50 protein-coding genes (1 of these 50 only partly in view) are annotated in these 55,849 nt (G+C 67.4%); 23 read left to right on the forward strand and 27 right to left on the reverse strand.

The window, feature by feature from the left end; translation table 11 throughout:
* Window positions 1–27: 27 nt before the first annotated feature.
* The 4 genes from AB5T46_RS13205 to AB5T46_RS13220 form a co-directional block, all read right to left on the reverse strand.
* Window positions 28–1,014 carry an aldo/keto reductase gene (locus AB5T46_RS13205; RefSeq protein ID WP_370564452.1) on the reverse strand — a complete coding sequence of 329 codons (987 nt, stop codon included), beginning with the start codon at window positions 1,012–1,014 and terminating at the stop codon, window positions 28–30.
* Window positions 1,015–1,077: 63 nt separating this feature from the next.
* A complete protein-coding gene (locus AB5T46_RS13210; RefSeq protein ID WP_370564453.1) occupies window positions 1,078–2,430 on the reverse strand; it encodes an aminotransferase class V-fold PLP-dependent enzyme in 1,353 nt (450 codons plus the stop codon).
* Window positions 2,430–4,814 (reverse strand): TonB-dependent receptor plug domain-containing protein, encoded by a 2,385-nt coding sequence (locus tag AB5T46_RS13215; protein WP_370564454.1) that lies wholly within the window; start codon window positions 4,812–4,814, stop codon window positions 2,430–2,432. Before AB5T46_RS13215 ends, AB5T46_RS13210 begins: the two co-directional genes overlap by 1 nt.
* Window positions 4,815–5,107: 293 nt before the next feature.
* Window positions 5,108–7,249 (reverse strand): alkaline phosphatase D family protein, encoded by a 2,142-nt coding sequence (locus tag AB5T46_RS13220; protein WP_370564455.1) that lies wholly within the window; start codon window positions 7,247–7,249, stop codon window positions 5,108–5,110.
* 193 nt (window positions 7,250–7,442) lie between these two features.
* On the opposite strand from AB5T46_RS13220, the gene AB5T46_RS13225 reads away from it, so the two are divergent.
* Window positions 7,443–9,770 (forward strand): TonB-dependent receptor, encoded by a 2,328-nt coding sequence (locus AB5T46_RS13225; RefSeq protein WP_370564456.1) that lies wholly within the window; start codon window positions 7,443–7,445, stop codon window positions 9,768–9,770.
* A 143-nt stretch (window positions 9,771–9,913) separates the two neighbouring features.
* Complete coding sequence (locus AB5T46_RS13230) at window positions 9,914–10,162, forward strand: hypothetical protein (RefSeq protein WP_370564457.1); 249 nt, start codon at window positions 9,914–9,916, stop codon at window positions 10,160–10,162.
* A gap of 53 nt (window positions 10,163–10,215) precedes the next feature.
* Here the strand turns inward: AB5T46_RS13230 and AB5T46_RS13235 are convergent, their stop codons facing one another.
* Complete coding sequence (locus AB5T46_RS13235) at window positions 10,216–10,752, reverse strand: hypothetical protein (protein ID WP_370564537.1); 537 nt, start codon at window positions 10,750–10,752, stop codon at window positions 10,216–10,218.
* On the opposite strand from AB5T46_RS13235, the gene AB5T46_RS13240 reads away from it, so the two are divergent.
* The 4 genes from AB5T46_RS13240 (at window position 10,691) to AB5T46_RS13255 (ending at window position 17,672) form a co-directional block, all read left to right on the forward strand.
* Window positions 10,691–13,345 (forward strand): M1 family metallopeptidase, encoded by a 2,655-nt coding sequence (locus AB5T46_RS13240; protein ID WP_370564458.1) that lies wholly within the window; start codon window positions 10,691–10,693, stop codon window positions 13,343–13,345. The two genes, AB5T46_RS13235 and AB5T46_RS13240, sit on opposite strands and share 62 nt — an antisense overlap.
* Window positions 13,346–13,715: 370 nt before the next feature.
* On the forward strand, window positions 13,716–14,444 hold the full coding sequence (locus AB5T46_RS13245; protein ID WP_370564459.1) for an MSCRAMM family protein: 729 nt from the start codon (window positions 13,716–13,718) through the stop codon (window positions 14,442–14,444).
* A 16-nt stretch (window positions 14,445–14,460) separates the two neighbouring features.
* Complete coding sequence (locus AB5T46_RS13250) at window positions 14,461–16,041, forward strand: OmpA family protein (RefSeq protein ID WP_370564460.1); 1,581 nt, start codon at window positions 14,461–14,463, stop codon at window positions 16,039–16,041.
* Window positions 16,041–17,672 (forward strand): peptidoglycan recognition protein family protein, encoded by a 1,632-nt coding sequence (locus AB5T46_RS13255; RefSeq protein ID WP_370564462.1) that lies wholly within the window; start codon window positions 16,041–16,043, stop codon window positions 17,670–17,672. Before AB5T46_RS13250 ends, AB5T46_RS13255 begins: the two co-directional genes overlap by 1 nt.
* Before the next feature lie 104 nt (window positions 17,673–17,776).
* On the opposite strand, the gene AB5T46_RS13260 is transcribed toward AB5T46_RS13255, so the two are convergent.
* From AB5T46_RS13260 to AB5T46_RS13285, 5 genes are all read right to left on the reverse strand, one after another.
* Complete coding sequence (locus tag AB5T46_RS13260) at window positions 17,777–18,325, reverse strand: gluconokinase (RefSeq protein WP_370564463.1); 549 nt, start codon at window positions 18,323–18,325, stop codon at window positions 17,777–17,779.
* Entirely contained in the window at window positions 18,322–20,688 is a 2,367-nt protein-coding gene (locus tag AB5T46_RS13265) for a GH36-type glycosyl hydrolase domain-containing protein (RefSeq protein WP_370564464.1), read from the reverse strand. Before AB5T46_RS13265 ends, AB5T46_RS13260 begins: the two co-directional genes overlap by 4 nt.
* A 144-nt stretch (window positions 20,689–20,832) precedes the next feature.
* A complete protein-coding gene (locus AB5T46_RS20470) occupies window positions 20,833–22,485 on the reverse strand; it encodes an MFS transporter (protein WP_370566038.1) in 1,653 nt (550 codons plus the stop codon).
* Between the two features lie 250 nt (window positions 22,486–22,735).
* The gene (locus AB5T46_RS13280) at window positions 22,736–23,656 is read right to left on the reverse strand and encodes a beta-xylosidase family glycoside hydrolase (RefSeq protein ID WP_370564465.1); all 921 of its coding nucleotides are present in this window, start codon (window positions 23,654–23,656) and stop codon (window positions 22,736–22,738) included.
* Window positions 23,599–24,213 carry a family 43 glycosylhydrolase gene (locus AB5T46_RS13285; protein ID WP_370564466.1) on the reverse strand — a complete coding sequence of 205 codons (615 nt, stop codon included), beginning with the start codon at window positions 24,211–24,213 and terminating at the stop codon, window positions 23,599–23,601. Before AB5T46_RS13285 ends, AB5T46_RS13280 begins: the two co-directional genes overlap by 58 nt.
* A gap of 279 nt (window positions 24,214–24,492) precedes the next feature.
* On the opposite strand from AB5T46_RS13285, the gene AB5T46_RS13290 reads away from it, so the two are divergent.
* The 4 genes from AB5T46_RS13290 to AB5T46_RS13305 all read left to right on the forward strand — a co-directional run bounded on the left by AB5T46_RS13290 (window position 24,493) and on the right by AB5T46_RS13305 (window position 27,118).
* Entirely contained in the window at window positions 24,493–25,230 is a 738-nt protein-coding gene (locus AB5T46_RS13290; RefSeq protein WP_370564467.1) for a DUF899 family protein, read from the forward strand.
* 277 nt (window positions 25,231–25,507) lie between these two features.
* Entirely contained in the window at window positions 25,508–25,972 is a 465-nt protein-coding gene (locus tag AB5T46_RS13295) for a helix-turn-helix transcriptional regulator (RefSeq protein ID WP_370564468.1), read from the forward strand.
* Window positions 25,973–26,001: 29 nt separating this feature from the next.
* Window positions 26,002–26,412, forward strand: coding sequence for a VOC family protein (locus AB5T46_RS13300; protein ID WP_370564469.1), 411 nt, complete (start codon window positions 26,002–26,004; stop codon window positions 26,410–26,412).
* Window positions 26,413–26,542: 130 nt separating this feature from the next.
* Window positions 26,543–27,118 carry a DUF1801 domain-containing protein gene (locus AB5T46_RS13305; protein ID WP_370564470.1) on the forward strand — a complete coding sequence of 192 codons (576 nt, stop codon included), beginning with the start codon at window positions 26,543–26,545 and terminating at the stop codon, window positions 27,116–27,118.
* A gap of 309 nt (window positions 27,119–27,427) precedes the next feature.
* Here the strand turns inward: AB5T46_RS13305 and AB5T46_RS13310 are convergent, their stop codons facing one another.
* Window positions 27,428–28,321, reverse strand: a complete 894-nt coding sequence (locus tag AB5T46_RS13310) for an alpha/beta fold hydrolase (RefSeq protein WP_370564471.1) — start codon at window positions 28,319–28,321, stop codon at window positions 27,428–27,430.
* A gap of 445 nt (window positions 28,322–28,766) precedes the next feature.
* Here AB5T46_RS13310 and AB5T46_RS13315 point away from each other — a divergent pair, with 445 nt between their 5' ends.
* Both AB5T46_RS13315 and AB5T46_RS13320 read left to right on the forward strand, forming a co-directional pair.
* Window positions 28,767–29,819, forward strand: coding sequence for a serine hydrolase domain-containing protein (locus AB5T46_RS13315; protein ID WP_370564472.1), 1,053 nt, complete (start codon window positions 28,767–28,769; stop codon window positions 29,817–29,819).
* 134 nt (window positions 29,820–29,953) lie between these two features.
* Window positions 29,954–30,625, forward strand: coding sequence for a YceH family protein (locus AB5T46_RS13320; protein WP_370564473.1), 672 nt, complete (start codon window positions 29,954–29,956; stop codon window positions 30,623–30,625).
* Window positions 30,626–30,735: 110 nt separating this feature from the next.
* On the opposite strand, the gene AB5T46_RS13325 is transcribed toward AB5T46_RS13320, so the two are convergent.
* From AB5T46_RS13325 to AB5T46_RS13340, 4 genes are all read right to left on the reverse strand, one after another.
* Window positions 30,736–31,461 (reverse strand): hypothetical protein, encoded by a 726-nt coding sequence (locus AB5T46_RS13325; RefSeq protein WP_370564474.1) that lies wholly within the window; start codon window positions 31,459–31,461, stop codon window positions 30,736–30,738.
* Window positions 31,462–31,597: 136 nt separating this feature from the next.
* Window positions 31,598–32,698, reverse strand: coding sequence for an NAD(P)/FAD-dependent oxidoreductase (locus AB5T46_RS13330; RefSeq protein WP_370564475.1), 1,101 nt, complete (start codon window positions 32,696–32,698; stop codon window positions 31,598–31,600).
* A 245-nt stretch (window positions 32,699–32,943) separates the two neighbouring features.
* On the reverse strand, window positions 32,944–34,020 hold the full coding sequence (locus AB5T46_RS13335) for an alpha/beta hydrolase (RefSeq protein ID WP_370564476.1): 1,077 nt from the start codon (window positions 34,018–34,020) through the stop codon (window positions 32,944–32,946).
* A gap of 200 nt (window positions 34,021–34,220) precedes the next feature.
* Window positions 34,221–35,114 carry a DUF2268 domain-containing putative Zn-dependent protease gene (locus AB5T46_RS13340; protein WP_370564477.1) on the reverse strand — a complete coding sequence of 298 codons (894 nt, stop codon included), beginning with the start codon at window positions 35,112–35,114 and terminating at the stop codon, window positions 34,221–34,223.
* A 372-nt stretch (window positions 35,115–35,486) separates the two neighbouring features.
* On the opposite strand from AB5T46_RS13340, the gene AB5T46_RS13345 reads away from it, so the two are divergent.
* On the forward strand, window positions 35,487–36,542 hold the full coding sequence (locus AB5T46_RS13345; protein ID WP_370564479.1) for a DUF5694 domain-containing protein: 1,056 nt from the start codon (window positions 35,487–35,489) through the stop codon (window positions 36,540–36,542).
* Window positions 36,543–36,624: 82 nt separating this feature from the next.
* Here the strand turns inward: AB5T46_RS13345 and rlmF are convergent, their stop codons facing one another.
* Window positions 36,625–37,743 (reverse strand): 23S rRNA (adenine(1618)-N(6))-methyltransferase RlmF, encoded by a 1,119-nt coding sequence (gene rlmF, locus AB5T46_RS13350; RefSeq protein WP_370564480.1) that lies wholly within the window; start codon window positions 37,741–37,743, stop codon window positions 36,625–36,627.
* A 158-nt stretch (window positions 37,744–37,901) separates the two neighbouring features.
* Between rlmF and AB5T46_RS13355 the strand changes: the two genes are divergently transcribed.
* Both AB5T46_RS13355 and AB5T46_RS13360 read left to right on the forward strand, forming a co-directional pair.
* Window positions 37,902–39,002 carry a Gfo/Idh/MocA family protein gene (locus tag AB5T46_RS13355; RefSeq protein WP_370564481.1) on the forward strand — a complete coding sequence of 367 codons (1,101 nt, stop codon included), beginning with the start codon at window positions 37,902–37,904 and terminating at the stop codon, window positions 39,000–39,002.
* 126 nt (window positions 39,003–39,128) lie between these two features.
* Window positions 39,129–39,608, forward strand: coding sequence for a YciI family protein (locus tag AB5T46_RS13360; RefSeq protein ID WP_370564482.1), 480 nt, complete (start codon window positions 39,129–39,131; stop codon window positions 39,606–39,608).
* Between the two features lie 33 nt (window positions 39,609–39,641).
* On the opposite strand, the gene AB5T46_RS13365 is transcribed toward AB5T46_RS13360, so the two are convergent.
* Window positions 39,642–39,875 (reverse strand): hypothetical protein, encoded by a 234-nt coding sequence (locus AB5T46_RS13365; protein WP_370564483.1) that lies wholly within the window; start codon window positions 39,873–39,875, stop codon window positions 39,642–39,644.
* Window positions 39,876–40,222: 347 nt separating this feature from the next.
* Between AB5T46_RS13365 and AB5T46_RS13370 the strand changes: the two genes are divergently transcribed.
* Window positions 40,223–42,256 carry an NAD(P)-dependent alcohol dehydrogenase gene (locus tag AB5T46_RS13370; protein ID WP_370564484.1) on the forward strand — a complete coding sequence of 678 codons (2,034 nt, stop codon included), beginning with the start codon at window positions 40,223–40,225 and terminating at the stop codon, window positions 42,254–42,256.
* A gap of 18 nt (window positions 42,257–42,274) precedes the next feature.
* Here the strand turns inward: AB5T46_RS13370 and AB5T46_RS13375 are convergent, their stop codons facing one another.
* On the reverse strand, window positions 42,275–43,282 hold the full coding sequence (locus AB5T46_RS13375; RefSeq protein ID WP_370564485.1) for a CHAD domain-containing protein: 1,008 nt from the start codon (window positions 43,280–43,282) through the stop codon (window positions 42,275–42,277).
* A 7-nt stretch (window positions 43,283–43,289) separates the two neighbouring features.
* Complete coding sequence (locus AB5T46_RS13380; RefSeq protein ID WP_370564486.1) at window positions 43,290–43,580, reverse strand: hypothetical protein; 291 nt, start codon at window positions 43,578–43,580, stop codon at window positions 43,290–43,292.
* Window positions 43,581–43,732: 152 nt separating this feature from the next.
* Between AB5T46_RS13380 and AB5T46_RS13385 the strand changes: the two genes are divergently transcribed.
* Complete coding sequence (locus AB5T46_RS13385) at window positions 43,733–43,897, forward strand: hypothetical protein (RefSeq protein ID WP_370564487.1); 165 nt, start codon at window positions 43,733–43,735, stop codon at window positions 43,895–43,897.
* Between the two features lie 503 nt (window positions 43,898–44,400).
* Here the strand turns inward: AB5T46_RS13385 and AB5T46_RS13390 are convergent.
* From AB5T46_RS13390 to AB5T46_RS13400, 3 genes are all read right to left on the reverse strand, one after another.
* Window positions 44,401–44,925 carry a hypothetical protein gene (locus tag AB5T46_RS13390; RefSeq protein ID WP_370564488.1) on the reverse strand — a complete coding sequence of 175 codons (525 nt, stop codon included), beginning with the start codon at window positions 44,923–44,925 and terminating at the stop codon, window positions 44,401–44,403.
* 158 nt (window positions 44,926–45,083) lie between these two features.
* Window positions 45,084–45,671, reverse strand: a complete 588-nt coding sequence (locus AB5T46_RS13395) for a hypothetical protein (protein ID WP_370564489.1) — start codon at window positions 45,669–45,671, stop codon at window positions 45,084–45,086.
* Window positions 45,664–46,050 carry a BlaI/MecI/CopY family transcriptional regulator gene (locus tag AB5T46_RS13400; RefSeq protein WP_370564490.1) on the reverse strand — a complete coding sequence of 129 codons (387 nt, stop codon included), beginning with the start codon at window positions 46,048–46,050 and terminating at the stop codon, window positions 45,664–45,666. Before AB5T46_RS13400 ends, AB5T46_RS13395 begins: the two co-directional genes overlap by 8 nt.
* Before the next feature lie 229 nt (window positions 46,051–46,279).
* On the opposite strand from AB5T46_RS13400, the gene AB5T46_RS13405 reads away from it, so the two are divergent.
* Both AB5T46_RS13405 and AB5T46_RS13410 read left to right on the forward strand, forming a co-directional pair.
* Entirely contained in the window at window positions 46,280–47,020 is a 741-nt protein-coding gene (locus tag AB5T46_RS13405) for a carbonic anhydrase (RefSeq protein ID WP_370564491.1), read from the forward strand.
* Window positions 47,021–47,147: 127 nt separating this feature from the next.
* Window positions 47,148–48,335, forward strand: coding sequence for a glycoside hydrolase family 18 protein (locus tag AB5T46_RS13410; RefSeq protein ID WP_370564493.1), 1,188 nt, complete (start codon window positions 47,148–47,150; stop codon window positions 48,333–48,335).
* Here AB5T46_RS13410 and AB5T46_RS13415 read toward each other — a convergent pair.
* Window positions 48,332–49,096: a GAP family protein gene (locus AB5T46_RS13415; RefSeq protein ID WP_370564494.1), complete on the reverse strand. Its 765-nt coding sequence runs from the start codon at window positions 49,094–49,096 to the stop codon at window positions 48,332–48,334. The genes AB5T46_RS13410 and AB5T46_RS13415 overlap by 4 nt on opposite strands.
* A 321-nt stretch (window positions 49,097–49,417) precedes the next feature.
* Here AB5T46_RS13415 and AB5T46_RS13420 point away from each other — a divergent pair, with 321 nt between their 5' ends.
* The 3 genes from AB5T46_RS13420 to AB5T46_RS13430 all read left to right on the forward strand — a co-directional run bounded on the left by AB5T46_RS13420 (window position 49,418) and on the right by AB5T46_RS13430 (window position 51,834).
* A complete protein-coding gene (locus tag AB5T46_RS13420; RefSeq protein ID WP_370564495.1) occupies window positions 49,418–49,756 on the forward strand; it encodes a VOC family protein in 339 nt (112 codons plus the stop codon).
* A 201-nt stretch (window positions 49,757–49,957) separates the two neighbouring features.
* Entirely contained in the window at window positions 49,958–50,194 is a 237-nt protein-coding gene (locus AB5T46_RS13425) for a DUF6289 family protein (RefSeq protein WP_370564496.1), read from the forward strand.
* Between the two features lie 476 nt (window positions 50,195–50,670).
* Window positions 50,671–51,834, forward strand: a complete 1,164-nt coding sequence (locus tag AB5T46_RS13430; protein WP_370564497.1) for a N(5)-(carboxyethyl)ornithine synthase — start codon at window positions 50,671–50,673, stop codon at window positions 51,832–51,834.
* 25 nt (window positions 51,835–51,859) lie between these two features.
* Here the strand turns inward: AB5T46_RS13430 and AB5T46_RS13435 are convergent, their stop codons facing one another.
* From AB5T46_RS13435 to AB5T46_RS13450, 4 genes are all read right to left on the reverse strand, one after another.
* Complete coding sequence (locus AB5T46_RS13435) at window positions 51,860–52,834, reverse strand: PstS family phosphate ABC transporter substrate-binding protein (RefSeq protein WP_370564498.1); 975 nt, start codon at window positions 52,832–52,834, stop codon at window positions 51,860–51,862.
* Window positions 52,831–53,049 (reverse strand): hypothetical protein, encoded by a 219-nt coding sequence (locus AB5T46_RS13440; RefSeq protein ID WP_370564500.1) that lies wholly within the window; start codon window positions 53,047–53,049, stop codon window positions 52,831–52,833. The genes AB5T46_RS13435 and AB5T46_RS13440 overlap by 4 nt, the downstream gene beginning before the upstream one ends.
* A gap of 17 nt (window positions 53,050–53,066) precedes the next feature.
* A complete protein-coding gene (locus tag AB5T46_RS13445) occupies window positions 53,067–54,224 on the reverse strand; it encodes a Na/Pi symporter (RefSeq protein ID WP_370564501.1) in 1,158 nt (385 codons plus the stop codon).
* 225 nt (window positions 54,225–54,449) lie between these two features.
* The gene (locus AB5T46_RS13450; protein WP_370564502.1) at window positions 54,450–54,893 is read right to left on the reverse strand and encodes an SRPBCC family protein; all 444 of its coding nucleotides are present in this window, start codon (window positions 54,891–54,893) and stop codon (window positions 54,450–54,452) included.
* Window positions 54,894–55,319: 426 nt separating this feature from the next.
* Between AB5T46_RS13450 and AB5T46_RS13455 the strand changes: the two genes are divergently transcribed.
* Window positions 55,320–55,849 carry the 5' portion of a SecDF P1 head subdomain-containing protein gene (locus AB5T46_RS13455; RefSeq protein ID WP_370564503.1) on the forward strand. Its footprint extends 100 nt past the window's final position, so 530 of the gene's 630 nt are visible here — the first part of the coding sequence; it begins with the start codon at window positions 55,320–55,322; the stop codon falls past the right edge of the window.

The raw sequence follows: 55,849 nt of genomic DNA on the forward strand, positions 1-55,849 counted from the left end.
AGCGCCTGCGGGTGTGGTCGACCATGCTCACCAGTTCTGGTGCACGTACGGCTTGATGTCCTCGGCGTAGATCCGCGCGACGGCATCCATGGTGTCGGCGGGCAGCGGCGGTAGCGCGGCTGCGGCGATGTTGGCCAGGGCCTGCTGCGAACTGCGCGCGCCGGGGATCACCACGGTCACGGCTTCCGACATCAGAATCCAGCGCAGGGCGAGCTGCGCCATGGTCGCGCCGTCGGGCACCAGGAGGCGGAGCTTCTCCACCGCAGCCAGGCCGATTTCATAGGGCACGCCGGAAAAGGTCTCGCCGACGTCGAAGGCCTCGCCATGGCGATTGAACTGGCGGTGGTCGCTGCTTTCGAATTTCGTGTCGGGGCCGAACTTGCCGCTGAGCAGGCCGCTGGCCAGCGGTACCCGGGCGACGATCGCAACGTTCCTCGCCCGTGTTTGCCGGAAGAACAGTTCGGCCGGGCGCTGGCGGAACATGTTGTAGATCATCTGCACGCTGGCCACGCCCGGGTATTCGATCGCCTTGAGCGCTTCCTCGACGCGTTCGACGCTGACCCCGTAATGGCGGACCTTGCCTTGCTCCACCAGCCGCTCCATCCGCTCGAAGGCTTCCGGGCGGTAGTACAGATCGGTCGGCGGGCAATGCAGCTGCACCAGGTCGAGCGTGTCGACTTCGAGGTTGCGCAGGCTGCGGTCGATGAAGGCGGCCAGGTTCTCCGCGCTGTAACCCTCGACGGTCTGCTGCGGCAGGCGACGGCCGGCCTTGGTCGCCACGAACGGACGTTCGCCACCGCGTTCCTTCAGCACCCGCGCGATCAACTGCTCGGAATGGCCGTCGCCATAGACGTCGGCGGTGTCGATGAAATCCAGGCCGGCATCGAGCGCTGCGTGCAACGCGGCGATGGATGCGTCGTCGTCGACCTTGCCCCAGGCATCGCCGATGGCCCAGGCACCGAAGCCGATCTCGCCGACGGCGCGGCCGGTGCGGCCGAATGGTCTGGAGCGCATGCGTATGTCCTGTTCCCGGGAGTTGTCGAGAGCACGCCTCGCCAAGTACTTTCGATGCCGAGTCTATTGCGACCGCGCGCCAGGCGCAATTGACCGGAATGGGCTTTTTGTCACTGTCGCAGCCACCACCGCCCGCAACGCCTTCGCCAGCCGATCCACCTCGTCGACCAGGGTGAAGACCGCCGGCGTCGCACGCACGCAGGCGCCGCTGGCCAGCCCGGTGCGGTGCACGGTGAAGACACCGAACTCGTCCTGCAGCCGACGGGCGAGTGCCTGGTTGGCATCCACGCTCGTCTGGCCCTGCAGCCGGAACGAGGTGATCGCGCCATGCAGCGCCGGGTCTTCGGGCGTCAGGATTTCCAGTCCGGGAAGGTCGCGGGCTTGGTCCACCCAGCGGTCGCGCAGGTAGCGCACGCGCGCTTCCTTGTGGGCGGGCCCGATGCGCTGGTGCAGGTCCAGCGCCGTCGGCAGGGCCATGTAGGCGGCGAAGTTGGCGGTGCCGGTATGGACGCGCGCGTGGACGGAACCGTGAGGATCCGGCTCGCCCATGTAGGGGTCGATGTCCTCGATGCGCGGCTTGCGGATGTACAGGGCGCCGGTGCCGACCGGCGCGCCGATCCACTTGTGCAGGTTGATGCCCGCGAAGTCGGCGCCGAGCTCGGGCAGCTTGAAATCCAGCTGGCCCCACGAGTGCGCGGCATCGACGATGACGTCGACGTCGCTGGCACGCGCCATCTCGGTCAGCTCGCGCACCGGGAGTACGAGTCCGTTGCGATGGCTGACGTGGGTGAGCAGCATCATGCGCACGCGCGGATGGTCGCGCAGCGCCTTGGCGTAGGTGTCGAGGATCTGCTGGCGTCCCGGTCGTAAAGGCAGGTCGATCGAAACGACGTCGACGCCGCGCCGCCGGTGCAGCCAGCGCATCGCCGTGATCATGCTGTCGTAGTCGCTGTCGGCGTGCAGCACCGCGTCGCCCGGGCGCAGGCGGTTGTAGCCGCCGATGAGGGCCTGCAGCGCCTCCGTGGCGCCTCGGGTCAGGACGATTTCGTCGGCGCCGACGCCGAGCGCGGCCGCCAACGTCCCGGCGAGCTTGCGGTGGACCGCCGGATAGTCCTGCCGTGCGAAGTACGCATTGCCGTGGTTCACCTGCTGCAGCGCGTCCTGGTAGCGCGCCATGGTCGCGCGCGCCATCGACCCGAAGAAACCGTTGTCGAGCTGGGCGACATCGCGGGTGACGTCGTAAAGCCGCGCGACGCGACCCCAGTGGGCTTCGTCACGCGCCAGCCGCTCCGCCGGTCCCGCGGGCGTTGGAACTGCCAGGTCGTCGCCTGCGCGACCGGCCAGGGCAGCCGGCAGCGCCGCCGCCAGGGGCGCCAGTCCGGTGGCACGCAACAGCCGGCGCCGCGACGCCTGCATCAGAACGCCACCCGCAGCTGCGCGTAGACGTTGCGGCCGTCGGTGTCGTACGGCGCGTTGCGCGAGTAGATCAGGCCGCGGCTGGCCTGGAACGTCGCTTCGTCCGGATAGTCGTCGAGCACGTTGTCGGCACCCGCGCGCAGCGTCAGCGTGTCGTTGGCCCGCCAGCTCACGGCGAGGTCGAGGAAGGTCTCGGCACCGAAGCGCTGGAAGATGTCGCCCTCGGCATTGCCCGACGAATCCGTCCACGATCCGTAGTGGCGGACGCTGCCCAGCAGGCTCCAGTCGCCGTGCTCCCAGGTGTTGGTCCAGGTCGCCTTCCGGCGCGGGATGCGCCCCTCGAAGATCACCCGCTGGGTCTCGTTGCTCGCCACGCCGCTGTCGCCGCCGTCCACTTCGGTCTTGTTGTAGTTCCAGGCCAGGGTCGTGCCGAGGCGTCCGGCGCCGAGATCGCCCCGCCAGCTCGCGACGACGTCGATGCCCCGGGTGGTGGTGTCGAAGTCGTTGGTGAAGAAGCTGACCGATGTGTACTGGTTGGGGTTGGGGATGCCTTCGGGGATCTGGAAACTCTGCGAGGTCGAGAAGCGGTCGGTGACCTCGATGTCGTAGAGGTCGACCGAGCCCGAGAACCCGTTGCCGGATTGCCAGGCCAGGCCGGCCGTGACCGACCGCGATTCCTCCGGCGTCAACGGCTCGGCGCCGAGCATCTGCGCGATCGGGTCGCTGGGCGACAGCCGGCCGGAAGTGAAGACCTGCAGGGTGTTGGTATCCAGGCCCTGGGTGGTGCTGGTGGCGTACAGCTGGCCGGGGGTCGGGGCGCGGAAGCCGGTGGAGACCGAACCGCGAAGCGCAAGGTGGTCGTTGAACTCGAAACGGCTCGACAACTTGCCGTCGAGGGAATCGCCGAACTCGGAAAAATCTTCGTAGCGCGCGGCGGCGCCGACGTTCCAACGCTCGGTCAACGGCACTTCCACGTCGAGGTAGGCGGCGCTGGAGGTCTGGTCCCATTCGCCCGCCTGCTGCGCGCTGAAGCCGGGCGCACCGTTGGAATTGGGCGCCAGTCCCGCCACGGCGCCGGGGCCGACGGCGTAGGACTCCGGGTCTCCCGAAGTGATGCCGTAGGTCTCGGTGCGGTGTTCGGCGCCGAATGCGATGTTGACCGGCAGCGGCAGCGGATCGACCGACCACGCATAGACGAAGTCTGCGTTGAAGTTGAGCTCGTCCTGCGACAGTCGCCCCAGCCAGAATCCGGTCGGGCTTTCCGGGCCGAGCGATGCGTTGATCGAATTGTCGAGGAAGAAGTCGATGTCGTTGCTGCCGTAGGATGCGCTGACATCCCAGGTGAAGTCCGGATTGAACTCGCCGCTCAGGCCGACGACGGTCTGCAGGTCCTCCTGTTCCATGCCGTAGCGCGGCGAGAATCCGACCGGATAGATCTCGGAGGCGTTCCAGCCCGGGAATACGTCGGTATCGCCGTAGACCGAGGCGGTGCCATCGGGATTGCGCCAGTTGAAATCGCTGACGCCCTCGCTCGTGCCGAGCAGGGCGTAGCCGTACAGGGCGATGGTCTGCGTCAGCGGGATACTGGCATCGAAGCCGCCGCGAACGCTCTCCAGGTCCGGCTGGCCCCAGCGCTGCACCGGATCGGGCACGTCCAGTTCCGGATGCGCCTGCTGGAAGGCGATCGCGTCCGGGCGTTGGCGCGTGCGCGAGGTGGCGTCGGATCTCGCCATCTCGGCGAACATCGACAGGTGGCCGTAGTCGCCCAGCGCAAAGCCGTGGCGGGCGCCGTACTGTTGCGCGAAACCGTCGCCTTCGGAGTACTCGGACAGCTGGGCGGTCAGCTCGGTGCCGATATCGTCGCTGAGGATGATGTTGATCACGCCGGCAATGGCGTCCGACCCGTACTGCGCGGATGCGCCGTCGCGCAGGACCTCGATGCGCTCGATCGCCGCGGTCGGGATCTGCGACAGGTCAGGCGCCTGCGCGCCGCGCGAGCCGAGCAGGGCGGTGCGATGGAAACGGCGGCCGTTGACCAGCACCAACGCGTGGTCCGGCGACAGCCCGCGCAACGAAGCCGGGCGTACGAACACCAGTCCATCGGCCATCGGCAAGCGCTGCACGACGAACGACGGCACCAGCTGCGCGAGCACGTCGTTGAGGTCCGCGCTTTCGACCGCCTGGATCTCTTCGGCACTGAACACGTCCACCGGCACCAGGGTGTCGAACTGCGTGCGGCTGGATCCCCGGGATCCGGTGACGACCATCGCGTCGAGCGAGGTCACGTCGTCGGCCGCCGCGGGCACGGTCTGGGCACGGACGGAATTCGGGGCGAACGGAAACAGGGCCAGCAGCATCGCTGCGGCCAGTGCGTTGTGCTTCATCGAGACTCCGGAGGTGGACTGCGCAAAAAAAAAGGACGCACGAGCCCGAGGAGAGCCTGTGCGTCCGTGCGCGGTCATGATCCGGTCCGGACATGTCAGCGATAAGACGACGGGGCAACCAGAGCCAGAGCAATTTCGTGTCGAGCGTTTACACATGTCGCAGGAATACCTCCCTCACCCCGTAAGCGGGAGAACGGATCCGTTAACACTTGCACCAAAGCTGCTCTAGCACCGCGGCCGTACGGCGGTGGCGCCGCGTGTGCGGTCGATCGGGCGCGCGGCATGCGCGCCGACTATCCGACTGGCCGCAACTGCATGTCGGCGCGGTCGAGGGTGAAGCGCTGCGTGCGCGCCCGCGTCCGCAGCGCTTCCGGCGTGTCGTAAAGGCGGGTGCGGCAGACGTCGTCGGGCAGTTCGTGGAAGGTCGCTTCCACCTGGGCGCCGTCGATCGACAGCACGCCGACGCCGTGACGTTCGGTCTGTACGTAGCGCAACGGGGCGAAGCCGTCGGCGAACAGCTGCTCCAGCATCGCGACCATGCGCCTTCCGGCCTCGGCCTGTTCGCCGTCGCCTTCGCTGCTGCGCGCGAGGATGCCCTTGAGTGTCTCCGAGGACACCGCCGGTGCGGTGAACTCGACCGTGCCCGCGCTGTGCTGGGTGGCGAAGCCGGCATGGATGTCGCCCGAAAGTAGGATCACCCCGCCGGTCGGGTCGAACAGCTCCGCCATCAGTCGCTCGCGTTCGACCGGGAAGCCATCCCAGTGGTCGACATTGAGATAGAAGCGGCGCCGCATCGGTTCGGGCGCGGCGATCTCCGGCCGCGCCAGGTCCAGCACCAGCGAGGTGAAGGACACCGAGCTGGCCACGACCTTGAAGCGCGCGTCGCTGCCGCGCAGGCGTTCGCCCAGCCAGGCGCGCTGCGTCGCGCCGTAGGCGCTGGGCGTGTCGTCGAGCGCGCGCAGTGCGGCGAACAGATCGTAGCTGTCCTTCACCACCAGGTAGCGCGCGCCGAGCGAACTGAACAACTGCGTCTTGCCCAGCGCCAGCCAGGGCAGGCCGCGGTCCAGGTCCCCGGCCGGCGGCGGCGCGACCTGCGCCTCCGCCGGTGCGCCGGCGTTGTAGGCGGTCAGGAACTGCGCCAGTACCGGCAGAGCGATCAGGCCTGCGGTCGCGGCCGCTGTGCGCTGCTCGGCCGCGGCCGGCGCCTGTCCGGCGTCGCGGTAGGCCTGGGCGACGGCGAGGCGCGCGGCTTCCCGCAGTTTGTGATGTTCCGGCGCGGCCAGATCGACATAGGGCAGCAGCGACGGCGCCAGCGTAGCGTAGTCCATGCCGAGCTTCGGCAGGCGCGCCTCCAGCGCAGCGCGGTCGTAGACCACGGCGCCCGGGAAGGCATCCTCGGGGATGGGGTGGTCCGGACGCGCGCTGCGGTAGTCGGTCAGCACCAGGTCCAGCGCGCGGCCGAAGCGCAGGCCGCGCCACAGCTGCACGTTGGGGAACAGCCGCCCGCGCTCGACCGGCAGCGGCGCTTCGCCGAAGTCCAGGTCGACCGGCATGTATTCGAAGTACGCCTGCTCGGCGTTGCGGCGGCGCTCGCGGTCGCGCTCGTCCGCATTGCCGTCGCGGTAGGTGCCCACGTCCTGCCAGCAGTCGTCGGAGAACTCGTGGTCGTCCCAGATCGCGACCAGCGGCGCGCGTTCGAGCAGCGCCTGCAGCGCCTCGTCGCCGCGGAAGGTGCGATGCAGCTGGCGGTAGTTGGACAGGCTGCGCGCGGCCTGGAAGCCCGCCTTGGCGTCGCCCAGCTCGATGGCGCCGGTACGGTCCTCGAACGCGATGCCGCGCTCGCCGCCGCGGCTTTGGAATTGCGGATCGCCCACGGTCTCGTAGATGAAGTCGCCCAGGTGCAGGACGAAGTCAAGCTCCTGATCCAGCAGCGGCAGCAGGCTGTTGTACCAGCGCCCGCCGTAGTCCTGGCAGCTGAGAAACGCGAACCGCAGCGGCACGTCCGCATCCGCGGCCGGTGCGGTGCGGGTACGCCCATGCGGCGATGACACGAAGCCGGACTCGTCGTCGGCGATGAGGAAGCGATAGTGATAGGCGCGCGCCGCTTCCAGCCCTTCGACGCGCAGCTTGATGCAGCCGTCGCTATCGTCCGGAACCACGATCTCGCGGTCGAGCCTGAGTGCGGTGAACGCCGGATCGTCGGCCACCTGTACGCGCAACGCACGCGGCAGGCGTTCGGCCGCCACACGTGTCCACAGCAGCACGCGGTCCGGGCGCGGATCGCCGGAGGCGACCGATTGCGGAAAATGCACACGCGAGATGCGCACCGCGTCGGCGGCCATCGCCGCGAGCACGCGCCCGGCGGGCGCGACGGCGGCCGCAGCGGCGGTCACCGCGACGACCTTGAGGAAGCGGCGGCGATTCAAGTTGTGCACGGGGAGTTTCACGTTGCCGGAAAGCGCGCATTTGTACGACGTGCAGATGACCGCGCGTTGACACGCTCGACGCCGGGCCACCGAGTCACTGCGACGACGCGCCCATGTCATGCCGCTGCAATGAGCGCTGCCGACGCTACCGGGCTTTGGTTCGTCCTCGCCCGTCCGGGCATCACGTCAGGGGAAAATACGCATGCCGCACCGCCGTCATCCGCTCGCGCTCGCTTTGCATCTCGGCCTGTCGGCCGCGGTGCTGCCGTGCGCCGTCGCCGCGCAGACCGCAACGGGCGCCGACGCGTCGGGAGAGATCGCCTACCTGGACACGATGGTGGTCACCGCGCAGAAGCGCGAACAGCAGGTGAGCGAGGTGCCGATCGCGATCAGCGCGTATTCCGGCCAGTTCCTGCAGGACTACAACGTCCGGGAGTTCTCCGACATCGGCCACCTGGTGCCGGGGCTGGTGGTGCAGGAGCAGAGCCCGAACAATCCCGGCTTCGTGATCCGCGGCATCACCTCCGACAGCGGCGAGGCGAACGTGGAGCCGCGCGTGTCGGTGTTCCAGGACGGCGTGTCGATCTCCAAGTCGCGCGGCTCGATCGTGCAGCCGTTCGACCTGGAGCGGGTGGAGGTGCTGCGCGGCCCGCAGGGCACGCTGTTCGGCCGCGGCGCGCAGATCGGCGCGGTGCACCTGATCCAGAACAAGGCGTTCAACGGCACCGAGGCCGGTTTCACCGTCGGCGCCGGCAACGAATCCTCCACCCTGCTCACCGGCTACGCGAATACGCCGCTGGTGGAAGACAAGCTGTACGGCCGCGTCGCCGTGTATCACGAAAAACGCGACGGCTTCGTCGACAACCTGTCGGGCGGCGATCTCAACGGCAAGGACACCCAGGCCATTCGCGCCAGCTTTCGCCTCGACCTGCGCGAGACCGACACCCTGGACCTGATCCTCAACTGGCAGAAGGACACGCCGCCCGGCACCGCCTTCCGCAGCGGTTCGATCCCGACCCGCACCGGCAGCCTGGACGTGCTCGACCGCACCGCCGACCTCAATCGCGGCGAAGCGCTCGGCCTGGACCGCACAGTGCGCGGCGCGACCCTGCTCGGCAATTTCATGTTGAGCTCGGCGTGGTCACTGGCCACCATCACCGGCTGGCGCGACTTCGACTCCGCCGAGGAATTCGACGCCGACGGCGCCCAGATCTACGCGCTGGAGTTCGCCGAGATCGCCAGGGGCCGCCAGCTCAGCCAGGAATTACGCTTCAACTACGACGGGGGCGGCCGCTTCACCGGCTTCGCCGGCGCGTCCTGGTTCCACGAGAACGGCAGCCAGCGCGTGCCGTTCCGCACCGACGAACGCAGCTTCATCACCCTGCCGGCGGTCGGCCTGGGGATCCCGCCGCTGTTGCCCGACGGCACCCCGAACACCATGGTCGACATGCTGCCGATCGCGCCCGGCGTGGTGGTGCCGCTCAAGCCGTTCCACGAGGAGCAGTACGCGAACTTCGGCGAGACCGACGCCTGGGAGATCTTCGCCGACGGCACCTTCGCCGCCACCGATCGCCTGAACCTGACCCTGGGCCTGCGCGGCACCTACGAGGACGTGACCGCGGGCTACCGGGCCGACTACTTCGGCGTGCCGAGCTTCCTCGGCCTGGCCGGCCTGGGCGGCAGCCCCGATCCGACCAGCCCCACCAACATCCTGTTCGCGCCGACCGACGGCCGCCTGTCGCGCAGCGAATCGTTCACCAGCCTGGTCGGGCGCGCCGTGGCCGACTATCGCTTCGACGACGACCACAACGGCTACGTCTCGGTCTCGCGCGGACGCCGGCCCAACGTGATCAACGTGGACGCGTTCTCGTCGGAAGTGATCGACGACGAGGTCGTGTGGAGCTACGAGCTCGGCCTGAAAGGCGCTTTCGCGGGCGCGCACCTGCTCTACGACCTGGCCGTGTTCCATTACGACTACTCGAACTTCCAGACCGCGGTGCAGGACGACGACACCTTGCTCTTCGTGCCCGCCAACGGCGGCAACGCCACCGCCAACGGCGCCGAACTGTCGCTGCTCTGGCGCGCCGACCGCAACCTGTCTGCGTTCTTCAACTACGGCTACGTCGACGCGACCTTCGACGACACCGACGACGACGGCAATCCGCAGGAACTGGCCGGCAACCGCTTCCGGCTCACCTCCGAGCACAGCGCCTCGGCCGGGCTGGATGCCGGCTTCGAACTCGACAACGGCGCGCGGCTCTACCTGCGCCCGAGCTGGAACTGGCGTTCGCAGGCGTATTTCGAGGACGACAACACCCCGGGCATCGAGCAGGCCGGCTATGCGCTGTACAACCTGCGTGCCGGCGTACAGTTCGGCGACGGCCGCTGGGATCTGAGCGTGTACGGCAGCAACCTCGCCGACAAGGACTACCTGATCGACGCCGGCAACACCGGCCGCCTGTTCGGCACGCCCACCTTCATCCAAGGCACGCCGCGCACGTACGGCGTGACCCTGAGCGGACGCTTCTGATTCCTTCGGGACAAGTCCTGAGCGAGTTCAGTTTGCGTCCGGAAAGGCCAGCTTTTTTACAGTCCGCTTACCCGGTTTTCACAGCCGCCTTCGTGCTTCCCGACTCGAATGCATCCGTTCGGATCAACATCGGGAGAGGGACAATGAAAAAGTATTCCATCGCCGTTGCCTTGGCGCTTCTGTTGCCCGTCGGCTCGGCCATGGCCGCCGTGGTGCATGTCAGCGGTCACGGCCAGAGCCATGACTCCGGCATAGCACTGAAGGATGCCCGTGCCGATGCTATCGCCCAATGCACGGCGCAAGGAGGGACGCCTCTGGAAGAGGTGTACAACCACCTGACCAGAGCCAACCTCTGGCTTGCATCCTCGATCTGGGAATGCGAAGTGCCCTAGAGGGCTAAATTCGGCCTTCTTAGTCAGATCAGTAGCGCGCTCGCCGCGCGCCCTCAGCTCGTCGATGATCGGCTGGTTGCTATCGTGGTGCGCCCATTCGAGCGGGGTCTCGCGACCGCGCTAGGTAGCGTTGGTCGCGGGACCATGGTCGAGAACGCGACCCGCAGCAGCCAGAAAACGAGCAGGCCGACCACCAGGATTTCCGGCACCTGCAGCAGGAACGAGCCCTGCAGGGCCTCGGGAAGGTGCTGAAGGATCCGGGATCGGTCTTTCAGGCCGCCGCGCGCGAGCGCCCAGGCGTCGCTCGCGGCGCCGAAGGCGGCGATGCCGGAGAAGATGAAGTAGATTGCCGCCGGAACGGATCCGCGGACCCGGGGCGCAATTCGTGCATTCGCACTGAATCCGACCGGGACGTGACTTCCGGGGTTGTCGCGACCCGTTCCGGGCCGGCACCATCGGATCCGGTTTCTTTCGCCGACGGCTTCCGCATGTCGGCTGTTGCCCCCGTTCCGCCTTCGAGGACACGTCATGCGCCGAATGCTCGCCGCCGCCATCGCCCTGGCTCTTGCCGGCACTTCCACGATTTCCATGGCGCAGAGCCCCGTGGATGCTCCCGTGGCCGAAGTCACCACGCAGCTGCCGCGCAATGTGCGCCCGACGCACTACGAAGTGGCCGTGATTCCGGATGCGGAGTCGCTGCGCTTCGACGGCAAGGTGGCGATCGCCCTGGAGGTGCTCGAACCGACGCCGAGCATCACGCTCAACGCGGTCGACATGACGTTCGCGAACGTGCAGCTCGCGCCGGCGGCGGGCAAGGGCGGATTCGACGCGCCGCAGGTCGCGGTGGATGCCGAGGCGCAGACCGCGACGTTCACCTTCGCGCAGCCGCTGCCGGTGGGTGCGTACACGCTGTCGATGGACTACACCGGCAGGATCGGCACGCAGGCCAACGGCCTGTTCGCGATCGACTACGACACCGCGGCGGGCCAGCGGCGCGCGCTGTACACGCAGTTCGAGAATTCCGATGCGCGCAAGTTCGTGCCGTCGTGGGACGAGCCCAACCACAAGGCGACCTTCACCCTGACCGCGACGGTGCCCGCGACGCAGATGGCGGTGAGCAACATGCCGGTCGCCGAGACCACCGACCTGGGCGACGGCAGCAAGCGGGTGCGCTTCGCGCCATCGCCGAAGATGTCGACCTACCTGCTGTTCTTCGCGCTGGGCGACTTCGAGCGCGCGACGACGCAGGTGGGTGGCACCGAGGTGGGCGTCATCACCCAGAAGGGCAAGCTGTCGCAGGCGGCGTTCGCGCTGGCGTCGTCGAAGGACGTGCTGCGCGAGTACGACGACTATTTCGGCACGCCGTATCCCTTGCCCAAGCTCGACAACATCGCCTCGCCGGGGCGTAGCCAGTTCTTCGGCGCGATGGAGAACTGGGGCGCGATCTTCACCTTCGAGTACGCGATCCTGCTGGACCCGACGATCTCGACGCAGTCGGACAAGCAGCGCGCGTACTCGATCGCCGCGCACGAGATCGCGCACCAGTGGTTCGGCAACCTGGTCACGATGCAGTGGTGGGACGACCTGTGGCTCAACGAGGGCTTTGCGACCTGGATGGCTGGGCGCACCACGCAGAAGCTGCATCCGGAGTGGAACACCGGGTTGGGGGTCGTGGGCAGCCGCGATTACGCGATGTCGCGCGATGCGGTGGCCAGCACGCATCCGGTGGTGCAGCACGTGGAAACGGTGGAGCAGGCCAGCCAGGCCTTCGACGCCATCACCTATTCGAAGGGTGCGGCCGTCATCCGCATGCTCGAAGGCTACGTCGGGCCCGATGCCTGGCGCACCGGCGTGCGCAACTACATCGAGGCGCACGCCTACGGCAACACGGCCTCCGACGACCTGTGGCGCGAGATCCAGGCGGCCGCCGGCAAGCCCGTCCTCGACATCGCCCACGACTTCACCCTGCAGCCGGGCGTGCCGTTGATCCGCGTCGAGCGGGCCAGCTGCGCGAACGGCACCACCACACTGGCGCTCGAGCAGGGCGAATACACCAAGGACCGCCCGGACAAGCAGCCGCTGACGTGGCGCGTGCCGGTGATCGCGTCGGTGGCCGGCAGCGGCAAGGAGGCGCGAGCGATCGTCAGCGGCGGCAGCGGCACGCTGGACGTGCCGGGCTGCGGCACGGTCGTGGTCAATGCCGGGCAGAGCGGTTACTACCGCACGCTGTATGCGCCGGCGCAGTTCGCCCTCGTCCGCGATGCGTTCGCGAAGCTGGAGACGATCGACCAGCTCGGCGTGATGCGCGATGCCTGGGCGCTTGGCCTGGCCGGGCAGCAACCGGCATCGGATTACCTGGACCTGGTCCGGGCCACGCCGGCCGATGCCGACCCGCAGGTCTGGGGCGACATCGCCCAGCACTTCGACAGCCTCCACGACTACTACGAGGGCGATGCGGAGCGGCAGAAGGCGTTCAGCGCGTTCGCCATCGCACGGCTGGCGCCGGTGTTCGCGCGCGTCGGCTGGGAGCCGCGCGCCGGCGAAGGCGATCCGGTCGCGATCCTGCGCAGCGACCTGATCGCCACGCTGGGCGAACTGGGCGATCCGGCGGTGATCGCCGAGGCGCGGCGCCGCCATGCAGCGCAGGACAGCGATCCGAATGCGGTGCCGGCGGCGTTGCGCAAGACGGTCCTGACGATCGTCGCGCGCCATGCCGACGCCGCCACCTGGGACCGGCTGCATGCGGCCGCGAAGGCCGAGAAGACACCGCTGGTGAAGGATCAGCTGTACCTGCTGCTGTCCGCCCCCCGCGACGAGGCATTGGCGAAGCGGGCGCTGGAGCTGGCGCTCACCGACGAACCGGGTGCGACCAACAGCGCCGCCATGATCTCCGCCGTGGCGAACGAGCATCCGGAACTCGGCTTCGATTTCGCCGTCGCCCATCGCGAGCAGGTGGATACGAAGGTCGACGCGACCTCGCGCAGCCGCTGGTATCCGGGCCTGGGCGCCAACTCGCTGGATCCGGCGACGGTGGCGAAGATCAAGGCGTTCGCGCAGGCGCACATCGCGGAGGGTTCGCGGCGCGGGGCCGATACGGTGATCGCCAACATCGAGTACCGGGTGAAGGTGCGCAATGAGCGGTTGCCGGAGATCGATGCGTGGCTGCGGAAGAACGGGAGTTGAGGGCAGGACGGCATGGCGAAGCACAGTCGCGATCAAGGGCGTATCAAGCGGCGGTTCGAGCGCCTGGCGAAAGCGGCCCGGCCCCGGACATGCGGTTGCCGGAGGTGCGGACGTAATGATGTGCACGGGGATGCACGGCAGCGTTCCCGAGCCGGTCGTCCGCATCGGTGAATTGTTCTGGGCGGCGGCATTTGGAAAGTCCACTCCGGCCCCGGTTTTCCCGCCCCCCGGTTTTCTGCGCCCGCCCGCCGTTCGTCGGCAACCTCACGCCGCTCCTGGCCGCTCGCTCGCGCCCTCGGCGTTGGTCAGGATGACGCAGGGACGACTGCGCTCGTCGAGGCGGAGGAGGGAGCCATACTCGACCGTCGTCATGCGGCGTTCGCCGCTGTCTTCGGCATGTGTCGAGGGCTGTGACCCCGAGGGCGTTGTGGCTATCCGAATTCGCGGCCATTTCCAGGACATCGAGATCAAGGCGTGGCACGAGCTGCGAGCGGGCGATACGGCCCGGCCCTGCCCGGACGTGCGCGTCGCCATCGGCTTTCTGAGAGACTTTGCGCGCGACCCTTTGTCGATGGCCGCACTGCGCGAGTTCGCCAGCCGGAGACTCCATGTCTCATCCCTCTACCGATGGAGCGACCACGAGATCCTTGAGCGGATCGCCGGTCACCTGTCGGCCGGCCAGTTCCGCCTGGTGCCGCGCGACCGCTTCTCCACGCCATTCGACGCCGGCGATTTCCGTGAGCTCGAAGATCGGCCACCGACCGGGCGGGTGATCTCCCCGCACGCTCCCGATGGTGGCATTCGCCGTCCCCGTCCGCTCGACGAAGTGCGGGCGCATGCCCCTCTCGCGCCGGAGACGGCACCCCCTCCCATCGTTCGCCCATGGATCACGTTTACGGTGATCGACGACGAGACGGGAGCGCCTGCAGCGAGCGTAGAGCTCCGTCTCAAGAAGCCTGATGGCACCGTCGGCACCTACACCACCGACACCGCCGGCACCGTCCACCTCACCGATCTGCCCACCGGCACGTGCGACCTCGAGGAGGTGCTGGACGGTCAGGCGTTCGAGATCGTCGGAATCGAGATATCAAGGTCGTAAGGCAGGAGAAATGGGCATGGGGTTCGAGAAGTGGGAAGACGCCGCATCCTACATGCCTCGCGAGGGCGATACGCTTCGGGAGATTGCAAAGCGCGAGACCGACGCCGGGAATCCGCTGACGTGGCAGGAACTGGCTCTCTTCAATTGGGGAACCGACGATGAGGACGAGGTCGAGACCTACATGCGCGACGAGCTCGGAGCCCGGGCCAGGGGTGCCGACAAACGGTTCGTTCTATCCGCGGACGACCAGCCCCGAACGGTGTTGAAGATCCCGAGGCGATTCGAACGAAGGGGGCTGGTCGTCGACGCGAAATACGTCATCCGCGTTCGACGGAAGCGGAATCCGCCGCAGTTCCTCGCCTGTTGCTCGCTTCCCGCCATCACGTTCGGCTTCGCAAGCTCGTTCATTCGGTCGAGCGTCGTCGGTCACCTCCGCGAGCTCGAGCAACTGATCCGACAGCACCAGGACGTCAGGCTCATGATCTTCGGTCACACCGACGCCGTCGGCGACCAGCTCTACAACAAGAAGCTCAGCGAGCGCCGGGCGTGGTCGACCTGGGCCTTCATCGTCAACGACACCGACGTCTGGGAGACCCTCTACAATCACGGGAGCGAGAATTGGGGAATCCCGGTCGTGCAGGAGATTCTTGCCGACCTCGGCCACTATTCCGGAGCCGTCGACAATCAGCTCGGCAAGGCAACCCGCGACGCCATGTGCCGCTTCCTCGGGCTGCGTCCCGGTTCGAGCGTCGCCAACGATGCCGTGTTCCGGAAGAAGCTCTTTGGCGCCTACATGTCGGGCAAGCACGACATCAAGCTGGAACGGAACGCATTTCTCGACCCGGGGTACATGGGGTGCGGAGAGTTCAACCTGATCGAGGACTCTGATAGCGCCGCGGAGGCCAACCGGCGGGTCACCTTCTATCTCTTCCATCCCGACCGGGCGCCGAACCTCCCCTGCAAGTTCGGAGACATCGGACCCTGCAAGCGGCAGATGATCACGCGAAGCCACCGCCACATTGACGGATTCTCCTGCAGCTTCTACGACAGTTGGGCCGAGAAGTGTCCGGCCGAAGCCCCGCCGTGGCTCGAAGTCTACCTGCTCGACTACAACGGATATCCGATGCCGAACGTTCCGTACGAGGCCCGGAGCGCAGGGGCGGTCCTCCAGTCGGGAACAACCAACGAGAACGGCGTGGCGAGGCTTCCGCTCAGCTCGCCCCCGGTGGTCACCATTGACTGGGGTACCTCCCTCCCGGGCGACGCTGGCGCATTTCGCTTCAGCGCGGAGCACCACCTCGAGATACCCGGGGGCAGAGAGGGCTGCCGGCGGATGCTGGCGAACCTCGGATACCTGGACGATCCGGGCGCCGGGAACTATGTGCGCGACTTTCAGCAGGAGTGGGGTCAGAAGGCGACCGGCGAGCAGTCCCACATCCTTGACCTCATCACGAAATGGCACTCGACCGGAGTTCCCCCCGATCTCGTGCTCGACGACCTCGCCGAGGTGCCCGACCCCTGGGGCGAGGAGATCGAACCCGATGAGGAAAACCCGGACGGCGAGTGCGGGGCGGCCGAAGAAGTGGACGAACCCTGATGGGAAAGAGGACATCCGCCCGGAAGAAGCCGGTCGTCAGGATTGCATGGCGATTCCGCTTCTGGTGGCCCGACGACGAGCACAATGACAAGGACGGGATCCCTGGAAACCGCCTGAACAAGGGCGGGTTCGAGATGATGGGAGCCAACCGGGTGACGGTGGATTTCCTTCGAGACGGAGCCGTCCTCCAGAAGGATGGCGCCGGGATCAGCAAGAAGGGCGGAATGCTGATCGACATCAGCCAGCTCGTCGTCGACTGCGCGGCCGCCCATGGCACTGGAGCTTATACGATCCGGCTGACCCCTCCCGCAGACCTGTCGTCGTCGGCCGCCGCCGGTCCGCACATGGAGGAGCCGTCGGGAAAGTTGAACGGGGCGTATCGGATCCAGATGCGGCCGCTAGAGTTCAACGTCGAGCTGGATTCCGCGGGCGAGATCCTGGCGCCGGCGGAGGGGACGCGCGTGTTCATGCCGTATTCGGAGGCTGACCGGCCCGACGGCGAGCCCGCCCCTCACGGTTCGGTCATTCGCAAGCGGCACGACGGGGAGATTCATTTCGTTGTTGACTGGAAGTTCGACTGGATCAATCGTCATCAGCCGAAGTATCGGCCCCTGCGGCTGGCGCGGACGCGAAAAGACGGCAGCGACCATCCCGATGTACTGGTCCTGCACATCACGGGCGGCGCCCGCATCGAAAGCGCGTTGCAGAAATTCCTGAAGGAAGGCGGCAAGATCGGGATCCACTATATCGTCGACCTCGACGGACACGCGGTGAAGCTCGTCGAGGAACAGCACGCCCTGTCTCACGCCGGATTCAAGGATGGGAGAGGGAAGGCGCTCCTCGACAAGAAGGGGTGGGAACGGCAGGAATACAACACCAAATGGGGGATGTTCGATCGGGGCGAGAGCTCGGCGGTCTTCCTCCGGTCCATTGGCATCGAGCACCAGATCGGGGAAGACGCGCCGTTTCCAGACGGCATGGTCGCCGGATGCGTGCGGCTCGTGAAGCAGATCGTGAATCACTTCGGAATCGACCCATGGAACGTCGTTGGCCATGCCGACGTCCTGACCCTGAAGGGCAAGAATCGCCTGCCTCGGGGAGGCAGCCAGGTGGCCTTCGAGGAATTCACCAAGAACTGCCCCGGGACGTCGTTTCCGTGGAACCACCTTCAGGACTTCAAGGAAGGGGGGAAGAGCCGGCCGCTCAGCCTCGGACCCGCCGCCGGAATCGATCCGGAACCGAAGGAGACCATCTACGCGGGCGTATTCGTGCACCTCGACCGGATGGACGCGAACGCTCCGAGCGAGAGCGTCGCCGCGCTTCAGACTCTCGCAATCGAGCAGTTGCAGAAGGATCTGCGGCGCATGGGGTTCTGGTGTCCCGGCTGGAAATCGAGCCCGCGGAAGATCGTGACGAGCGTCGAGACGTTCGGCGAACTGGACTTCGGGACCTACGACCTTGCGACGCGTGGAGCCGTCCGGCTCTTTCAGCGACGGTGCATGCTTCCGCGCGGAGACAAAGTCAGCGAGGCGGGACGCGTGGATCTGCTGACCGCCCAGCGAATCCGACAGACCGTGGCCACGCCAGGGCTTCCGGAACTGGTGCTTCCCCGAACGAAGCCCTCCGAGTAGATCGGGGGATCGAACCTTCGCTATTCCGACAATGACCATGCGCGGAAGCTATGGAACGTAGTTGCGTCCGAGCCGGTGCCATCGGGCGGTACTTCGCGCGATGGTCAGGGCCTCGAGTGTTCCGCCAAGAATCCACGCACCCTGTCCGCGGCCAGCCGATGGATCCGGTCGATGCCCTGCGCGACATCCACGACGATGATGTCCGGTTCGTCCATCGCCGCTTCCAGGGCGTCGAACTGGCTGTCCAGCAGGCTGGCGGGGGCGAAGTGCCCGGCCCGGGCCCGCATGCGGCCGCGGATCACCTCCCGGTCGCCGGCCAGGTGGATGAACAGCGTCGGGTAGCCCAGTTCGCGGAAGCGCTGGCGATGGGCCCGGCGCAGGCCCGAATACGCCAGCACGCAGCTTTCGCCCTGCCGCCGCCGCTCCCGCAGCGCGTCGCACATGGCGGCGATCCACGGTTCGCGCATGGCGTCCGTCAACGGTTCGCCGCGGGCCATCCGGGCCTTGTTGGCGGGCGGGTGGAAGTCGTCGGCTTCGAGCAGGCAAAAGCCGAAATCGTCGGCAAGGCTGGCCGCGAGGGTGGATTTGCCGCAGCCGCTGACACCCATGACGACGACCAGGACCGGATTGCCGGTGGACATGGCGTTGCTCATGGCGCGGGCACCCGCACTTCGACCTGGTAGACACGGCCGGACTGGATGTTCCCGATGCAGTCTCCGCGCAGGGGCTCGCCGTCCACCCGCAGCAGCATCCCGTCCACGTCCGGCCGGCGGAGGTAATGCACGTCGAAGCGGGCACCGCGGAACGCACGTTGGGCCCGGGCCGTCTGCCAGTCGCGGGGCAGCTGCGGCGCCACCCGCAGGCCGCCGGGGCAGCCCTTCAGGCCGAACAGGTCCTCGATCAAGGCGCGGTACACCCAGGCGACGGTGCCGGTGTTGAACAACTGGCTGGAACGGCCGGCGGTGCGCGGGTATTGGTGCCAGGCGCCGCGATAGTAGTTGGGAATGAACACCGGCATCTGCCCGCGCTGCAGGTAGTCGACGTCGTCCGGGCCGCACAGCATCCGGCGCAGCAGGCGCCAGGCGCGGTCGGACTCGCCGACGGCGTAGAGGGCGTGGATGTAGAACGCCGCGGCGTGGTTGTAGACGGCGCCGTTTTCCGCCGAGCCCGGGAACTTCTGGGTCAGGCGGCCCACGTCCTCGCGCATCCCGGTATAGGCCGGCGCCAGCATCATCACGCCGTAGGGCGTTTCCAGTTGCGTTTCGACGGCCCGGATCATCAGGGCGCGCTGGCGCGTATCCGCAGTGCCGGCGAGGATCGCCCAGCTCTGCGGGTTGAGGTAGATGCGGCCCTCGGCGTCCTTCGAGACGCCGAACACCACGCCGTCGTCGGTGATGCCGCGGCCGTACCATTCGCCGTCCCACAGGTGAGTGTTCACCGCTTGGTTGATGTCGCCGGCCCCGTCGCGGAACTCACGGGCGAGATCGGTGTGTCCATGCTGCTCGCAGATGTCGGCCCACAGGTCGAGCGCATGGGCGGCGGCCACGGACAGCCAGCCGGACACGCCCTTGCCCTTGTAGCCGACCATGTTCATCGGGTCGCACCAGTCGCCCTGGGCGATGTAGCTCAGGCCGCGCGCGTCGCGGGCGCCGAGCAGCCAGCGCATCGCCTTGCAGATGCGCTCGAAGGCGGTCGGGGCGTCCTCGCCCTGCCAGTCTTTGACCGGCGCGTCGAGGATGCCGTAGTCGCCGGTTTCGTCGAGGTAGGCTCGCAGGCAGACCGGCAGCCAGACGCAATGATCGGTGTGCGGGACCTGGTTGATGTATTTCAGCTCCGCGCCCTCGACCAGCAGGATACCGTCCGGCATCGCGCCGCTGGCTTCCTGCTGCGACAGCGCGTGCAGGAACGCCGCGCGCGCCACCCCGGGCTCGATGAAGCACATGCCCATGTTGTCCTGCAGGTAGTTGCGGGTCTGCGGGTCGGTGACCAGGCGGTTGACGTCGCCGTGGTAGTACACCTGCCGCGGCAGCCAGTGGTTCATGAACCGGTCCAGGTGCCGGTCCGGGGTTTCGATCCGCAACACGCCCCGTCCGCGGGCGATGTAGGCCGCGTACTCCGATTTGGTGCGGGCGAAGCCTGGATCGGCGAAGAAGCGCTCGCGCACGCCGGCGATTTCCGCGTCGTCCCGGGCCGGGCCGAGCAGGAAGCGATAGTCCTCGGCCTGGTCCGGGGCCAACTCGATGCGGTACTGCAGCACCGCAGCGGGGGTCTCGTAGAGGGCATCGCCGTTGCCCAGGGTGTCCTGCCGCACGCCATCGGGGGCGTGCAGGCCGCCTTCGCCCTCGAAGGCCTCGCGTGCGGTTTCGAACGCGGCGGGTTCGCGGTCATAAAGGAAGAAGGTCCTGTCCTTGAAATCCCGGTTCTTGAACCAGTCCTCCACTTTCTGGTACGGCGTCACGCAGGAGGCCGCCACGCCGCCCAGGTCCGGGCGGTGGCAGGCGGACTGGTTCATCCAGCTCATGTAGCCGATCGGGACGTAGGGATAGACGCTCAACCTGCGCGGGCGGCCGGACGGATTGGCGACCCGGACCCGCCACAGCTCCACCGCCGCGTCCTCGGGCAGGCTGACTTCCACCTCGACCCGGATGCCGAGGCACTCGACGGCCCAGCGGATGTCGTTCTTGCCGACCGAGAACGCAAAGCGGTCCGGCTTCGCCCGCACCGGCTCGTAGGGTGCGGAGAAGATCCTGCCGGTCTCCTCGTCCTTGATGTAGCAGAAGCGGCCGGGATGGTGGGCGTAGTAGGGCTGCTCCGGCTGCATGAAGGTCGTGGCTTCCAGGTTCGGCGCATGGGTATAGCGCGCCGGCTCCGGCTGCATGAAGCGGGCGACGGCGAAGCCCCGGCAGTTCACCTGCATCATCATCCGCCGATTCCACAGGAAGCCCGCCGCACGGGGCATGGCGGTCGGGCTGGTCAGCACGAAACGTTCGCCGTCGTCGATGGACTGCAACAACATGTATCGGCTCCTTGGTTGTTCGAAGCAACCGCCGGCTCTGCCGGGAGCTGTCGAGAGTTTGACCTCTGCCTTCATAGGGACAGGCTTTTCCGGCGGCCGGCTTTGAAGCCCCTCTCCCTCCGGTCCAGGCGACGCACGCTTTGATCAGTTGCCGGACCGCTCCCTTGCCTCCAGATCCTGCTGGATCTGCTCGAGTTTCCCACCGCTCAGGTCATAGAATCGCAGCGCAAACATGGCGATCAGCGCGAAGACGCCGGGCACCGCCGTCTGCAGCAGCACGATGCCGGTCTGCGACGCGCCGCTCTGCGCCTGGTTGGCGGCATAGCCCATCGCCGCCAGCACCCATCCCACTCCGGCGGCGCCGAGCGCGCCCCCGAGCTTCTGCGAGAAGGTCGCGGCGGAAAACGTCATGCCGGTCGCGCGGCGGCCCGTCTTCCACTCGTTGTAGTCGGCGGCGTCGGCGTACATCGACCAGGTCAGCGGCGACTTCGGTCCCAGGGCCAGGCTGATCAGGATGTTGAGGACGAACATGACGACGATCTCCACCGGCAGGTCCGCGCTGTCGACCCGCGTGCCGTCGGCGCCGGTCCTGACCACGCTGATAACCTGGCCGTTGCCGTTCTCCAGCGCCAGCACGGGGCCGCTTTCCTCCAGTTCCACGCGCTTGCGGACGATCCAGAACGCATTCTCGTGGCGGGTCCAGCGATGGCGGTCGCCCGCCTGCGCGGGTGCATCGAGCATCTCGTCCGCATGCAGGGTGGCGGTTGCGTTGCCGGTGACCGTCACCACGCCATTGGAGGCCGGCGCGGGGACGAAGGCGTACAGGATCGACAGGGTTCCGACGATCGCCATGGTGACCATCAGCAGGCGGGCCTTGTCGAAACGGCGGACCAGGAAGGGCGTGGCGATGGCGCCCACCGCATAGGCCGCCATCTGCAGGCCGATGTACGCGCCCATCAGGTCCGGCCGCTCGACGAAATACTTGAAGTAGTAGGCCGCCGAGCTGCCGCGCAGCACGATCGTGATCATGACGATCATGGCCAGGGCGAACAGGATCACCCAGGGCCGGTTCTTCAGCAGGTCGGCGATGTCCGCCAGCGGGTGGGTCTTCTGCGCCCGTGGCGGCGCCACCCGTTCGCGAGTGGTCAGGAACGTCACCAGGAACAGCGCGGTGGCCACCGCGCTGTACAGCACCATGGTGAGCTGCCAGCCCCTGGCCGCATCGTCGCCGCCGAACCAGGCCGCCAGGTCCGGGGTGGCGGCGCCGACGATGATCCCGGTCAGATAGGCGAAGAAGAAACGGATGCCGAAGACGGTGCTGCGTTCGCGGCCGTCGGCGGTCAGCACGCCCGCCAGCGAGTTGTACGGGATGTTGACGAGGGTGTAGCACAGCATCATCGCGCTGTAGGTGACGTACACCCAGATCAGCTTGCCGGTCTCGCCCAGGTCCGGCGTGCTCATGGTCAGGATCGCCGAACCCATCAGCGGGAGCGCGCCGAACAGGATGTACGGGCGGAACTTGCCCCAGCGCGAACGGGTGCGGTCGGCGAGGGCGCCGATGGCCGGATCGGTGAACGCGTCGATGATCCGCGTCGCCGCGAACATCCACGCCGCGGCGGACGCGGAAATGCCGAAGATGTCGGTATAGAAGTAGAGCAGGTACGAGCCGATGATGACCCAGTAGAAGTTGAAGCCGGCGTCGCCCAGGCCGAAGCCGATCTTCTCGCCGAAGGCGAGCTTGGCGGTCCTGTCGCTCGCAGGACGGCGACCGTCCCCTGCCTCTTGGCTGGCTGGCACTTCTCGCTCCCCGGACCTGTTCTTCGGCTGTCGGTACCCGATTTCGGGGTAACGCTAACATAAGCGATGCGTTCCGCATCCAGCCCGCCATCCCACGTAGGAGTGCGCCATGCGCGCGATGCCCGCCCCGTGTGGCGATACGGCAATGGCTTCGGACATGCTGCGGTCGCCGGAGCCGTGCAGGCCGGGCCGACGATGTCGGCATCGCGCGCATGGCGCGCTCCTACGGAGCGGCCACCGGCAGAAACGCTTAGCGTGTGCTTTCCCAGAGGAGGACGGTGCCGTTCCTCCGGTCCGGGGCCGCGCCGGGCCAGTCGGCGGAGTAGGGCTCGCCCGTCCCGGGATCGACGCCGAGGTAGCGGTTGGTCTTCAGCGAAAGCAGCATGAACTCCCCGCGCAGCATGTCCTGCCACTGGAACAGGGCGCCGTCGCTCTCGGTCTTCATCAGCCGCACGTCCGCCGGCAAGCCCTGTCCCACCACGGTGAGGAAGCCGCTGCCGTCCATGGCTTCGAGCGCGACGCGGCCGAGCCCGCGATCATGGACGCGGAACCGGGCGCCCGGGCCGGCCGCCGCTTCCGAACCCTTCTGCGCGAAGTACAACATGCCGTGCGGATTGGCCCAGAGCGGGAGATCGTCGGCAAGGTTGCGGATGGTGACGACCCGGCCCGCCGGGATGTTGCTGGTGCGGTCGGCCAGGGGCTCGTCGACGCGAAATTCGTCGAAGTCGGCATGGCCGCCGCGCCTGCCCGTTTCGTTGTAGGCGAACAGGGCATGGCGCACGCCCTGGAACGTCTTGAGCTGGTAGGCGAGGCGCAGTTCCCCGCCGATCGGGTGAAAGGTGTTGCCATCGGTGCTGTAGCTGAACCGGGCGACTTCGGTGTCGTAGTCCCCCGCGACGCGCAGGTGGACAAGCGGGCCGGGCAGCGGTTCCTCGATCGTGCGGTCGGCGAGCTGGTCGTACAGGCGCAATCGCCAGCGCTCGCCGTCACGGACGACGCCCAGCCAGTAATAGGGAATGTTGAGCAATCCCAACCCGGCCACGTCGCCGTGCTCCAGCCCCTGCGCGTCGAGCATAGTCGTCGCGACCGATTCCGGTCCGATCGCACGCTGGGTCAGGCTGTTGCGCGCGAGCAGGAAGTGCGGCGCGCCCGTGGCGTGCAGCCGAAGCATGCCGCGACGTTCGGCAAGAGACCACTGCTCGTCGACCGGTACGTGGTTCCACTGCCATCGTCCCAGTCGTGCTCGGCCTGGGGCGTCATGCCGTTGGTGATCAGCGCCGACCCGCGCGCATCGACGAAGGGGCCGGTCGGGCTGTCGGAAACGGCGACGCCGATCGCCTTTCCCGGGTGCGCCGGGTCGTGCTCGACCGACGCGTAGAAATAGAATTTGCCGTCCTTCTCGATCGCCTCCGTGGCCCACGCGTCCTGCGTTGCCCATGCGAACTCGGTCGCCTTCATGATCGGTCCGTGCGGGGTCCAGTGCTTCATGTCGGCCGACGAGAAGACCAGCCAGTCCCGCAAGTTGAACATTTCCTCCCCGCGCGCCTCGTCGTGGCCGACGTAGAGATAGACGCGGCCCTCATGGACCAGCGGCGCCGGATCGGCGGTGAAGACCGTCGTGATGATCGGGTTTGTCCCGGGCGCGGGGTCCTGGAAGGCAGGCTGCGCGGCACAGCCGGGCGCGAGCGTGAGGGCCCAGATCGCGCAGCAAGCATGTCGTCCCTTCATGTCCCTGCCCGAATAGCTGAGTGAATGAGCCGCCATCCGTGTGACGGTGCGACCGGATCGATCAGCTGGGGAGCCATCTTTCGTCTGGGCCATCGAGACTAGGGCAGCGTACTCGCTACCGTCAACCGGGAGTGGGACGCCAGCGATCGATCTCCATGAAGTCGTCTCATCACCACGCCCAAACCAGGTGTCTGTGAAACTGGCGGCAGCCCACGAACGGCGAACTCATGACGACGGCGATCGGCACTCGAAATTGAGTACGAGCGGAGGCAAGGAATCATGACGATTACATTCCCGGGAGAATCGGCGGAATACCGCGCAGCTCGCGACCGGCTGCTCGAGCAGGAGATCGACCTGCGCAGGCGGATGGAGGCGGTGGCTGCCGCCCGCCGCAAGCTTCCGCCTGGCGGGGAGATCCCGGAAGATTATGTCTTTCAGGAGCAGGGCGCCGACGGCGGGGCGACCGACGTTCGCATGTCGGAGCTGTTCGCGCCTGGAAAGGACTCGCTCGCGATCTACACCTTCATGTTCCCGCGCTACCCGGACGACGAACGGCCGGGTCCGACGTCGAAAGCGCTGAAGGCGTTGCCGCTCGACAAGGCGCCGTGTCCGTCGTGCACCGCATTCCTGGACCAGATCGATGCAGCCATGCGACACGCCGGTCCCCTCGTCAATTTCGCTGCGGCGGCGGAAGCTCCGGTAGAACAGTTGATCGCCTTTGCCAGCGAGCGCGGCTGGCGAAACTTGCGATTGCTGTCGACTGCCGGCAACTCGTACAAGCAGGACTACAACGCGGACTACAAGGGACACGGCATGCCCATGCTCAACGTGTTCCACAGGGATGGACGGACGATTCGACACTTCTGGGGATCCGAGCTCTTCTGGGCGAAGCACGATCCGGGAGAGGACCCAAGGCACGTCGGCACCCTGGAGCCCCTATGGAATCTGCTGGACCTCACGCCGCAAGGACGGCCGGCAGACTGGCAGGAACAGATCAGCTACGAAGACGACGCGTGAATCCCGGCAGGGGCGTACAGGAAGGGTCGGCGCCGGCTCGGTCTCCGACCGACACCACCAGCTTTTCGAGGTGGCGCCCGGATTCCAGCCGCTCGTAAGCCTCGCGTGCCCGCGCGAACGGGAATACCCCGTCGACTACCAGACTGAGTGCCGCGCTGCCGCAGGCAGGCGCGGATTTTCGCGGGTATCTCGTCGGGCAGGGCGTCGTCGAGCAGTTCGCGATAGCTCGGGACAGCGGCGCTGGACGACTCCGGTGCGAGCTGGCAGGATCGCGCCGATGACCAGCAGATCCGCCGCAGCGCAGCATCTGCGCGACCTCGCGCGGCTGCGCCGCGTCCGCGACCGGATCGACCGCGAGTACGCGCAGCCGCTGGACGTCGAGGCGCTCGCCCGCGGCGTGCACATGTCGGCCGGTCACCTCAGCCGCCGGTTCCGGCTCGCCTACGGCGAGTCGCCTTACAGCTACCTGATGACGCGACGCATCGAGCGCGCGATGGCGCTGCTGCGTCGGGGCGACCGCAGCGTCACCGAGGTCTGCTTCGCGGTCGGCTGCTCGTCGCTGGGCACCTTCAGCAGTCGCTTCACCCAGCTGGTCGGCGTGCCGCCCAGCGTCTATCGGCGCCAGGCGGCGCGCGCGACGGCGGGGATGCCGTCCTGCCTGGCGAAACAGGTGACCAGACCGGTCAGGACCAAACCGATCAGGAATGGAGAAGCGCCGGCCCCCGAGCCGGACCTAGCATGACGGCCCGACCCACAACGAGCACGACCGCCATGGACATCACCATCCACGCGAGCTTCCTCCCGCACAACGATCCCGAGGCCTCCCTGGCCTTCTATCGCGACATCCTCGGCTTCGAGATCCGCAACGACGTCGGATACGAAGGAATGCGCTGGATCACCGTCGGCCCTTCCGGCCTGCCCGGCACGTCGATCGTCCTGCAGCCGCCGGCGGCCGATCCCGGCGTCACCGACGAGGAGCGCCGCGTCATCGGCGAGATGATGGCCAAGGGCACTTACGGCGGCATCCTGCTGGCCACCGCCGACCTCGACGGTACCTTCGCGCGGCTGCAGGCCAGCGAGGCCGAGATCGTCCAGGAGCCGACCGAGCAACCGTACGGCGTTCGCGACTGCGCCGTTCGCGATCCGGCTGGCAACATGATCCGCATCCAGGAGCTACGCTGAGCCGTCGGCGATCGCGGCCGTGGTCCTGCACGGGCGGCACCATGAAGGAAGCCGCGAGCGTGGGCCCGTGGCGGCCGCCGGTGGCCACCGCCATCGACCGCGATGGCATGTCTCGATCGGAGTGAACACGATGGCCGGAAAGACATCCAGCAAGCCGGCGAAGGCGGCGAAGAAGGTCGCCGCCAGGCAGGGTGCTGCGAAGGCCGCCGAACCGCGCAAGGCGGCCGACAGGCCGGCAACCCGCAAGCCCGCGAAGGCGGGGAAGGCCGCGGCGAAGAAACCATCGGCGCGCGCCGCCACCGCGGCCACGAAGCTCCTCTCGGGCGGCAACCCCCAGATCGCGAAGGGCTACGGCGATGCGCCCGTGCAGGCCTACATCGCAGCCATGCCGGGCTGGAAAAGCGAGGTCGGGCGCCGCCTCGACGCGCTCATCGAGCGCGCCGTCTCCGACGTGCACAAGGCGGTCAAGTGGAACTCGCCCTTCTACGGCATCGAGGGTCGGGGCTGGTTCCTCAGCTATCATTGCTTCGCGAAGTACATCAAGATGGCTTTCTTCCGCGGCACGTCGCTGCGTCCCGTCCCGCCCGGCGAGTCCAAGCAGAAGGAAGTGCGCTACCTCGACATCCATGAGGATGATCAACTCGATGAAGCCCAGTTCACCGCCTGGGTGAAGCAAGCCAGCCAATTGCCCGGCGAACGAATGTGAGAGCGACCGGTGCGGGATACCTGCGCGTGCCATCGACCTCCATGAGGGCGACGGGATCGATGAAAAGGCGTTGAAGGCGCTCGTTCGCGCCGCCGTGGCACTGAACACGCCCTCATCCGGCTAGGGAACCCGAGGAGGAGAGGTGATTACCTGCGTGGTGCACTACACGATCGATCCCGGACAACTTCCGGCATTCGAGCGTTTTGCGCGCGAGTGGCTGCTCTCCGGGTCGCGTGCGGAGTGCATGCATCAGGTCGCAGGGCTGGCACCCGCAGATGGCGGTAGCCGGGTCGAGAGACAGGGGAGCGATCAGCGATCGTCCTCGGCGGCCGCGATGGCCTGGCCGAAAAAATGCCGGCGAATCAATCCTTCCAGGTCGTCCGGCTGCTCGACGTGGGCCGAGCTTCCGCTGCGCTCGAGCATGACGAACTCGGCCTGCGGCGCCGCCTGCCGGAACCCGGCCTGCAGGCGGGGATAGAGCGCGCGATCGTAGCGGCCCGCCACGATCATGAGCGGCGTGGTGACCGTCGCCAAGCGACCGCGAAAATCGGGAATGCGCGCGACCTCGCCGCCCAAGGCGAAATCGATGTCCCCGCCGGTGAACACGTCATAGAGCTCCTTGTTGAAGGCGCCGGGCTCGGTGGTCGTCTGTGCCGCGTTCGATGGGTCCCGGAAACGGGCCACCGCGCTGGCGGCAATCTTGAAGAGGTCCTGGATGCGGGGATCCGAGGACGGAACTCCGGCATCGTGCAGCGCCTGGATCCGGTCCCAGATCTCGGGGAACTGGTTCGCCATTTCCCGGTTGATGTTGAGATGGTTCTCCAGCCACATCTGCGGGCTGTGCAGCGTGTTGACCAGCATCAGGCTGCGCACCAGTTCCGGCCGGTCGAGCACCAGCTGCTGCGCCACCAGGCCCCCGTAGGAGGCGGCGTAGAGATTGACGGGTCCCGTTCCGAGGGTTTCGATCAGGCCGGCGATGTCTTCGACGTCGTCCATGAAGGTGATCTCCCGCCAGTCCGTCGGGCGTCCGGAGCGCCCGCGACCGAAGTAGTCGACATAGATCACCTCGTAGGTGTCCGTGAGCCGGTCCATGAAGGGGTGAAACATGACATGGGAAGCGGCCGGTCCGCCGGCAAGCAGGACGAGCGGTTCGCCGTGGCCTTCGCGCTCGACCCAGAGCTCGCGCCCGTTGGGCAGCGCCACGCGCCCGCCCGGCGGATGGCGAACCAGTTCGGTGCCGGCATTGGCCGCGGCGTCGAGGCCGGCGGCCTCCGGCGGAGGCGCTGCCTGTGCGCAGACCATCGTGGCGAGGGCCGCGCCGAGCGTATTGGTAAATGTCATGTTTGATCATCCGGTCGATTGAACTCGCCGTAGTGTTCCCGCTCGGCCTCGATCCGGCTCTCCGATTCTTGCTCCGGAACTGCGAGGCCATTGCGGCGATGTTGCGCCGGGTCGGTAGCAGGCAGTCTTCACCAGCACGCAATACCGGTCCCGGCCCGGATGTTGGCGGTCCATCGTCGCTTTCGGGTGCTCGGTCGGCTGTTGTCCGGTTTCGTCGCATCCCGCTGGTCCCTCGTCGCGACGGCGTGCAAGCTGCTTCGGCCCGTCCGGTTGGGCGCGGCGCTACTCGATACGGGGATTTCACGACATGAAAATCTTGAAGATCGTCCTCGTGGCGGCCGCCGGTCTGCTCGCCTTGTCCGGCTTGGCGATGTTCTATCCGCTGGTGCCCGGCACGAAGGCAGCGCCGGCGCAGCCGCAGTCGATGTTCGAAGCGGACCTCACGCGGGCAATGACGGAGTTTGCCGAGTCCCGCGAAACCATCGATGCGCTGGTGGTCGCGTCTTCGGACGAAGTGCTGTTCGTGCATGGCGCGGCGCATTTGCCGATCAACACCCATTCGGTCCGGAAAAGCATCATGAGCGTGCTGATCGGGATGGCCGTTCTGGAAGGCAAGCTCGAGGTGACGGACAGTCTGGCGGACCTCCGCATCGATGATGCGCTGATGCCGTTGACCGATATCGAGGGTACGGCCACGGTCGCGGATCTGCTCAAGGCGAGGTCGGGCATCTACATCGAAGCGGCCGGCGAGACGGCCGACATGAAGGCGATGCGGCCGCGGCGCGGGCAGTACAGGCCTGGCGAGCACTACTACTACAACAACTGGGATTTCAATGTGCTGGGGACCGTGCTCGCCAAAAGCACCGGTGCGCCGCCCGAGCACCGCATGCGCACCTTGGCCGACCGTCTCGGGTTTCAGGATTTCGAGGCGGGCCACTTCTACTACCAGGCCGCCGACGCCTCGGAGCATGACCAGTACACCATCTTCATGTCGGCGCGGGATCTCGCTCGTGTCGGGCAGATGATGCTCCGGGAAGGGCGCGATCCGGCGGGAGAGGCCTTGGTGTCGGCCGAGTGGGTCGCCGAATCGATCCGGGAGTACTCCGAACTCACCGACCGCGAGCCATTGGACGGGTACGGCTACCTGTGGAGCCTCGATGCGGATACGGGAACCTACTGGGCGACCGGCTGGGGCGGGCAGTTCATGCTGGTGGACCCGCGGAACGATCTGGTGATCGTGGTGAGGAACGATACCGGCCGGCGTCTGGGGCAACTTGGCTGGCTGGTGCTGCTGGACAAGTCGAGCCAGGGCAGGCTCACCGACATGGAAGAGCTACGTGAAATGGTGGTGGACAGGTAAGCCATCGACCGTCCCCGTTTCCGCCGATTGCGGTACCCCAGTCATCAGTGACGGGCCAGGTTCACGTATCCGCGATTGCAGCGTGCGTCCACGGCGTGTTCAATACGTGCCCTGGTCAGAAGGCGCCAACGCTCATGGAATCCGATCACGTCGAACGCGCAGAAACGCCCGTGTTGTCGCCCGAGGAAGCCCGCGTGCTGGGCTGCCTGATCGAAAAGGAAGCGACCACGCCCGATCTCTACCCGCTGACCGTCAACGCCGCGCAATCGGCCGCCAACCAGAAGACCGCACGCGAGCCGGTGATGGCGCTCGACCCGGGCGCGGTGCACCACGCCCTGCGCCAGCTGGAGCAGAAGGGCCTGGCCAAGCAGGTGTTCTCCACGCGCGCCGAACGCTACGAACACCGCACCGGCGCCTGCTTCAGCCTGCCCCAGCAGCAGGTGGTGCTGCTGGGCCTGCTACTGCTGCGCGGCGCACAGACCGTCCACGAACTGCTGGCGCGCAGCGAGCGCCTGTGCAAGTTCACCGACGCCGATGACGTGCGCCATCACCTCGACCGCCTGGGCCAGCGGCAACCCGCCCTGGCCGTGCTGGTGCCGCGCGGCCCCGGCCAGCGTGAGGATCGCTACGCCCACCTGCTGTCGGGCCCGGTGGACATCGATGCCGTCGCCGCGCGCGCGCCGGCGCGCACCCCGACCGAAACGCCGGCCTCGACAGTGGAGGCGCGCTTGCTGGCGCTGGAGGCCGAAGTGGCGGAGTTGCGCGAACGGGTCACGGAATTGCGTGCAGGATCCGACGGCGGCTGAAACGCCGGTTGCCGGCGTGCCGGCGGATACCTGGGACTCACCTGTCAACACTTATGGAATATGCCGCGTCGGACTTGCGGACGGCATGGCAGGGCATTTTCCGCGTCGGATCACGAGGCGCCTGGCGCCGCCGCGGGAGGGGCGCTTTCTTTCACGCCGGCGGCCCGGCGGAACAGCCACACGGCCAATGCGCCATAGATGGCGATCGTCAAGACGAGGTAGACGTGTAGCCCGCCGGTGAACGACAGCCACGTGGCTCCTGCGTAGGCGACCAGGATACGCGCCAGGACGCGCGCCGCATTGGCGGCGAACGCAATCGCCGCCAGTCGCGACCAGCGCTCGCCGTCGCCGTTCCAGGTGGCGATGGCATAGCAGGTCCACGCGATCAGTCCTGACAGCAGCAATGGCAGATAGATGCCACGTGTCGCGGATTCCCAGCTTCGGAAGCGGTTCTCCAGGGCCTCGCGTTGCGCGGCGTCGGTGGCCGCGGCGAACTGCACGGCCCACTCCTGGCTGACGATGGCAAGGTCGAGCCCGCGGTGCAGCAGCTCGAGCAGGAGGAAGAACAGCGCGAACACCAGACCGAGCAGGGACGCCACCGGCATGCGCGCGAACCGATCGAGCGCAATCACCGCGTAGGGCACCGCCATGGCCAACAGGCCGCCGAGCACGGCCAGGCGGCGTGCGACGTCGAGGAGGTGCAGGCGGTTGCCGAGCGCCGCCGCCGCCGAGTCCGGGGGCGGCAACCACACCAGCAGGCACAGGCCCTGAAAGATCTGCGTGGCCAGGAACAGGCAGACGCACAGGCCCGCCCACTGGAAATGCATCGCCCTCATGCTGCGGACCTCGCCCGACGCTGGGCGTACAGGATAGCGTGGCGAAAACAGGGGTGGTTGCAACTGCGGGAGCGTGAACCATTCCCGCTTCCTCGCTCCGCCATGTCGAAGCTCTGCGAGGCGGGCCCGCCCGGCCTCAACTTCCTCGCTTGTGGAAGTACACCTGCTCCGCCGCCCAGCGCAACGGCGGCGAGTGCAGCAGCAGGTCGAAGGGCCAGTCGAACTGCAGGCGGTCGTACGCCCAGCGCAGGGCGCGCTTGGCGCGGAAGCGCGGGGCGGCCTCGACGGCGACCCGTTCCGGCGGCGGTCCGTCGTCGCGCAGGTGTGCGGCGATGGCGCGGCCGACGCTCCAGCCGTGCTCCCACGCGGAATGGATGCCGCCCGCGGTGACCGGCGACACGATGCCGGCGGCGTCGCCGACGAGGATGGCGCCATCGCGGGTCATGTCGAGCACGGGGCCGCTGCACGGGATCAGTCCGGCACGGGTGTGCCCGGGCCTGAGATGGCGCGGCAGCCCGCCCGCCCGGCCGACGCGCAACAGGAAGCCGTCGATGTCGGGCACGCGCGCGTTCGAAGGGTCATGACGCAACGCCAGGCCGGCCTGGACGCCGGTGGGACTCTGCGCGATCCAGCCGATGTAGCCGGGCGCGTAGCGCTTGCTGATGAAGCAGTGCAGCGCCCCGGGCCGGGCGAGGGTGGCGCCGGGAAACTCGTATTCGATCCCGTAGAGGAACTGTCGCACTTCGCCCAGGCCGCATGCCCGGGCCACGCGCGAGCGCGCGCCGTCGGCGCCGACGAGATAGCGCGTGGCGCCCGTGCCGTTCACCTGCCAGCCGTGGGTGGTGCGTTCGGCGGCGGTGAACGCGTTGCCCAGGCGCAGGTCCACGCCGTGCGCGCGCAGCTGCCCGGCGAGCCAGCGCATGACGGCGGGCGTGTCGGTGGTGAGGAAGTAGTAGCCCGGCGCGGCCAGGGCGATCTGCTTCAGGCTCGGTGCGTACAGGCGCACCTCCTCGATGCGTCGTGTCATCGAGGCGGGAATCCGGTTGAGCAGGGTCTGCTCGGCGGCTTCCTTCACGATGATCCCGGTGGTGCGCAGTTTCTCGCCGGGATCGTGCTTGCGCTCGAGCACGCACACGCGCAACCCACGCTGCGCGGCGGCGATGGCGCAGGCGGCGCCGGCGAAGCTGGCGCCCACCACGATGACATCGGGAGTGGAGGAGGGGGTCGCGTTGTCCATTGGCGCTCCGGGGAAGGAACGTCGTGGACGGTATCGGTGCGATGCGAAGCCGTGACGGAGGGAATGTGAAGCGAACTTGAAGTCACAGGGGCCGTCAGACGCGGATTCCGCACGACCTGTAGAGCCGAGCTTGCTCGGCTGCCGTCTCGGCGCGGGCTCCGGAGCCTGGGGCAGCGGAGCAAGCTCCGCTCTACGGCGGTGGAGGTTTCCGCGAGACGATCACCTGGGAGTGGTCGCTGGCTGGGTCAATCGGCTTCGGTGCCTGCTGTCCCGGCCAGCATCGATCCGGGGCAGGCCGGCCGGTCGAACCAGTCGACGACGATCGGTGCCAGCACGTCCAGCCGCATCGGCAGGCTGAGATGGTCCTCGCCCGGCATCTCGAGATAGCGCGCATGCGGGGCCGCGGCGGCCAGTGCGCGGCCATGCGCGACCGGTACGTGGCGATCGGCGTCGCCGTGCACCAGCAGCGCACAGGGCGCCTGCGCGAGCGCCGCGCCGACATCGACGGCGTCGAGCGGCAGGTCCAGCGTCGCACCGGCCTGGTCGATCGCCGCGTCCAGCACCGCATCGTCCAGTCGCCAGTGCATCCATCGCCGTGCCAGCCGCTCGTTCCATGTGGCGGGCCCGTTGTCGAGCATGTGCGGGATCATGTCGCGGATCGCGGTGCCCGCGACGGCGAACGATTCCAGCGCGACGACGCGCTCGGCCCGCAGGCGCGGATCGGCGGCGGCGAAGATCGCGGTGGCCGCGCCGTAGGACACGCCGAGCACGTGCAGCGGCCCGACGATCTCGCCGCGCGTGCGCAGCGCGGCCACCACCTCGGTCACGTCCGTCGCCTCGCGCGTGCCGTAGCCCGACGGCGCATGGCCGGAACGGCCGTGGTTGCGCAGGTCGATCGCGATCGTGCGGTATCCGGCCTCGCCGAGGCGCAGTGCCCATGGCAGCAGCGAATCGCCGTTCATCATCCACCCGTGCAGCAGCACCACAGTGCCGCGCGGCGTCGGCGCGGGCACCGTCGGCACGTCGAAGTCGAGCGTGGGGAAGGTGTTCCCGTGCGCCTCGCCGCGCGGCCACGTCGCGCGCAGTCGATAGTCGCCGGGGTCGATCGCGCGCCAGAACACCGGCACGCCGGACCGGGTGGTGACGCGGCCACTCCGGTCCGGCAGCCGCGCGAGCGCGGCGTCGATGCGCTCGGCCGGCAACAACGGGGATGTCCCGCCAGGCGCGACCAGGTGCCCGGCCAGCGCGGCGGGCAGTCCAGGCCATGACGAGAAGCCCGCGGCGAGCAGGCAGGCGGCGAGCAGTACGGCAAAGCGCAGCATCACGGATCACTCGGGAACGGCCGCGCAGGCTACCGGGTACGTCACGCGCGGCACTATCGCAGCACAATGACACTGTGATGACAGAACGCTCGCCGTTCAGGGTCGAGACCGGGGAAAATCGGGGGCCGAGTCCGATTTCCGGCGGCGCCGGCGGACGGTGGCCTGCGCGCCCGGCCGAGCGGGCGGGGCATGGCGCGACCTTAGCGTCCCTTCTCCTGGAGCCGGATCCCGGGATACCAGCCGCTCTCTGCGAGGAAGGCCTTCGGATCCTGCATCCGCAGGATTTCGCGCAGCGCCTGGCGCTTGTCCGAGGCGCGCCGGTAGTAGGCCTTGACGATCCGGTAGCCGACCCAGTAGCCGAGGTCGCCCGGTTTCTCCACGCTACTGTTGTCGAGCCACGCGCTGGTGTCGGTCTTGTCCATGTCGGCCTTGAACGCGGTTTCGATCTCCAACTCGCGGCCACGCGTCAGCGCATCGAAGTGCGAGTATGCGACCTTGCCGGACGTCAGCTCGGCCGCGAACTCGGCCGCGCCTTCGACCAGCGAGCGCTCGAGCACCGTGGGTTGTTCGAGGTTGGCCGTTTCCGGCGCCAGCTGCACATGTGCGTACTCGTGCGCGATCACGTGCACGAACCGATCCTCCACGTCGGGATTGAGCCACTCCACCGCGCACAAGGCCTCGAGGCCGATCTGCAGCCCGGTGTCGGGATAGCCAATGCCCACAGGCTTGCCGCGGCCGACCGCGATCGTCACCGGCGGCAGGTCCGCCTCGGGATAGAGTTCGCCAAGCGTGTGCAGGGCCTGGCTCAACCGTTGCCGCACTTGCGGCAACACGCGCATGCAGCGCTTGGCATCGGCATACAGGTCCGGCCGCTTGCCCAGGGTGTCGGAGATCCTGGCGCCGGTGATGTCGCGCCGCTTGGCGAACTGGTGCAGGCCTTCGGAGCCCGGATCGAGGTAGTCGCGTTGCAACTGCTCGGCGGTGGGCTTGCCGGCGGCGTCGTCGTAGATGCGATAGAAGCGTTCCACGTCCTCGATCACGACGGCCGGCGATGTCGCCGCGCCCGCGCCGGCCGCGGGCGCATCCTGCGCCAACGCCGGTCGGGTCGCACAAGCCAACACAGCGAGCGCGAGCAACGGGGTGAACTAATGAGGTCGGGTTCATTTGTGCGCAGTCACCGGTGCAGAAAGAACAGAGTCCGGCGCCGATTTTCCAAGGCCGGGTCGAAAAAGCCAACTCTGATCGCGATCGCAAGCTTGACGAGTCGTCGACGGGAAATTCTACCCGCATCCACGGATCGGATTGCCGATGGAACGGAACGAAGTTCACTTGCTGAGGAAAGGTGGTTGTTGGCTGGACCCGTCAGCTACCGCCGCGGCGGGAGGGCACCATGTCCAATGCCACGGGCATACTTGGCCTCGCTCTGCAAAGATCGGGCTTCGAATAGGCGTTCCGGGGAGTCGTGCATGAGCAAACGATGGGCGAAGTTGGGTTGGCTGTTGGTGCTGGCGGGTCCGGCCGTGGTCCAGGCGCAGGTCGATCTGACGGCGCTCGACCGGGACATGGCCGGGCCGCGTGCGCAGGTACTGGTGCTGGGCACGGTGCATCTGAGCGGGATGCCGCAGGGCTTCCGGCCCGAGTCGCTGGACCCGGTGCTGGACCGGCTTGCCGCGTTCAATCCGGACGTCATCACCATCGAAGCGATTTCCAGCGAGGAGTGCGATCTCGCCGCCCGGCATCCCACCGTGTACGGGAGCGATTACTGTGCCGATGCCGACGCGGCGAAGGCCGCGACCGGGCTGGACGTGCCCGCTGCCATCGCCGAAGTGAACAGGACGCTCGAGGCCTGGCCCGAGCAGCCTGCGCCCGGGCAACGGCGGCACCTCGCCGCGCTGTTCCTGGCGGGCAACGATCGGGCGTCCGCACTCGTGCAATGGCTGCAACTGCCCGAATCCGAGCGCCGTGCGGGCGATGGGCTGGACGATGCGCTGGTGGCGTCGCTGAACCAGCTGGCAGCACGCAACAACGAGAACTACCAGATGGGCGCGCGCCTGGCAGCGCGACTGGGCCTGCAGCGGGTCCATGCCGTCGACAACCACACCGGCGACAACATCGACGTCGCGGATGTGCAGGCGTTCGGCCAGGCGATCCAGCAAGCCTGGGATGCGGGAAGGGCCGAACTGAATGCCCGGGAGGAGCAGGAACAAGCCCTGTCACAAGGCCATGACCTGCTGCCGCTGTACCGCTACATCAACCACCCGGAACACCTGAGGGTGCTCGCCGACGTCAATGCCGGCGCGGCCATGCGGGCGAAGTCGCCGCAGGGTTACCCGCAGATATGGGTCGCGGGTTGGGAAACCCGAAACCTGCGCATGGTCGCCAACATCCGCGAGGCCTTCCGAGAGCACCCCCGCGCACGCGTGCTGTCGATCGTCGGCGTCTCGCACAAGCCGTGGTTCGACAGCTGGCTCGGGCAGATGCAGGGCGTGGAGATCGTCGACGCGGAGCAGGTACTGAAGTGATCGGTCTGTGCCGCCGTTGGCCGGTATCGTCGCGAGCGCGACTGTGCAGGTCAGGAAACCCCACGGATGCAGGTGCGATGAATTAACTCCGCCCCTTTTCCCGCCACGCCCGGCGTTGGCCGGCATCCAGGAACGTCCAGGCGACGAACCGGCTTTGCTTGCTGCCCTGCGCCATGGCCGCCTCGTGCACGTCCCGCGCGCCGGCTTTCCGCAGCTGCTTGTGTACGTCGGCAAGATGCTCGGACTTCGAGACGAGCGTGCTGAACCACAGCACCTGGCCCTGGATGCCGGCGCTTTCCCGGACCATGCGGCGCACGAACGACGCTTCACCGCCGGTGCACCACAGCTCGTGGGCCTGGCCGCCGAAATTCAGCGGCGACGGCGTGGATGCGTGCGTCGGGGCAGGGAGCCTGTCGAGGTTGCGCCACTTGCGCTGGCTGCCGCGCGCGGCGTCTTGCGCGGATGCATGGAACGGCGGGTTGCACAGGCTCAGGTCGAAGCGCTCGTCGTCGCGTACCACGCCTGCGAAGAGGCTCCCGCGCGCGGGCTGGTGGCGCAGCTCGATCGCCTCGCCAAGGCCATTGGCTTGCACGATGGCGGCGGCCGCGTGCACTGCCGTGGCGTCGATCTCCGTGCCGACGAAACGCCAGCCGTAGTCGGCGTGGCCCAGCAGCGGGTAGATGCAGTTGGCGCCCACGCCGATGTCGAGCACGCGGATCGCAGGCCCGCGTGGGATGGTCCCGTCGTTGTCTTCGGCCAGCAGGTCGGCCAGCCCATGCAGGTAGTCGGCGCGGCCCGGGATCGGCGGGCACAGGTAGCCATCGGGGATGTCCCAGTGCGCGATGCCGTAGTCGAGTTCGAGCAGCGCACGGTTCAATGCGCGCACCGCGTCGGGATTGCCGAAGTCGATGCTGGTGTCGCCCGCGGGCGTGGTGACGAGGAAGCCTGACAGCGCCGGGCATGCCCGCGTCAGCCGCGTGAAGTCGTACCGGCCCTGGTGGCGGTTGCGGGGGTGCAGCGGAATGCGCGTCTTGGCAGGTCTTTCGGGCGGAGGCTTCATGTGCCGATCTGGACGCGAGATGAAACGAACAGGGTCAGAATACTGCTTTCGGTGATCCGTGCAGCAGTGACTTGCGCGGCCCATCGATCTTTCGCGGTCCAGCGCTTCTTCCCGGCGGTGCTTCGGTCGTGCAGCGGTCACGGTCCGGATCGACTCCGACCCCGGTTGGCAATCCGGGTGATCTTGACGACACTGGGGGCTGCGCGAAATTGCAGCCGATACCGGCCAGCGATCGCCATCATGCAGGCATGCCGGTCCGCCGGTAGCGCTCCCCCAACCACGCTACGGGAGTACCGACCATGGCCAAGCTGTCCCGCCGCCGGTTCCTGACCGAGACCAGCGCCGCGATCGCGACGGCTCCGTTCATCAGCACCAGCGCCACCCGCGCCCGGGCGCAGGAATCGCGGAAGCTCGGGTTCGCGATCTGCGGGCTGGGACGGCTGAGCGAGAGCCAGATCGCGCCGGCGCTCGCCAGGACCAGGCATTGCCGCCTGGCCGGCCTGGTGACCGGCACGCCGGCGAAGGCCGAGGCGTACATGGCGAAGTACGGCGTTCCCGCCGGCAGCGTGTATTCCTACGACACCATGCACCGCATGGCCGACGATCCGGGCATCGACGTGGTGTACGTGGCCACGCCCAATGCGCTGCACGCCGAGCATGCGACCCGGGCCGCCGCGGCCGGCAAGCACGTGTTCTGCGAGAAACCGCTGGAGGTCTCGGTCGAGCGCTGCCGGCAGATGATCGACGCCTGCAAGGACGCCGGGCGGTTGCTCGGCACCGCCTACCGCTGCCAGTACGACCCGCACCATCTGGAGTGCATCCGCCTGGTGCGCGAGCAGGTGTTCGGCGCGCCGTTCATCATCGAGGCCGGCTTCGGCATCGATGTCGGTGGCCCGGACCAGTGGCGTCTCAAGCGCGACCTGGCCGGCGGCGGCGCCCTGATGGACGTGGGCATCTATGCGCTGCAGGCCACGCGCTACCTGACGGGCGAGGAGCCGGTGGTGGTGTCCGCCCTGGAAACGAAAACCGATCCGGCCAAGTTCGCCGAGGTGGACGAGAGCATGGTCTGGACCACCCGGTTCCCGGGCGGCGTCGTTGCCCATTGCAGCACCAGCTACAAGGCCGGTGGCATCCAGAACATGCGCGTGAACGCCGAGCGTGGCTGGTTCGAGCTCGATCCGGCGTTCTTCTATAACGGTAACCACGGCCGCCGCAGCGACGGCCAGGAGATCCGGTTCCCGGAGATCGACCTGTTCGCTGCGGAGATGGACGACTTCGCGCAGTGCATCCTCGAAGGCCGCCCGAGCAAGGTGCCGGGCGAGGAAGGCCTGCGCGACGTGCGCATCATGCAGGCGATCTACGAATCCGCCCGGACCGGGGCGGCGGTACCGCTCGCCTGAAGAAGACGAAGGAACTCGGACCAGGTTCACCTGGCCGCGGTGACCGTAGCGGTCGCTGGCGTCGGGGGACTGCGCAGCGGCCCCGCCGGGCGTAAGCTTGCCGGAGGTGTCCGCCCGGAGTTCGTCATGCCTGCCATTCACCTGTTCCTGCTGGCCGCGAGCCTGGCGCTGCTGCCTTCGGTGCCGGCGCGGGCGCAGGCGCCAGCGCCGGAACCGCCGATCCACGACGCCGCGCTCGCGCAACGCCTGGGCGCGGACGAGCTGGGCATGCGCAGCTACGTGCTGGTGATCCTCAAGACCGGGCCCACCCGGGTGCCCGACGGCGAGGCGCGCAAGGCCATGTTCGCCGGCCACTTCGCCAACCTGCAGCGGCTGTCGGACGAGGGGAAGCTGGTGCTGGCCGGCCCGTTCTCCGAGGACCCGGCCGGCTGGCGCGGGCTCTTCCTGCTGGCCGTCGACGACCTCGACGAGGCCCGCCGCCTCACCGACACCGATCCGGTCATCGTCCAGGGCGAGATGATCGCCGAGTATCACCGCTGGTACGGCTCGGCGGCCGCGGTGATGATCCCGGACATCCACGCGAAGATCGCGGCGAAGGCGCCCTGAGCGCTCGCCTGTCCTGCTTGCCGTCCTTCGCCGTCAAACGCAGGCGGCTGTAGCGGCAGATGTCGACGGCGGGTAGATCAGCGTGCGGCCGTCGCGGAACACCAGGCGGAAATCGCGCAGGCAACCGCCGTCGGCGAGTTCCACGGAGGTCGATGCGAGGCTGCCGCGCAACGGTGCGCCGAGCGCGACTTCCCGGTACGCATCACCGCCGGCCGGCGCGTCGTCACTGCGACGTTCGCGCCGGGTTCGGTAGAGCTCGAAACGCACGCCGGCCATTGGGACAGCGACTGTAGGTTCGGGTTTGGCGTCGCCGCCGCCGGTACTTTCCAGCGGGTGCGATAGGCGAAAACATCCGCCGACGGCCGATCCGGCCTTCGTCCGTCACCCGGAATACGTGCGATCCGCGGCCGCTCTGCGTGAGCAGACACGGGGATGATCGCGCAGGTTCGGCCCCAGGGCCTGAGTCGATTTTTCCGGCACGAAGCGGGCAGCCAGCCGGCCGTCCATGCCCTAGGCGCTGATCCATTCCGGCTGGTGACGACCGGCACGGTACAGCCGGCTCGCGCCGTGACCATACTCCGCGCCACGCCTTGTCACGCAACGAGCGGAAAGCCATGCGACGACGAACGAAGATTCTGGGATCGGTCCTTGTGCTAGTGGTTGCGGCGATGGGCGTGCTGGCCGTGGCGCTGCGCCATGACGCCGCCTGCCCGCCGGCATCCGCGTTGCCGGAAGGGGCGACACCGATGCAGGCAATCAGGGCCCGCTGTTACGGTTCGGTCGAGGTGTTGGCGTTCGAACAGGTCGCGCGGCCCGAACCGGCCGACGACGAGTTGCTGGTCAGGGTGCACGCCGCCGGCGTCAATCCACTCGACTGGCACTACATGCAGGGTAAGCCCTACGTCATGCGTTTTTCGTCCGGCATCGGCAGGCCGGACGATTCCCGGGTGGGCGTGGATTTTGCCGGCACCGTGGAAGCCGTTGGTCGCAGTGTGCAGCGCTTCAAGCCGGGCGATGCGGTGTTCGGCGGCCGGAATGGCGCCTTCGCCGAATATCTGGTGGTGAAGGAGAGCGGTTCGGTGGTGCACAAGCCCGCCAGCGTGAGTTTCGAGCAGGCGGCCGCGGCGCCCGTCGCGGCCGTGACCGCGCTACAGGCGGTGCGCGATGCGGGCCAGGTGCAACCCGGACAGCGGGTGCTCATCAACGGCGCTTCCGGCGGCGTGGGCACCTACGCGGTGCAGATCGCCAAGGCGCTTGGCGCGCATGTGACCGGCGTGTGCAGCACGCGCAACCTCGAGCTGGTCCGCTCGCTCGGCGCCGACCGGGTGATCGACTACACGCAGGCGGACTTCACCGAGGGCGCGCAACGCTACGACGTGATCATCGACAACGTCGGCAATCACCCGCTGCGGGCGTATCGTCGCGCGCTCGAACCCGACGGGATCCTCGTCATGGTCACCGGGCCCAAAACGGATCCGTGGCTTGGTCCCCTGACCCGGTTGTTGTGGGCGCAAGTCTCCTCGCCGTTCGTCAGCCAGATCCAGGCCTCGTTGTTCGCGGACATGAACCCGCAGGACCTGGCGGTGCTCCGCGGCATGATGGAGGCCGGCTCCCTGCGGTCGGTGATCGACCAACGCCATACGCTCGCCCAGGTTCCGGAGGCCATCGCCTACCTGGAGCAGGGGAGAACCCGGGGAAAGAACGTCATCGTTCTCGTGCCCGAGGATGGAGTCTCGGCAGGGATCGAGCCGGCGGAAGAGCCTCGGGTCGTGATCAACACGGGCTCGGGAAGTTTCCTGATGCAAGGCGGGCAAGGGCATGAGGCGGACACGATCCGCGTCTACTACCACAAGCCGAGATCCTTCGGCAGCCATTCGCCCATCCTGATCGTGCTGCCGGGTGCGGGCAGAAATGGCGACAGCTACCGGGATGCCTGGGTGGATGCATCGGAAGCGCATGGCGTCCTGATCCTGTCGCCTGCCTATGCGGAGGAGGCTTACGACGTCGCGGCCTACCACATGGGCGGCGTGATCAAGAACCTTGAATTGCGGGATGCGCAGATCGACGAGAGCGGCCAGGTCTATCGACTGAAGGACGAGGACATCCTGTTCGAGGTCAACCGCCTTTCCGGTCAGTGGTTGTTCCATGATTTCGACAGGCTGTTCGACAGCGCCGTCGCGGCCGTCGGTTCGGAACGGACCGGATACGACATGTTCGGGCACTCTGCGGGTGGCCAGATCCTGCACCGGCTTGCGATCTTTCATCCGAAGTCCAAGGCCAACAGGTTGCTGGCATCCAATGCCGGCTTCTACACCTTGCCCCGGCTTGATGTCGCGCCCATCTTCGGCATCCAGGGGACCGGATTGACGGAACAGGGCCTGAAACGGTCCTTCAGGCAGAAGCTCGTTCTGTTCCTGGGCGAGTTGGATGACGAGAACGAAACCCGAGGCATCCATTTGCATACGCCGCTGGCGGACCGGCAAGGCCTGGGCCGGCGCGCCAGGGGCGAGTACTTTTACGGCGAAAGCCGGAAGGCGGCGGCCGCGCTTGGTACCGAGTTCAACTGGACGATTGAGGTGGTCCCCGGCGTCGGACACGACCAGGCCGCGATGGCCAAGGCCGCCGCGGGATATCTCTACGGACAGTGAACGACAGAAGCGGCCGTATCACGGCTTGGTCTGCTTCATTTCCCGGCGCAGTCGTGCGCGCAGCGCCGGTGTCGCGGCGGTGTCGGGCAGTTCCTTCAGCGCCCTGCGCAGGATCCGCAGGTCCTGGTAGCGGCCGAGCCGATCGGCGAGCTTCTTCAGGGCCCTGGCCTGTTTGCCCGGTTTGCGCGCCAGGGTCGCAGACAGCGTGGGTGCGACGGCGTCCGGTGCGCGGGCGGCATCGACCTGCAGCCGCAGTTTGCGTACACGTCGCCGCCATCGATGCAGCTGTTGCGGGGTCGGTTCCCTCATCGCCTGTTTCCGTGCCTTGGCGACACGCCGTTCGCCGCGCGCCAGCGCCTTGCGCACGTCGCCAGGCCGCAGCGCATGCCAGGGCAAGGCGTCGATGGCGGCCGCGGCCCTGCGCAGCGGCTCGCGGCGGCGGTCGAAGCCCGGATCGTCCGCCAAGGCCTGCCGCAGCAGCAGGTCGCGCCTGCGTGCGAGCCGCCGTGCGAGCCGGTGCCATTGCGCCGCATCGCCGCCGCAGGCGAGCGTGTCCGCGGTGTCGGTGACGGCCTGGGCATCGCGCAGCGCGGACAGCCCGGCCGCCAGTCGCTGCAGCCTGCGATCGATCGCATCGCCGTCGGCTCCGAAACGCGCCGCACCCAGCGCGAGCACCGCCCGCAGGCGCCGGATCGTCTTGCGCGCGCGGTGGATGCCCGCGTGGCGGTCGCCGCGCGGGCCCAGCGCGCGTAGGACGATCCGGCAGTCGCGCTGCGCGAGTGCATGCAAGGCGTCACCGGGGCCGGTAGCGATGGTCTTGCTCATGTCACCGGATATTGCCATGGGGCGCGGGTCGATCCCTGCGGGGAAAAAAGCAGGGGTTAGTATGTACCTGGACCGGTTGCGATCGCAGCGATAGTCCATGCGAACCTGCACGATCAGCGAAGTGACGGCCTGACCTTCGATCGCGTTTCTCCTCCTGGCCGACGCGGGAATGACGAGCAAAAACAGGACGTTTCCGGTCAAGTAAGCATCATTCTGCTCTGACTCCAGTTCCTGCCGGTCCGCCGGGAGGCGATTTCAGTGCGGCTGCCTGGCGCTGTTCCGGCGTGAGGTACGACCACTGCAGGACGGCGCTGTCGTACTCGTAGGCGGCCAGCATCCGACTGACGAGTTCGGTGCGTGCGTCGGCGGCCATCTTCGGCCCGGCGTCGGTCAGCAGCGCCTCCGCGCGCCTGGCGGCGGTGGCCCGATCGGTGTCCAGATGCTTCTGCATGGCCTGGCCGTGTTCGACGATGCGCTTGCCGAAGGTGTCGAGCACCATCCTGGCGCCTTCCGAGCGGTCGCGCTGCTCGAGCAGTAGGGCGATTTCGTCGGGGGCAGGGATTCCACGGCAATCCGCGTGGGCGCGTAGCGGTCCAGCCGTTCGAGGGTGCTTTCTAGGTGGCGCGGCTCCATGTCCTTGAAGGCCGCGGTATGCCACGAGCCCAGCACGAGCACCTCGCTTTGCGCGCGTGGAGTCACCGCAACCGCAAGCGCGCGCGCGACGGCTTCGCCGCGGTGGTCGGCAGGAGGATTCGCGGCCGCGGCGCCTGTGGCCAGGGGCGCCAGCAGCAACGTAGCCAGCAGGTGCAGTCGTAGTCTGGACATCTCGAACTCCGGTGCTGGGTGGTCTGAGTGTGCCAACGCGCCGGGCAGCGCCTCACGTGTACATGGTGACCCTGACGGTGGTCATGGCTGGCGCGCTGAAGCTCGGCTCCAGCGACGAAAACAAGAGTAGAAAATAGGGGTCAGAAACAGGGGTCGAGGTCGACTTTCTCCGGACCATGCTGGAGAAGTCGATCCTGACCCCGGTTTCTGGACTTTGCAAAGAATGGCGCACATTTCCCGAAAGACCGGGTCCGGACGACGCGTCTGGGCGACACCATTTCCACAGCCATTATTACATGTACTACATGCACGCACCATCAGACTTCTTTCGCCTCCAGAGTATTTTCCTGCTCTGCCTTACAGAAAAAACTGCGAAGCAGACTTCGAGGAGTAAGCATTCCTGCCAACAGCGAAAGCACCGAGCTCCGGTACCACAGGGCGTGCGGTTCCAATTGGTATCCGCTTAGCCTCTCGGTCTCCCGCCGCGGGACGTCTCACGCCACCTCGTTAGATATCTCGATGAGGTTCTTCTCGTCGAATGGCAAATGGCCTGGCTTGAACAAGCGCAATCGCGGCCATGTAAAACCTGCGGTCTTGCTCTTGAAGACTGGCGGTTTTCCTTTGGGGCTGTATTCCATGACGAACCCTATCAATTCCAGACATAAGCTAGGCATCACCACGCTGTTATGATGCCAGTAAACGGCACCGGCAGATCGGCCAAGTGTGGAGTAAACATCCTGCGAATTATCGTTGAAGATTGAAACATCCTGGAATTTGACATCGATTATTTCTGATTTGCGAAGCCCGATATGGGTCAGAATTCCGTTTTCAAACGAGCAAGTTGGAGAGCCGCTATCTCGATACTCATTCTGCGTGACGCGCCCGTTAGGCAAGATTTCTTCGGTCGTCTCGTCGAGTGGCCCCATTATATTTTCGAACTCGGCAACCTCCGCATGCGTCATGCCGAATTCCAGCGGGCCCAGTCCTTCTTTAGGGCATACATTCCAGACTTCGCTCATCGCAAATCTCCTTAGTCTTTCTTCATATTTTCGCTCTCAAAGGCTCGTTCGAGCCTTCTGTTTCTCTCGGCCGAGCGGCATCTAGGCATGCCCGCCTGGCATAATAGACGCGCTCGGCAGGCGACTTCGTGGACTTCGCCAGCATGTACTGGGCCTCTTCATGTCCAGGCCTGAGTTCGAATTGCGGCCCACGGCCGCCACCATCCGGCGGTCACCGGGCTGTCGCCCGCGTCCACCAGGCGCAGCAGGACACGACGGCCGATGCCCAGCCGCGGCGCGAGCCGGTCGACACAGGCCTGCCAGCGGCTGCCGGCTTCGGCATGCGCGTCGCGGCAGAGCCGGCGCACCCAGAGCAGCCCGCAGGCCATCCGCAGCGACAGCAGGCACACGCCCGCCGCCCACAACGCGACGATCCAGGGCAGGGCGCCCACCGATGGGGCCGGCAGCACTCGCAGCGCACCGCCCTGCGTTGCCGGCATCGTGGTGTCGATGCCGCCGGCCGCCAGCGCGCCGCGTGCGACCGCTGCTGCGTCCTCGCCCGTCAGCGCTTGCGCCAGGCTCCATACAGGCAACAGCACGCAGGCCAGCAGCGCCAGGCAGGCCACGACATAGCGTGCCTGGGGCCGGGCGTTGCTGAGCAGGACCAGCGCCAGCCAGGCCAGCAGGCCGACCAGCGCGCCCTGCCACAAGAAGTGCAACAACGCGAGCGCCAACGCGGGCATCAGCATCGCCAGGGCCTCAGTCATCGCGGGTCTCCTCGAGGAAGCGTTGAATCTCTTCGCGTTCGGCGTCGTTGACGCGGCCGCTACGCAGTGCGGCCATCACCAGCGCCTTGCCGGAGCCGGCGAAGGCCTTGTGGATCAGGTCGTCGAGCAGCTTCGTCTGCAGCGAGCCCTGCGGCTGCGCGGCTGAGTACACGTGCGAGCGCTGGCTCTCGTCGCGCTTGAGCAGGCCCTTGCCGTGCATGACCTGCATCAGCCGCAGCACGGTGGCATAGGCCAGGTCGGGCCGCTCCCTCCGCTGTGCCTCATGGATCTGGCGCACCGAGGAAGGCCCCAGCTCCCACAGCGTACGCAGCAGTTCGAGTTCGGCGGGGGTGGGCCTGGGGAGGCGGGGCTTGGCCATCGATACGTGCGCGTTGCCGGTGATGGCGTCACCCTATACCTGTTAGACCATTTTGTCTAGACCTTTTTGTCTAAATTGGGCTCATGGCGTCCGGCATGGGGCCGGTGGCGGTAATTCCGACATTTTTCGCACAAGACGCTCTCTAGGGTCACCGGCCAGAAACGGCCGAGGTCCGGTCTCCGCTGACGACCGCGGCCGTTACGGCTCCCCCGCAATCGAGAGTGAAGTGATGAAGAGAGTTCTGTTGGGAACGTTGGGCGTCCTGCTCGCCTCCACCGCCACCGCCGCCGAGCCACAGGCGCACTGGGGCTACGAAGGCGGGCACGGCCCGGCGCATTGGGCCGAGATCGACGCCGGCTTCGAGCGCTGCGCGGCCGGCAGGATGCAGTCGCCGATCGACATCCAAGGCGCACATGAGGCCGACCTTCCCGGGATCGATTTCGAGTACCGGGCGGGGCCCGCCGAGGTCGTCAACAACGGCCACACGATCCAGGTGAACCTGGCGGAATCCGGCGGTATCGAGATCGGCGACGAGCGGTATCCGCTCGTGCAGTTCCATTTCCATACGCCGAGCGAGGAGAAGATCGACGGCAAGGCCTACCCGATGGAGGTGCACTTCGTGCACAAGGACGCCGAGGGCCATCTGGCGGTGGTCGCGGTGATGCTGAAGGAAGGCCGGAGCAACGAGGCGCTCGCGGACCTGTTCGACGCACTGCCTTCCGAAGGCGAGAAGCACGCGCTGGCGAAGGCGCTGGATCCGGAGGACCTCCTGCCGGAGGAGCACGGCTACTACGCCTACACGGGCTCGCTGACCACGCCGCCGTGCAGCGAAGGGGTGCGCTGGCAGGTGCTGAAGCAGCCGGTCGAGCTGTCGAAGGCGCAGATTGCGGCATTCCGCCGGTTGTTCCCGATGAACGCGCGTCCGGTGCAGGCGCTGAACGGGCGGGAGGTTCTGGAAAGCCGTTCCTGAGTCCGACGCCGGCCGCCGCAAGCGGTTGCTTGCGGCGGCCGGCGCTTCCGCCGGTATCGCACTCGGCCTCCGCTTTTGGCAGAGTACAGGCAGTTCAACCGAACAGGCGATGCCCGTGTCTCGATGGATGATCGCTGCTCTCCTCGTCGGCCTGGCCGCGAGCAATCCCTTGGTCGCGGCCCACGCCGCCGATGGCAACCGGCCCGAGGCGAAGGTGATCGGTGCCTACTTCCCCGGCGGCTCGGCAGCGCGCTACCCGATCTCGCGAATTCCGGCAGACAGGCTCACGCATCTGTTCTACGCCTTCGCCACCATCGACGAGGGCCGCTGCGCAAGCCCGGGCGCCGAAGCGGGCGCGCACTTCGCCGCCCTTGCCGAGCTCAAGCGCCGGCATCCCAGGCTGCGGACCCTGATCTCGATCGGCGGCTGGAGCGCGGGCGGATTCTCCGATGCCGCATCGACTGAACGGTCCAGGCGGCGCTTCGTCGCATCGTGCGTGGCGCTGTTCTTCGACGCGCATCGCGGCAGCTTTGACGGCGTCGACATCGATTGGGAGTATCCGGTCTACGGGGGACCGCCGGAGATCGGCGCACGTCCGCAGGACCGGCGCAACATGACCTTGCTGGCGCGCGAGTTCCGGCGGCAGCTGCGGGCACTCGGCAAGGAGCGCGGGCAATCGTTCCTGCTCACCGCCGCGCTTCCGGCAGGGCGCCTGCAGTCGACGGGTCCTTACGACCCTGCGCGCAGCTACGAGCTGGCCGAGCTCGCCGGGGTGCTCGACTTCATCAACTTGATGACCTACGACATGGGCACCGGTTTCTCTGCGGTTTCCTCGTTCAACGCGCCGTTGAACGAAGTCGCCGAGGATCCGCTGGATCAGCCGATGCGGCGCTGGAACAATGTGGCGGGCGCGATCGATTACTACCGGCAGCAGGGCGTGCCCGCGCACAAGCTGGTGCTGGGCGTTCCGTTCTATGGCCGCGGCTTCCGGGTTTCCTCCGAGGCGGATCATGGCCTGTACCAGGCCTACGCCGGGACGTTCGATCCGGGTGCCTGGCGCGACATCAAGGCCAACCTGCTGCCGGATCCGCAATGGGAGCAGCACTGGCATCCGGTCGCGCAGTCGCCGTGGCTGCTCCATCGCGGCGAGCGGAAGTTCGTCAGCTACGAGGACCCGAAATCGGTTGCGATCCGCGCGCAGCTCGCCAGGGATCGCGGCCTGCTCGGCGTCTTCATGTGGGAGCTCACCGGCGACGACGAGCAGCGCGGCTTGTTGGAAGCGATGGCGCGGCCCTTCAGGGACGGACGCAATTAGATCATCCGCGGCTTGCTACGATCCGCGGCCGGACGTGTCGCATTTCCCTGCGCGGGCGATGCCGGTGCGTGTACCGCCACCGCATCGTCCCGTTCCTTCCCGGCCTTGATCCACCGGCCCACCGCGTCGCCCAGCAGCGCCACGCCGACGATGCCGAAGATCCACAGCGTCGCTTCGCGCGCGCCGCGGCGCAGGCGTTCGCGCCAGCGGGCGAAGCGTTCGTCGGTACGGCGGCCGAGCAGTGCATGCAGGCCCAGCAGCAGCAATGGCGGCGCCACGAACACCAGGTTGTAGCCCACCAGCAGCGGCAGCCACTGCGCCGGGGACAGCTCCGCGGCGATCATCAGCGCGATGGCAGCGAAGTAGGGCAGCGCGGTCACCAGCTCCACCACCGTCACCGTCATGCCCAGCAGCGCGAAGGCCGCCAGTCGTCCGCTGGCCGGCGTGCGCGGCTCGCGCGCCTGGTGCGCGTCGGAGGGCGCGAAGATCGCATAGACCAGCAGCCCTGCGCCCAGCAGCGCCTGCAACGCCAGGGCGACGGGATGATCCAGCACGGCGGTCAGCGTGTCGCGCGCGGCGGTGATGCCCAGCATCATCGCAATGCCGAGGCCGAGATAGGCGACCAGGATGCCGGCCACGTAGGCCAGCAGGCGCGGCGCCGCCCGCGGTTGCGACAGCAGCCACAGCGCCACCACCAGGGCAGAGGGGTTCAGGCTGTCCAACAGCGCCAGTGGCAACAGGATCGGCAGCAGGTTATCCATGGGAATGCAGGCGAGGTGGGTGTGTGCGCAGCGTAGAAGAAACAGGCGGCGAGGTGCCATTGCTCACCCTCAGGCTCCCTTCGTCCGGTTGCCGGCAAAACCGACCCTCACCCGGTGCGATGTACGCGGCATGCGGCCGCCACGCCCGGCGGTGCGATCCCGTCGGCGCAGTGGATCCGGCGCTGTGGGAGGAGTCGACCGATCCCGGTTTACGCCGGAATCGGGCAGTCCGGAAGCCACGAAAGTCCCTGTCCTTCGTGTCGATTCCGGCCCTGCTGGATCGTCTGACGATCGAGACCCCTCGATACAAGGAGAATTCGCATGTCCCTCGCCAAGCCCCTCACCCCGCACCTGTGGTTCGACCAGCAGGCCCGGGAGGCGGCCGGGTTCTATTGCAACGAGGCGATCTCCTTCATGGTCCACTGCCGCGACCAGGCCGAGATCGACCGCTACTGGGAGCAGCTCTCCGCCGTGTCGGAATCCGAGCAGTGCGGCTGGTGCAAGGACCGCTTCGGCCTGTCCTGGCAGGTCACCCCGGTCGTGCTCGGCGAAGTGATGACTTCGGGCGACGAGGAGACGGTGGCGCGGGTCACGCAGGCGTTCCTCGACATGAAGAAGTTCGACGTGGCGGCGATCGAGGCGGCGGCGGGAGGGCGCTGAGATGCCTGACGGGAAAGGCGAGGTCCCGCTTTCCTTCCATCGAGAAGCCATGCGGCAAGCGCCGGTCGTCCATGAATGCACCGGCGCCTGAGCTTGCCGATAGGGCGAAACGTGACCGAAGTCCGCGCCTGGGTTTGCCCCGGCTCTCTGCATGCCATTAGCCTCGATAGTGGCGCTATCGCCATCACGAAGGAGAACGGAATGTCTCGTACCCGTGTTTTCGTCCTTGCCCTCGCAATGAGCGCGACTGCGTTCGGAGCCGCCATCGCGAAAGAGCCACCAGACGGTCCCGGCGGATCCTGGATCGAGTACACCTACTACGACGCGAATGGCGTGGCGATCGGCGGCAGATGGAAGGACTGCACCGGCCATATCGCCACCTGGGGCGTCTCGAGCGGCTCGCGCACGGAAGTGACCACCGGCCCGTGCCCCGGATAGGTGCGGTGCACGGCGGACGCCCCGGCTCCGCAGAAGCAGAAGAACAGGGGTCACTGACCCCTGTTCTGCTTGCGGGAGTGACGATTCAGTTTCCTGCGTGTCCAGCAGCCGGTCTATCGGACCCGTTGAACTGTCGCAGCCTGGGCTGAGCTTGGTCGCCAGCTCGCGGTCCAGGCAGGCCTTGTGCGAGAAGCCACCACCGCCCGCCGAGCCGCAGCCCGATTCGCAAAGGTGGATATGGCGGGAAATGAACCCGAAGGACCATTTTCCCGAAGCGGGCAGGTTCTGCTCACATTCGATAACGCGCAAAGGCGCATACTGCGTCGGCACCACGACGCAATGTCGTGACGGCCGCTCAGCCGCGCCGCACCTTCACCCACTCTCCGCACTGAGCATCCTGCTGCCTCCCTGGCGGCAGCTTCGGCGTCGGCCGCCTTCAGACCGCCGGACGGTCTCATCTCATGCAGGAACCGGGTATGCAACTGAATTCATCTTCTATCGGCATCGTCGGCACGTCGCGCAAGCCCGACGAGCGTCGCGTTCCCATCCATCCCGAGCATCTCTCGCGACTGCCGGAAGATGTCCGCCGCCAGCTGGTGTTCGAAATTGGCTACGGCGCGCCTTTCGGTATGCCGGACGCGGACATCGCGGCGCAGTCGGGCGGCATCGCCTCGCGCGCCGAGTTGCTGGCCGATGCCGGTACGGTGGTGATCGCCAAGCCGGTGCTCGCGGACCTGCAGGAACTGCGCGAGGGCGGGGTGTTGTGGGGCTACGTGCATTGCGCCCAGCAGCGCGCCATCACCCAGGCGGCGATCGACCGCAGACAGACCCTGGTCGCCTTCGAGGACATGTTCATCTGGAGTCCCGACGGCCGTATCGGGCGGCACACCTTCTACAAGAACAACGAGATGGCCGGCTACTGCGCGGTGCTGCATGCGCTGCAGCTCAAGGGCATCGATGGCCACTACGGCAACCAGCGCAAGGCGATCATCTTCAGCTTCGGCGCGGTCAGCCGCGGTGCCATCTACGCGCTCAAGGCGCACGGCTTCCGCGACATCACCATCTGCATCCAGCGCCCCGACCACGAGGTGCGCGAAGAGGTGCTGGATTGCCATTACGTCCGCATCGAGCCGGGCACGGAAGGCGAGGCCCGGATGATGGTCGTCCAGCACGACGGCAGCCGCCTGCCGCTGGGTGATCTGATCGGCGAGGCGGGCATCATCATCAACGGCACCTTCCAGAACCCTGCCAGCCCGATCGACTTCGTCACCCGGGACGAGGCCGGCTGCCTGCGGCCTGGTTGCCTGGTCATCGATGTCAGTTGCGACGAGGGCATGGGGTTCTATTTCGCCAAACCCACGACCTTCCGTGATCCGATGTTCCAGGTCGGCGGTGTCGACTACTACGCCGTCGACCACACACCCAGCTATCTGTGGGAAAGCGCCTCGCGTTCCATCTCCGCGGCGCTGGTGGTGTACGTGTCGACCATGGCGAAGGGCCGCGCCGGCTGGGAGAACGACCCGACCCTGTCCCGCGCCGTGAACATCGATGGCGGCGTGATCCAGAAGCCCGCGATCGTGTCGTTCCAGAAGCGCCAGCCCGAATACCCGCATGCCCCCATCGACAGGCTTGCGGCGTAAGTGCGGGCACCGGCCGCCTCGTGCCTCACGGAGCCTGCGTGCCGTTCTCCGCCAGCCGTTGCAGGCTCTCGGCATAAGCGTTCGCGCCCAGCGGTATGAAGCCGGTGAAATGGATCCAGCTGCGCAGCCCGCCCAGGTAGCTGCGCAGGAACGGGCGCAGCTGCGGTTTGCGCGCGAACGCGTCCAGGTTGACGTACAGGTACAGCGGCCGCGACAGCGGTTGGTACCGGCCGGCCTTGACCGTGTCCAGGGTTGGGAAGACCGGGCCCTGGCCGTTGTCGACGGCGAGCAGCTTCAGGCTGTCCCAGTGACGGTGGTAGGCGCCGATGCCGAAGAAGCCGAGGGCGTCGGGTTCGCCGGCGATGCCTTCGGCCAGCAGTTCCTCGTCCTCGCTGGCGGTGTAGTCGTGCCGGCTGCGGCGCGCGGCGCCGGTGACGCTTTCGGTGAAGTAGTCGTAGGTGCCCGAGTCCTGCCCGCGCCCGAACAGCACGATCGGCCGGTCCGGCCAATCGCTGCGCAGGTCCCGCCAGCGCCCGACCCGGCCCTCGGCTTCCGGCGCCCAGAGCCGTCCGAGTTCTTCGATGCTGATGTCGTGGGCCCAGCCGTTGTCCGGGTGCACGACAATGCTGACGGCGTCGGTGGCGATCGGAAGCCGCATGTGCTCGATGCCGTTGCGCGCGCATTCGGCTTCCTCTTCCCGGTTCATCGGGCGCGAAGCGTTGGCGATGTCGGTCTCGCCGGCGCAGAAGCGCCGGAAGCCCGCCGTGGTGCCGGAAAAGCGCACGTCGACGGCCTCCGCACCGCGCGCGCTGCGCCGGAAGCGCCGCGCGGCCTCGCGGGTCAGCGGGTACACGGTGCTGGAACCGTCGACGAGGATGGTTTCCGCGGTGATCCGCGCAGGCGTGTCGGCCTGTTCGCCGCAGGCCGCCAGCAGCACGGCCAGGCCGCAGGCGGTGATCGCCATCGGCATATGCGCACGCGCGACGGCGGACATGTTCATTGCTTCCGCCATTCCTCTTTCAACGTCTGCCAGAACAGCTTGAGGCTGCTGACCTTGGTGTCCACCGCGTTGATGTATTCGTCCAGGTGCTCCAGCACTTCGTGCTGCGCCTGCTTCTGGGTGGAGCTGCTTTCCAGCTCGCGCTCCAGCGCCTCGATGGACTGGCGCAGTTCGCGGATGCGGGTCTCGGTTTCACGGCGGTGGTCGGTGTCCATGGCGGAAGTTTCCCTGGTCAGAGCTGGCTGAAGCCGATCAGCGCCAGCGGCAGCACGAAGAACAGGCCGCCCATGTAGGCGACCACGTAGAGCTTGTTCTTCTGCGCCAGTCCGGCCAGCGTGACGGCAATCGTGGGCGGCAGCTGTCGCAGGAAAGGCAGGCCGTAGATGAGCACGATGCCCAGCACGTTGAACAGCAGGTGCACGATCGCGATCTGCAGCGCGAGCACCGCGGTCGGACCGGTGATGGCCGTGGCCGCGAGCAGGGCGGTGATGCAGGTGCCGATGTTGGTGCCGAGCGTGAACGGATAGACCTGCTTGAGGCTGAAGACGCCGGTGCCGGCAAGCGGGACGATCAGAGAGGTCGTCGTCGACGAGGACTGCACCAGCACGGTGATGACGGTGCCCGAGGCCATCCCGGACAGCGGCCCACGCCCGACGCTGGCGTGCATGATGCTCTTTGCGCGGCCGACCATGACCTTGCGCAGGAGTTTGCCGATGGCCGAGACCACGAACAGGATCAGCGCCACGCCGATCACGATCAGCGCGATGCCGGACCAGACGCCTGGTATCCAGCCCACCGCGGCGCCGAGGGTGTCGGAGGCGGGCGCCAGCAGCGTCTTCATGAAGTTCATGCCCTTCATGTCGACCGCCGCATCGCTGACCAGCAGCCCGGCCAGCGCCTCCGAGCTGCGCTGCAGCGGGCTGAACAGCAGTTCCAGCGGCAGCAGGATGGCCACGGCGAGGATGTTGAACGCGTCGTGCACGGTCGCGGCCGAGAAGGCGCGGCCGAATTCCTCGCCGTTGCGCACGTGCCCCAGGCTGACGATGGTGCTGGTGAGCGAGGTGCCGATATTGGCGCCCATGATCAGCGGAATGGCGATCTCGATGGGCAATCCACCGGCGACCATGCCGACGATGATCGAGGAGACCGTGCTGGAGCTCTGGATCAGGGCGGTGGCGACCAGGCCGATCATCAGGCCCACGAAGGGATTGGTCGCGAACGCGAACAGCTGCTTGGCGTTGTTGCCGGTCGCCGCCTTGAAGCCATCGCCGATCGCCCCGACCGCGGCCAGCAGCAGGTAGATCAGCGCGGCCACCAGCAGCCAGGACACCCACTGCGACGAGGTACTGCGTTCCCCGTCGGCGGGCAGGGCGGCGACATGTGCGGGCACGGCGAGTCTCCGCGGGTAATGCGGAGAACGTATTGCCCGGAAGTGACACGCGGATGACGTCCGTGCGACCGTGCCATCCGAGGGACAGGGCGGTGCAGGCTGGCTGGCATGAACCGGAGACGCGTCTGCGCCCGCAGGGCGGATCCGGCAGATCCGCCACTACCGCACCAGATGCGTACTGAGAGCGAATGGCTCGCGCAGCCGGTGCCGGGCGCGCGGCCTGCGTCAGTCCGGAATCTCCGGTTCCACCACCTGCGCCAGCAGCGACAGCGATTCCTGCCAGCCCAGGTGGCAGGCTTCCGCCGGGATCACGTCCGGTACGCCTTCCTGCACGATCTGCAGTTCGGTGCCGCAAGAGACGGCCTTGAGCGTGACGGTGGTGGTCATCTCGCCCGGCAGGTTGGGATCGTCGAAACGGTCCGTGTGGCGGATGCGCTCGTTCGGCACCAGTTCCAGGTATTCGCCGCCGAACGCGATGCTGTTGCCGGTGCCGAAGTTGGTGAACGACATTCGATACCGGCCGCCGACCTTCGCATCGATTTCGTGCACCGTGCCGGTGAACCCGTGCGGCGGAAGCCATTTGCACATCGCCGCCGGATCCAGGAACGCGCGGTAGACGCGCTCGGGCGGGGCTTTCAGGACGCGGTAGAGGCGGATGGTGCTGGGCATGGCGATTCTCCAAAGACAGAGGACGACCCTCTGATCCTACGACGAGTCGCACCGGCGGAAATCGACACCGGCGCAAGAGAGCAGGTAGGCCGAGGGCGTGGCGCCCTGGCGGGCAGGTGCAGGGCAGGTGCTCGCGGCGATGCCCGACGCGATCGCGCGCATCGATCCCCATTCGCCGCTGACGAACAAGTACGAGCGCTGGTACCATCAGGCACAACGACAGGCTGACGGAAACTGACCGGCGCTGCAAACTAAAGATGGTGGCCCCGTTCCGATCCGTTTCGGTTTGGATTGCCCTGGATGTCCCAGGAAAATTCACTGTGGGCCCGGTTTCAGCCCCGGCAATCCGCTTCGATGGCTTCGGCCTTCTGCCCGGCGGCGCCGGCGATTGCCTGAGATCTTGAGAGCCAGAAGGGACAGACGATCATGCGCGCCAGCCAGGCATTGCAGGAGACGGAGAAGGTGCCAGGGACCATTTCCCACCTATCAAAACCGCACCGACTCTTCGGAGGTGAACTGCCGTCGTTGGCCCGGCGCTCCAGGCCTTCGACGGTCGCCCGCGATGCCTTGGCTGCGATGGCGCTGGTCGCCGTGTTTGCTGTTGCAGGATGTACCCATGTCAACAGGGAAGAGGCTTCGGTCGAATCGGAAGCGATGCAGCCGGTTCGAGGCGACGTTGCGTTCCATCTCGCTGCCGAGCCGGGCCAGCCCGATGCGATGACGCTGCCGATGTTGCGGCAGGACGACGCCGACACCTCGGTCCTCGCGCTGCAGCCCGTCCCCGTGGTGGAAGGCACGCAGGTCGCCTCCGTCGACTTGGGCTTGGAAGACGGCGAGTTCGCGACGTTGGACCTCCGCTTGACCGGGGAGGGCGCCCGCCGTCTGCGGATGGCGACGGCGGAGAACGTCGGCAAGCGCCTCGCAGTCGTCGCCGGCGGCCGCGTCATCAGCGTCGC

The organism is Luteimonas salinilitoris, from assembly GCF_041300785.1.
GTDB lineage: Bacteria > Pseudomonadota > Gammaproteobacteria > Xanthomonadales > Xanthomonadaceae > Luteimonas > Luteimonas salinilitoris.

Bases quoted from the DNA above. Each gene is read 5' to 3' on its own strand.
- AB5T46_RS13205 (WP_370564452.1), bottom strand. From the start codon at position 1,014: ATGCGCTCCAGACCATTCGGCCGCACCGGCCGCGCCGTCGGCGAGATC.
- AB5T46_RS13210 (WP_370564453.1), bottom strand. From the start codon at position 2,430: ATGCAGGCGTCGCGGCGCCGGCTGTTGCGTGCCACCGGACTGGCGCCC.
- AB5T46_RS13215 (WP_370564454.1), bottom strand. From the start codon at position 4,814: ATGAAGCACAACGCACTGGCCGCAGCGATGCTGCTGGCCCTGTTTCCG.
- AB5T46_RS13225 (WP_370564456.1), top strand. From the start codon at position 7,443: ATGCCGCACCGCCGTCATCCGCTCGCGCTCGCTTTGCATCTCGGCCTG.
- AB5T46_RS13230 (WP_370564457.1), top strand. From the start codon at position 9,914: ATGAAAAAGTATTCCATCGCCGTTGCCTTGGCGCTTCTGTTGCCCGTC.
- AB5T46_RS13240 (WP_370564458.1), top strand. From the start codon at position 10,691: ATGCGCCGAATGCTCGCCGCCGCCATCGCCCTGGCTCTTGCCGGCACT.
- AB5T46_RS13235 (WP_370564537.1), bottom strand. From the start codon at position 10,752: ATGGAAATCGTGGAAGTGCCGGCAAGAGCCAGGGCGATGGCGGCGGCG.
- AB5T46_RS13245 (WP_370564459.1), top strand. From the start codon at position 13,716: ATGCGGCGTTCGCCGCTGTCTTCGGCATGTGTCGAGGGCTGTGACCCC.
- AB5T46_RS13250 (WP_370564460.1), top strand. From the start codon at position 14,461: ATGGGGTTCGAGAAGTGGGAAGACGCCGCATCCTACATGCCTCGCGAG.
- AB5T46_RS13255 (WP_370564462.1), top strand. From the start codon at position 16,041: ATGGGAAAGAGGACATCCGCCCGGAAGAAGCCGGTCGTCAGGATTGCA.
- AB5T46_RS13260 (WP_370564463.1), bottom strand. From the start codon at position 18,325: ATGAGCAACGCCATGTCCACCGGCAATCCGGTCCTGGTCGTCGTCATG.
- AB5T46_RS13265 (WP_370564464.1), bottom strand. From the start codon at position 20,688: ATGTTGTTGCAGTCCATCGACGACGGCGAACGTTTCGTGCTGACCAGC.
- AB5T46_RS13280 (WP_370564465.1), bottom strand. From the start codon at position 23,656: ATGCTTCGGCTGCACGCCACGGGCGCGCCGCACTTCCTGCTCGCGCGC.
- AB5T46_RS13285 (WP_370564466.1), bottom strand. From the start codon at position 24,213: ATGAAGGGACGACATGCTTGCTGCGCGATCTGGGCCCTCACGCTCGCG.
- AB5T46_RS13290 (WP_370564467.1), top strand. From the start codon at position 24,493: ATGACGATTACATTCCCGGGAGAATCGGCGGAATACCGCGCAGCTCGC.
- AB5T46_RS13295 (WP_370564468.1), top strand. From the start codon at position 25,508: ATGACCAGCAGATCCGCCGCAGCGCAGCATCTGCGCGACCTCGCGCGG.
- AB5T46_RS13300 (WP_370564469.1), top strand. From the start codon at position 26,002: ATGGACATCACCATCCACGCGAGCTTCCTCCCGCACAACGATCCCGAG.
- AB5T46_RS13305 (WP_370564470.1), top strand. From the start codon at position 26,543: ATGGCCGGAAAGACATCCAGCAAGCCGGCGAAGGCGGCGAAGAAGGTC.
- AB5T46_RS13315 (WP_370564472.1), top strand. From the start codon at position 28,767: ATGAAAATCTTGAAGATCGTCCTCGTGGCGGCCGCCGGTCTGCTCGCC.
- AB5T46_RS13320 (WP_370564473.1), top strand. From the start codon at position 29,954: ATGGAATCCGATCACGTCGAACGCGCAGAAACGCCCGTGTTGTCGCCC.
- AB5T46_RS13325 (WP_370564474.1), bottom strand. From the start codon at position 31,461: ATGAGGGCGATGCATTTCCAGTGGGCGGGCCTGTGCGTCTGCCTGTTC.
- AB5T46_RS13330 (WP_370564475.1), bottom strand. From the start codon at position 32,698: ATGGACAACGCGACCCCCTCCTCCACTCCCGATGTCATCGTGGTGGGC.
- AB5T46_RS13335 (WP_370564476.1), bottom strand. From the start codon at position 34,020: ATGCTGCGCTTTGCCGTACTGCTCGCCGCCTGCCTGCTCGCCGCGGGC.
- AB5T46_RS13345 (WP_370564479.1), top strand. From the start codon at position 35,487: ATGAGCAAACGATGGGCGAAGTTGGGTTGGCTGTTGGTGCTGGCGGGT.
- AB5T46_RS13355 (WP_370564481.1), top strand. From the start codon at position 37,902: ATGGCCAAGCTGTCCCGCCGCCGGTTCCTGACCGAGACCAGCGCCGCG.
- AB5T46_RS13360 (WP_370564482.1), top strand. From the start codon at position 39,129: ATGCCTGCCATTCACCTGTTCCTGCTGGCCGCGAGCCTGGCGCTGCTG.
- AB5T46_RS13370 (WP_370564484.1), top strand. From the start codon at position 40,223: ATGCGACGACGAACGAAGATTCTGGGATCGGTCCTTGTGCTAGTGGTT.
- AB5T46_RS13380 (WP_370564486.1), bottom strand. From the start codon at position 43,580: ATGGTGCTCGACACCTTCGGCAAGCGCATCGTCGAACACGGCCAGGCC.
- AB5T46_RS13385 (WP_370564487.1), top strand. From the start codon at position 43,733: ATGCCACGAGCCCAGCACGAGCACCTCGCTTTGCGCGCGTGGAGTCAC.
- AB5T46_RS13390 (WP_370564488.1), bottom strand. From the start codon at position 44,925: ATGAGCGAAGTCTGGAATGTATGCCCTAAAGAAGGACTGGGCCCGCTG.
- AB5T46_RS13395 (WP_370564489.1), bottom strand. From the start codon at position 45,671: ATGACTGAGGCCCTGGCGATGCTGATGCCCGCGTTGGCGCTCGCGTTG.
- AB5T46_RS13400 (WP_370564490.1), bottom strand. From the start codon at position 46,050: ATGGCCAAGCCCCGCCTCCCCAGGCCCACCCCCGCCGAACTCGAACTG.
- AB5T46_RS13405 (WP_370564491.1), top strand. From the start codon at position 46,280: ATGAAGAGAGTTCTGTTGGGAACGTTGGGCGTCCTGCTCGCCTCCACC.
- AB5T46_RS13410 (WP_370564493.1), top strand. From the start codon at position 47,148: ATGATCGCTGCTCTCCTCGTCGGCCTGGCCGCGAGCAATCCCTTGGTC.
- AB5T46_RS13415 (WP_370564494.1), bottom strand. From the start codon at position 49,096: ATGGATAACCTGCTGCCGATCCTGTTGCCACTGGCGCTGTTGGACAGC.
- AB5T46_RS13420 (WP_370564495.1), top strand. From the start codon at position 49,418: ATGTCCCTCGCCAAGCCCCTCACCCCGCACCTGTGGTTCGACCAGCAG.
- AB5T46_RS13425 (WP_370564496.1), top strand. From the start codon at position 49,958: ATGTCTCGTACCCGTGTTTTCGTCCTTGCCCTCGCAATGAGCGCGACT.
- AB5T46_RS13430 (WP_370564497.1), top strand. From the start codon at position 50,671: ATGCAACTGAATTCATCTTCTATCGGCATCGTCGGCACGTCGCGCAAG.
- AB5T46_RS13435 (WP_370564498.1), bottom strand. From the start codon at position 52,834: ATGAACATGTCCGCCGTCGCGCGTGCGCATATGCCGATGGCGATCACC.
- AB5T46_RS13440 (WP_370564500.1), bottom strand. From the start codon at position 53,049: ATGGACACCGACCACCGCCGTGAAACCGAGACCCGCATCCGCGAACTG.
- AB5T46_RS13450 (WP_370564502.1), bottom strand. From the start codon at position 54,893: ATGCCCAGCACCATCCGCCTCTACCGCGTCCTGAAAGCCCCGCCCGAG.